Here is a 56793-nt window from a genome sequence, read left to right on the forward strand (position 1 = left end):
GCGTGTGCTGTCGACCCGGTCACGCTCCGAGGCGATTCTCTCGGCCACGACGGATACCGCGGAACGAAGTATCGATTCCTGTGTGGGCGTCGGTGTTCCGGCGAGTGCAACCCAGATCGAGCCGACGGGGTGATCGTTCTCGCGAACTGCGATGACCAGGCGCGGAGTGATCGCAGGGTCTTCGAGGTCGACGTAGATGGGATCGATCTCTCGGTGGAGGCGATCGAATACTCCTGCATCGGAGAGTAATTGGCGGAATCGGCTGGGTACCTGCCGGCCGAGGATCGTGCCGATGCGAGCTTCGTCCACGGCCTGCTCGCCGCCGGAGTACGCGAGGACGGTCGAGTTCTCGTCCTCGATCGTGACGGGAGCGCCGAGTAATTCGGCCAGAGAACCGGCAACGGAGAAGAGGTCGTCGTCGCGCAGGTCCATGGGTGGGAGCCTACTGAGCGATCGACGGATTTCGGGTTACGACGCCTCGGCAGGACCTCGATAGCGAATATAGGCTGGTGCAATGGCCGACATCGAAGGTGTTCTGTTCGATATCGACGGAGTCCTGCTCACGTCCTGGCAGCCGATCGAGGGAGCAGGAGAAGCAGTACGCGAGGTTCGGCGGCGCGGATTGGCCTGTGGGTTTCTGACCAACACAACCTCGCGCAGTTCGACGCTGATCGCGCAGGGGTTGTGCGACGCCGGTATCGAGGTCGAGGCGAGCCAGATAGTTACTGCCGCCAGGCTCACGGGGGAGTACGTGCGGGCGACGTATCCGGACGCGCGGGCGTGGGTCCTCAATCACGGTGACGTGTCTGCCGATCTCGAGGGAATCGAATTCGACGACGCCGATCCTGAGGTCGTGATTCTCGGCGGCGCCGGCCCGGAGTTCACCCACGAGGCGCTGAGTCGAGTGCTCGAACTTCTGCTCGCCGGTGTGCCCGTCGTCGCGATGCACCGCGGGATGATGTGGGAGACGTCAGGCGGCCTTCGAATCGACACCGGAACGTACTTGCCGGGCTTCGAGGAAGTGGCAGGTGTAAATATCGCCGCAGTGGGTAAACCGTCTCTCACGGGGTTCCTGACAGCCACCGAGCTGATGCATGTCGAACCTGAGGCGACGGTGATGGTCGGCGACGATCTGATCGGGGACGTCCTTTCCTCACAACGAGTCGGCTTGACCGGAGTTCTGGTGCGCACAGGCAAGTTTCGGCAAACAGTGCTCGACCTGTCGGTTCAGAAGCCCGACCACGTCATCGATTCGGTCGCGGATCTCCCGGCCCTTCTCGGGGTCGTCCTCGAGGCTTGACCAGCCGGGGGTGACGGACTTCACTCGAGCGGGTACTCTCGCGCCCGAATCCAATGAACCTGTTCCACGAAGGAGTTTTCTATGCCCTTGATCTCGTCAGTCTGGTTCCGTCGCTCATCCTCTCGAGTCAGCGGAATTTCCAGTAGTCGGTTGGGGGGCCGCCTGGCGAGAACAGGGGCTGTGATGACTGTAGGTATGGGGCTCGCCGCCGGGCTGGCGCTGACCGGTGCGGGAGCTGCTTCGGCAGCCCCCGTCACGTGTGTCTCGCCGCCGTCGGCCAATGACATCCAGGTCTCCGAGACCGCGAGCTGCGGCGCGCAGTCCGTCGGAGCCGGCCGTTCGCAGGCCGGTGCTGCCGAGAGCGGTACCGCTGTGAGCGTCGCCGCCGACAACGGCTACTCCAATTCATATGCAAACGGCTTCGGAACCGCGCTGGGGGCTTCTCGCGGTAACGGTCAGGCGCAGGCATTTGCGCTCGGCGGCGGTATCGCGCGGGCCGGGGCGGCCGACGGAAACGTCACCTTCGCTATCGCCGGTTACGGAGCGGGCGCTACGGCCGATGCCAACGGCGTCGACTGCGTCGGAGTGCTCTCGTTTGCGGTCAATTTGAGTAACGGACAGTTCTGCATCGCGGGCTGAGGCTCAACCTTGCACTCGGCACGCTCGAGTGCTAAAAATGCAGTTGGCACTCGCGAACCGTGAGTGCCAGGTCGAGGCAGTGAGACCGGGAACCATAGACACCCCCGGTCGTCCGTCGCGGGCACTGACTAGACCACAGGCGTAGATGGGTGACCAGGCAAATCGGTCGCCCGTGTAATGAGGTGACTGGTCAAACGGTCGCCTTGTGCCGATGAGGTGACCCGACGAGCGGTCACCTTGTGTGTCACCCCCTATCCGGAGGATCACTTCGCAATGGCAAAGATCATCGCGTTCGACGAAGAGGCACGTCGTGGCCTCGAGCGAGGCCTCAACGCCCTCGCCGACGCTGTCAAGGTGACGTTGGGCCCCAAGGGTCGCAACGTCGTTCTCGAAAAGAAGTGGGGCGCCCCCACGATCACCAACGATGGTGTTTCCATCGCCAAGGAGATCGAACTCGACGACCCGTACGAGAAGATCGGCGCCGAGCTCGTCAAGGAGGTCGCCAAGAAGACTGACGACGTCGCTGGCGACGGCACCACCACCGCTACCGTTCTCGCACAGGCTCTGGTCCGTGAAGGCCTGCGCAACGTCGCAGCCGGCGCGAACCCGCTCGGCCTCAAGCGCGGCATCGAGAAGGCTGTCGAGGCTGTCACAGCTCGCCTGCTCGAGACCGCCAAGGAGATCGACACCAAGGAGCAGATCGCTGCTACCGCCGGTATTTCCGCCGGCGACCCGTCCATCGGTGAGCTCATCGCCGAGGCTATGGACAAGGTCGGCAAGGAAGGCGTCATCACGGTCGAGGAGTCCAACACCTTCGGCCTGCAGCTCGAGCTCACCGAGGGCATGCGCTTCGACAAGGGCTACATCTCGGCGTACTTCGCCACCGATGCAGAGCGTCAGGAAGCCGTCCTCGAAGACGCGTACATCCTGCTCGTCAGCTCCAAGATCTCCACGGTCAAGGACCTGCTGCCCCTGCTGGAGAAGGTCATCCAGTCCGGCAAGCCGCTCCTGATCATCGCCGAGGACGTCGAGGGCGAAGCTCTCTCCACCCTCGTGGTCAACAAGATCCGTGGCACCTTCAAGTCTGTTGCCGTCAAGGCTCCCGGCTTCGGTGACCGTCGTAAGGCTCAGCTCGCCGACATCGCCATCCTCACCGGTGGCGAGGTCATCAGCGAAGAGGTCGGACTCTCCTTGGAGACCGCAGGCCTCGAGCTCCTCGGCCAGGCACGCAAGGTCGTCATCACCAAGGACGAGACCACCATCGTCGAGGGTGCCGGCGACGCCGACGCAATCGCCGGTCGTGTCAGCCAGATCCGCGCCGAGATCGAGAACAGCGACTCGGATTACGACCGTGAGAAGCTGCAGGAACGTCTGGCCAAGCTGGCCGGCGGCGTTGCAGTCATCAAGGCCGGCGCTGCTACCGAGGTCGAGCTCAAGGAGCGCAAGCACCGCATCGAAGATGCAGTGCGTAACGCAAAGGCAGCTGTCGAAGAGGGCATCGTCGCCGGTGGTGGCGTTGCACTTCTCCAGGCAGCTCCCGCACTGGACGACCTCAAGCTCGAAGGTGACGAGGCAACCGGCGCGAACATCGTTCGCGTTGCACTGTCCGCTCCGCTCAAGCAGATCGCATTCAACGCAGGCCTCGAGCCTGGCGTTGTTGCGGACAAGGTCTCCAACCTGCCCGCAGGTCACGGCCTCAACGCTGCGACCAACGAGTACGGCGACCTGCTCGCTGCAGGCATCAACGACCCGGTCAAGGTCACCCGCTCGGCACTGCAGAACGCAGCGTCCATCGCGGCTCTGTTCCTGACGACCGAAGCCGTTGTCGCTGACAAGCCGGAGAAGGCCGGAGCGCCTGCAGGCGATCCGACCGGCGGCATGGGCGGCATGGACTTCTGAGTCCATCTCCACCTAGCTCCTACAGCCCGGCCCACCGTTTGGTGGGCCGGGCTTTTGCTTGTCTGGAGATAAATGCGGGCATTTTGTCGACTACTGCGACGCGATTGCGCTGTTTGGCTGTCCACCGATTCCGGATCAATTTCAAGTTCGTACAAAAGTAGTAAGGCCACGATAAATGCTCTCAGGTTCGTACTTTTGTAGGATATTTTGGGCCTTGACGGCGAATTTTCTTGCTACTTAAGTCTAGCTAATCGGATACCCTTGCTTTCGCTAATGTTGTCGAGAATTCGGGAGTTTAGAGCTGCTCCAGGAAAACTGGTACACGTTTCAGAAGTATGGTCTACGCTCGCAAATGCCGCATAGCCCCCAGAGTCGACGCTTCGGGCAACGCGGATCGGGCGTCAAAATTCGAACAGACCGGTGCGCGCGGTTCTGATTCAGTTTCTTCGAATGTTTGATGCACATGCTCGGTTCTCGATAGCAGTGATTGTGTGCTGCGGAGAGAGTGAAGCATGCTTTCGGTAGTTGAAGATATCCTGATACCTTCAACTGCTTCATCCGTCTATCCCTTTTATCGGGGATTACTTCATGATGAAATCTGGAATTAAATTCGAGAGAGATGAAGGAACGATGAAGAAGATGCGTCATTCAGCTGTTCGTCAAATTGCTACCAGCGTCGCAATACCCGCGGCTGCGATAGGGCTGGTGCTTGCTGCAGTTTCGCCCGCATCGGCTCACACGGTTGCCACCACGGATAACATGGCGTGCATGGGTGATCCGGTAGCGTCCGGAATTGCGAATGTTCACCAGAGTTTGGTCGCGTTCACTGAAAATGTCACGCATCCCACGGCAAACACTTTTCATGTGCAGCCAGGCACGCAGGTTTTCAACAACTCCACCCCCTTTGCCATGAAGCGACTTGAAAATGTGCGAATGGTGTACAGGATCACCGACACGTCCAAGTTTGTGTCGGCCGCGGTGGGTACTGCAGGAAGCGGCTACACGGGGACGCCCGCCGTCACTCGTGTTGACGCTACCCTCGCGCCCAGCGCGACGGGGTCCTATCTGCTCTTGAGTGGAATCACCGTGCCTGCGGTAGCAGGAGCGACAACGTCTTTCGTTCAGCCCGGGATCACGATCAATCAGACAGACGATGCCGATCTGTACCTGGAGATCAACCGTGATGGCGATGCAGGAAAGTATGCCAATTCGAAGAACTTCCTGACCTTCACGTCGGTCGCAACTTTCCTTGGTTTCGAGCAAAAAGCCGCGACAATGTGTCTCGCTACTGATGTCAGTGCTCGCTCCGACTCCGATATCGGAAGTGTGTTGGCAACCAACGATTTGGGTGGGGACCTGCACCCCTGAACGAAGATTGGTGATCGACAGTATTAGTACACACCAATGAAATGGTTACCTTCATTCAATTTCTGGATGAAGGTAACCATATTGTGGAGGAAGTTGAATATCGGGTGCGCGTAACCGATGTGGCGCTTCCGGCTCTCAGGTGAGGTGGGAGCGCGCCCTAGGGCAATTTGGCTGGGAGGGTCTGCATGCCCAGGGGTGATCGGACGCATGGGCACGTTCATATCTGTCCGTGTGAGATCTACACGGGCGCTAGCACTTTCGGCGGTATTTCGGGAGGGGTACCTCCTCGAGTACTAGTACTTTTGCTCTGCGTCGACTGCAGCGCGTTGCCGTCGAAAAGTATTGGTGGGCAGATCGATTGCACTCGACGGCAGATACGTTGCAGTGTGTAGTGCCGCGTTGCCGAAGCTATTGAGTGCGGTGTGTTGATGGATTTCAGTAGAAATTGTGGCCGGCTCGGGCCCGCGACCTGCAAAAATGGAACAGGTTTCAGAAAGCTTCAAAATGTTTAGCCGAAAGTTCCCCAAATCGGGCTCTTCTGCACTACCTTGATGTCACCCCATAGCCGCGAAAGGGCGCGTACGCCCCGAAGAATATCGGTTACCTGGTTTGCAAAATCTTTCTCTTTGCTGCTCGGACCAGTTCTTTGTGGGCTACTGCAAGCGGTCCGATGTAAACGTCCTATGAGTAAACCAAGACCTACGAAAGGGTGGGAATCAGTATGATCGTCATGTTCCTCCAAGCGACTGCGCAATTGTTCACCGACCTGCTGGCCAACACCTGGAGCGGGTCGATGCTGCCGGGCGTAGAGGCCGGCACAGGCTCGTTGGTATCCGCTATCGAACTCAGCTGATCGATAGTTTCAATTTCCGAGGATCTTTCTGACAGTGGGAGTGAATGATGGGTAGTTTGGGATCGGTCGCTGATGTGCTCGAAGGCGAAATGGGAGGGTTGATCAAGTCGGTCATTGCGGGCATCATTTTCGCGCCGATAATGTCGTCGATCGACCTGGGGTGGCAGGTTCCCCCTCTGCCGTAATTCGGAATCGTCAAGACCTGCGTGTTTGGATAACGGACACGCAGATCTGATGGACTCCGCTGTTTTTCTTTTCGAAACCCGAACGAACGAATTCCAAGGAGTGTGGAAGTACAGTGGATACAGCAAGTTTGATCGACGCGGTCGGCAGCATCGACGCGAACTCGGTCCAGTTGCCTTTGGCGGCTCTCAAGGGAATTATCGAGGGAGTTTTCGCAGCTATCTCTTCTTTCATTGAACTGGGTGTCACAGGATCCGCTGCGTCAGCCGGATCGATCCAATCCGGCCTCGGCTCCATAGCCGGCACCTAATCCGAAGAGGAGAAAGAAATGTTGAACGGATCATTGACGTACCTGTCCGATCTCGTCAGTTTCGGGTCGGTTGATCTCGTGGGCACGATCGGGAAATACCTGAACGCGCTTTCGTCCTTCCCAGTGTGATGAAAGGAAATGCACAATGCTTGAAAGATACCTGACTTCGATCGTGCAATGGGTTATCGACACAGCGGGCCTCACCTCCGCCGGAAGCAAGATGCTTCAGAATCCGAAGTAGGAAATTCTTGGTGGAGTCTGAATTGGAATACGCCACCGAGTCCGAATGATCCCCGAGGCTGACGTACGCCTCGGGGATCATTCGGTTTCGAGTTCCGGTCACGATTACCGATGCAGTGAGACGAGGTAGTGTCATGCGATTGCCCAGCAAATTTGCGGTGCAGTTGGCGCGGTTGAGCCCGCGTGATGCCGATTTCATCTACAACGAGGCGGACGGCCATCTGGGGCATTTGATAGGGGTGTATTTCTTCGATACTTCTCAGCGCCCTGAGTCGGAGTTCTCGCGCGAGCAAGCAGTCGAATGGGTGACCGCACGGCTCGGCCACCATCGCATGTTCACCCACAAGGTACGTCGTATCCCGCTCGGACTCGATCATCCGTACTGGATGCCCGTCAATGACTTCGACATCCGTGACCACGTACACGTCACAGACCTTACGGAGCCTGGTTGGGCATCACTCGAGAAGCCTTTGAGTGCTTTGATGACTTCACGGATGGACTTGACCCGTCCGCCATGGGAGTTGCACTTCTTCAACGGAATCGAAGGTCTCGACGATCTGGACGGGAGGCTGACCGCCGTAGTGCTCAAGTCCCACCACAGCGCAGCGGATGGGATAGCAATCCGGATGTTGGGGGAATCCATCTTCTCAGGCGAAGAGCGAGCCGCCCGACACGTTCCAGTACCTCGACTATTGAAGGTGCGTGTACTCCTCGAATCGTTGGCGAGCATTCCCAGCCAGATGTTCAGATTCGCCCGGAGCGTTCCTGGGAATCGCGCTGCTCAACGCGCTGCGAACGCGGCCCAATCGGCCGGTGAATGGGTCGAGAGCCTCAACGAACGTCCGGCTACCAGGTTCAACGGCAAAGTCAGCGGATCGGGAACGCTGCAGCAATTAACCCTTCCCGGTGCCGTAATCGGCGGGGTCAAACACGCAGTTCCAGGCGCCACTGTCAACGATGTTCTCCTGGCGATCGTCGGTGGTGCGCTGTCGCGGTATCTGACAGAAAATGGTGAGCCGCCAGGGGGATCTTTGGTGGCAATGGTGCCGCGCTCGATGCGCAAGGTCGAGGAGTGGCAGTCTGCCAATCAACTGGTGACCTTGTCAGTCGATATGCACACGTCCGTTGCGGCGCCGCTGGAACGATTGGCACTCATCGCGGAATCCTCGCGTTCGGAGAAGGTACGTACTTCCCACCCTGCCACTCGCCGTGTGGACGCCGCGATCGAAACGGCGCCGGCATTCCTGCTGAGATTGATTGCTTTTGCGCGAAGTAGGAATTCCCACGATGTCACTCGTCCCCGCTACCAGCACACAATGGTGAGCAATATTCCGCTCTCTGTTGAAGGGCTGACGTTGAACGGTGCACCGGGTGCAGCGGTGCTGGCAACCCAGCCCCCGGTTGACGGCGACGGGCTACGGCATTTCATGGTCGCCGCAGCAGGTGGGGGACTGACCCTCAACGTCATCGCGGATACCGCGACCATGCCCGATCTCCACCATTACATCGAACTACTGCGAGCAAGTTTCGATGATTTGGCAGCGGCGGCCGCGATGCAGACTGCGGATTCACCTGACCAAGAGGTTGCTTCCTGATCGATCGGAATCGCAGGCACCTTCTCCGATCGCTGGATCCGGTGATACCCAACTATTCCGAGCAGAACCCAGAGGATCTGCATGTCAGCTCGCTACAATTCGGACATTCGTTCAGTGTCGGAATTGAGGGGCATGCATGATCTTTCGGAACTCGTTGCCAGTCGCGGTATCTCAGATGGGACCGCGAGACGCGGAGTTCGTCTACAACGAGTCCGGCGGACATCTGAGCCACATGGTCTGCGCCTACTTCTTCGACACTACGGGCCATCCGCTCGCAGAGATGACGCACGACGACGCGGTTCGGTGGATCACCGAAAGATTCGGGTACTGGCCACTGTTCACGAGTCGCCTCCAGCGAGTTCCGCTGGATCTGGACTATCCCTATTGGGTCCCGGCCGATTTCGACGTCGATGATCACGTGCACGTCCATCGTGCCCCTGTTGCCGGGTGGGCGCCGGTTCGTGAATTGCTCGGGCGCTCGCTCGGGGAGCCGATGGACCTGTCCCGGCCGCCCTGGGAGTTGCACGTCATGACCGGAGTGCACGGGATCGACGAGCTACCGGGCAATCTGACGCTGATCATGCTCAAGACCCACCACGGGGCCGGTGACGGTCTGGCGATCCGCGATCTGACCAACCTTCTGTTCTCCGGTCCGCCGAAGCCGGAGACGAAGCGTGCCGGTTCGGGGCTTTCGTCGCTGGATTTGATCGGGCGCACGGTCGTCGGTTTGCCCGGCCAGGCGATCCGCTTCGGCCGGGGCCTGTCCGTGACAAAGGTTGCGGCCGAGACGGTTCGGGAGGCGGAAGAGGCCGGAGAGCTACCTACGTACTCGGCCGACCGCCTACCGACCCGATTCAACGGCGTGCTGGGCGGAGACATCACGATCGATTTCCTGACGCTGGACGGCGCAGACATCAAAGCGATCCGAGCGGCCGTTCCGGACGTGACGGTCAACGACATCTTCCTGACCGTCGTCGCCGGTGCTCTGGACGGATACCTGTCGGAGAAGGGCGAGAAGTCGGCCAGTGGGTTGGCGGCGATGGTTCCCCGATCGATGCGGCAGATAGCCGAATGGGAATCGGCCAACCAACTGGCGCTGTTGACCGTCGATCTGCACACAGACGTCGAAGATCCGGTCGAGCGGCTGACACTGATCAGGGATTCGGCGCTGATGGCAAAGGAGCGGAGTGCGCACCCAGCCGTCCGTCGTTACGGCACACGCATCGAAACCTCGCCTGCGGCTCTGCTCAGACTCACCGGTCTCTCACGTCGGCTCAACAAGCTGGACCCTTCGCACAAGGTCATTCAGAACACGACGATCAGCAATGTCCCGGTATCGGTCGACGGCAATGTTTTCGAAGGTGCGCCGGCGGTGGCAGTTCTCGGCGGGCAGGCGCCGGTCGACGGAGACATTCTGCGCCACTTCCTCATTGCCGCGCGTGGAGGTTCTCTGACGCTCAATGTCATCGTTTCGCGAGAGGCGATGCCGGATATCGAGCACTACGTCGAATTGTTGCGGGTGGGGTTCACGACGCTTCTGCAGGCAGTTTCTGAACAAAATCGTGAGGTAGTCGAACGATAAAGAGCAACTTGCGTCGGAACTTGTGGTGAATCGACGATTTGTGTTCGGGAAATTTCTGTCGAATTCATCCTAATTAAGGTAATTGTCCGTAGTGGTGTCGAGTCGTTATCTCGCGGATTAATGTGACTGTCGACACGTCGAGTGTCTACCGCCGGACTGGTTCGATAATCGTCAGCGACGGTAAAAAGAATCACCTACGCGAGGAGCTGAACATGGGTTCGTTGATGGATATTCTCGGTGGTCCGAATGGGGACGGTGCACCGATGCAGGCTTTGCTGACAATGCTGCTGGGATTGGACAATGTCGGTGCAAACCTCTTCGGTTCACTGGCTGACACCGCCGGTGGAATCTTCGGATCTCTCGACACCCTCAGCTTTACGCCGCCTGTCGTTCCCTGAGTTTTCTGATCGGCGTCATTTGTTCGTCCCAAGTGAACCACTGAACATCTAAAGGAGAACGTCATGCTTGAAGGATCTGTCATGGACGCTGCGGGCTCAGTCGGTGCGATCATCGGTCAGGGGTTGGGCAGTGTCAGTGGCCTGGCCGTCAAGGGTCTCGAGGCCCTCGCTGCGCTCAGCGGTGGAGAGTTGAAGGCCGCCAAGTAGATTGTCGATTTCGGGGCCTGCTCGTGTTGGCGCGGAGGCCCCGAAATACGTTTTGTCGGCGCGTAATTCTCGCCATGTCAAGTGCCGGAATTCTCAACCTAACGGCATGAGCATCCAGGCGGCGAGATATACCAAAGCCGCGGTTCCGCCCGTGCAAATAGCGGCGATAACGGCGAGTAGACGAACAAGATTGACGTCGGCGCCGAAGTAATCTGCAATTCCGCCGCACACTCCGGCGAACATTTTCTTGTCGTTGGAACGGGTGAAGGGGCGAGGTGTGTTGCTTTCGAATGTCATGCTTCAATTCTGAAGCGAGATGGCGCCGCGCACCATCGGGGACGACCCCCATCTGCACCCTGATCTTTTGAGACCGCCGTGTCATACCCTGGTAGTTCATCCCAGCGTCACCGAACGGTTGCTGCGGGAGACTAACTTGTCGGCGGTGACCGATTTAGCAGAACGCCGACCGTTCCTCAGCGCCTTCGCGGATCTCTCGACCGCCGTCGATCTGGCCGACACCGCAGCCTTCACCGTCGACGACAACGACGACGACGATCCGGTGCTGCTGACGTCGCCGGACGGTTTCGAGGTCGACACCTGGCGGGAGGGCTACCCGTACGACGCACGGATGCCTCGGGACGAGTACGAAATGTCCAAGCGTCTGCTGCAGATCGAACTCCTCAAGCTGCAGAACTGGTCGAAGGAAACCGGCGCACGGCACGCCATCGTGTTCGAAGGACGCGACGCTGCCGGCAAGGGCGGAACGATCAAACGATTCATGGAGCACCTCAATCCTCGTGGCGCACGGGTCGTGGCGCTGGAGAAGCCGTCGGCCCGCGAGTCGACGCAGTGGTACTTCCAGCGCTATGTGCAGCACCTTCCCGCCGCCGGGGAACTGGTGATGTTCGATCGGTCTTGGTACAACCGGGCCGGGGTCGAGCGGGTCATGGGTTTCTGCACCGACGAGGAGCACGAGCGTTTTCTGCGCCAGGTGCCGTTGTTCGAGCAGATGCTCGTCGACGACGGCATCAGCTTGATCAAGTTCTGGTTCTCGGTTTCACCGCTGGAGCAGCGCACGCGGTTCGCGATCAGACAGGTCGATCCGGTGCGGCAGTGGAAGCTTTCGCCGATGGACATCGCTTCGCTGGACAAGTGGGATGCGTACACGGCGGCGAAGGAAGAGATGATCCGGTTCACCGATACCGCTACCGCTCCGTGGACCGTCATCAAGAGCAACGACAAGAAACGCGCGCGGATAAACGCGATGCGTCACGTGCTCAGTCAGTTCGATTACGACAACAAGGATTACGAGATCGTGGGTACTCCGGATCCGCTGATCGTGGGCAGCCTCGAATAGTCGGCGCGTGTGCTCTGCCCATCCGCGGCGTGGGTGGTTAGTGTGAGTTGAATGGAGACCGTACCGATCCAACTCCCCGACGGCACCGTGACCCCGATCCGTCTGTTTCCCGGACCGAACGACGACGCACCCGTGGTGGTGATGTTGCCAGGGCTCGGAGTTCCCGCCGGGTTCTACGATCCGGTGGCGCAGGCCCTGGTCGAAGCCGGCTTCAATGCGGCCATCGGTGAACTGCGTGGCCAAGGTGACAGCAAACCGCGCCCGAGCGCGTCGAGTGCTTTCGGATATCAGGAACTGGTCTCGATCGATTGTCCGGCGACGTTCGAGGTGGTGCGTGAGCGGTTTCCGGCCAGCACACCATTTCTGATGGGGCACAGCATGGGCGGCCAGATCGGGGTCATGTACGCGTCGAGGATTCGGGGGCGGCTCGGCGGTTTGATCCTGGTTGCGTCCGGATCGCCGTATCACCGCGGATTCCCCGGAATCCGTGCGCCCGGACTCTATCTGGGTTCGTCCGCGATGTCGGTGACAGCCAACATTGCCGGCTTCTGGCCGGGAGACCGGGTCAACGTCGGCGGCTTCGGTCGACAGTCGAAAGTACTGATCACCGATTGGGCACGGTTCGCCAGGACCGGTCGCATGGAACCCATCGGTGCGGATATCGACTACGAGGAGCGGATCGCACGCCTGACCCTGCCGGTTCTGTCGATCACGATCGAAGGGGACGATCTCGCTCCGCGCCGGTCCGCAAAGAACCTGGTGGACAAGCTCTCCGGGGCCCAAGTGACGATGACGCACATCGACGAACCACTCGGTCACAACGGTTGGATACGCAATCCCACCGCTGTGAGCGAGCGCGTCGTCGCGTGGTTGCGCGACCGCTGAAAGATCAGCCGAGTTTCTGCCAGAGGAACTCGTAGGTCAGCGCGGTCTTGAAGGCCAGCTGAGCATTGTCCGCGGCGCCGCCGTGGCCACCCTCGATGTTCTCGAAATACAGCACCGGCTTGCCCAGCTCTTCCAGCCGTGCGGCCATCTTGCGGGCGTGCGCGGGGTGGACGCGGTCGTCGCGGGTGGACGTCGCGATCAGGATCGGGGGGTACGACGCGGCGGCGTCGATGTTCTGATACGGCGAGTACTCCGAGATGAATGCCCACTCCTCCGGGATATCGGGGTCACCGTATTCGGCCATCCACGAAGCGCCGGTCAGTAGGAGATGGAATCGGCGCATATCCAGCAGCGGGACCTGGCAGACGATGGCGCCGAAGAGTTCGGGGTATTTGGTCAGCATGATGCCCATCAGCAGGCCGCCGTTACTTCCGCCCTGAGCTGCCAGAAGATCTGGGCTCGTGATTCCGCGATCGACGAGGTCTCTCGCGACGGCAGCAAAGTCTTCGTGCACCTTGTGGCGCCCGGCCTTGAGAACCTGTGTGTGCCAACCGGGTCCGTACTCGCCGCCGCCACGAATGTTCGCAACTACATAGGTGCCGCCCTGCGTCAGCCAGGCACGGCCCAGAGAACCGCTGTACGACGGCGTCAGCGAGATCTCGAATCCGCCGTACCCGTAGAGCAGGGTGGGGCCGGGCTCGCTACGCGGACTGCGCACCACGAAGTACGGAACCTGGGTGCCGTCGGCAGAGGTGGCGAAGAACTGCTCCGTGGTGATTCCCTCGGCGTCGAAGAACGAGGGAGCCTGCTTGAGGGCAGTGGGTTCGGTTTCGCCGATCACGCCGTGCAAAAGAGTTGCAGGGGAGGTGTATCCACTCGAGTTGACGAAGTATTCGTTGCTGACATCGGGGTCGGTGTCGAGAATTTCAATACTGGTCAGTTCTGGAAGCCCGTCGAAAGGCCGGTCCTCCCAGCCGTTTTCGCCCGGCGTCAGGATTCGCAGCGTCGTGCGCACGTCGGTCAGGACCACCAGAATCAGATGATCGCGTGTCCAGGTGTAGTGCTCGAGCGAGGAATGTGCGTCGGGTTCGAAGATCGATGTCAGTGCTCGTGAGCCGGCAACGAAATCGTGGTAACGGATGGCAAGCAGTGCGCCGGTCGGATATTCGGTGTCCTCGACGGCCCACACGGACTTGGTGCGGATCAACAACCACTCGTGGTGAATCGAGATACCGGCGTCCTCGGGGACGTCTACGAGCACCAGTTCACCGTCTGGGCGAACTTCGAAATGCTGAGAGTTGTAGAAATCGACCGAGCGAGTGACGAAGTCCCGTTCGAACCCGGGCGTCGGATCGTGCGAAGCCGAGATGGCCACGTCGGTGGTCTGGCCCTCGTAGACGGTCTCGGCGCTGGAGATCGGAGTGCCGCGCTTCCACCGTTGGGCGAGACGGGGATATCCGGAATCGGTGAGCGACCCTGGTCCGATATCCGTTCCGACGTAGACGGTGTCGATGTCGATCCAGTCGATGTCGGATTTGGCCTCGGGAAGGTAGAAGCCGGGATTCTCGCCCTCGGGAGCGAGGAACTCGCGCTTGTCGATGTCGAACTCGCGAACGACCGCCGCGTCTGCCCCACCGCGGGAGAGGCTGATCAATGCACGGTTGCGGTGTGGCCGTAGAAGTTGCGTGCCCTTCCAGACCCAGTTCTCGCCCTCGGCCTCGGCCAGGGCGTCGAGGTCGACGAGGACGTCCCATTCCTGGTCGTCGGTGACGTACTGATCGAACGTCGTGCGTCGCCACAATCCGCGAACGTGGGTGCTGTCGCGCCAGAAGTTGTAGAGGAACTCACCTCGACGGCGGACGTAGGGAATTCGCGCGTCGGTATCGAGGATCTCGCGCACGTCGCTCTGCAGTCGATCGAAGCGCTCGTTGTCGGTGAGCTGCCCCTCGGTCACGGCATTGTGCTGACGGACCCAATCGAGTGCAGACTCACCGGTCACGTCTTCGAGCCAGAGGTAGGGGTCGTGGCCGGTGGTGGGCTGCTGATCGGAAGTCATACGTCCATTCTTACTGTTCGCTCCCGACAGCACTCGACCCCGCTCCCGAAACACTGGAGCGGGGTCGAGTGAGAACGAATCGGGTCAGACGCCCAGGGAGTGAGCGAGCATCGGCCAGGAGTTGTGGAGATCGTCCTGCCAGTAGCCCCACGAGTGGGTGCCGGTCGGCTTGAAGTCGAAGGTGGCCGGGATCTTCAGGTCGCTCAGGCGGTAGGCGAGGTTGTGGGTGCAGTAGTTGACCGCTGCCTCGATGATGCCGCCGACGATCGCCTGGTTGGCGAGCGCACCGACCTGACCGTTGATCGCGGGGTTGGCGAGAGTGTCGTGTGGGCCGGGGAGTCCCGAGCCGGTGGAGACGTAGAGCTCGGTGCCGCGGAGCTTCTCGGCGTTGAGGACCGGATCATTGTCCTTCCAGCCCTGTCCGTCGAGCGGGCCCCACATGTTGGTGATGTCAGCTCCGCCGCGGGTACCTGTGACAAGTTCGATCGCACTCTGACCGACGGGAGTACTGGTCTCGGCGCATCCGCTGTACGCGCCGACGCCCTTGTAGAGGCCGGGAGCTGCGATGGCGAGGTTGAGGACCGACGTGGCGGTCATGGAGATCGCGGAGATCGACTGGACCTTGTTGGTGTTGAACTCGGCGTCGATGACGGGCGGGAGTTCCTGGGTCAGGAACGTCTGCCACTTCTGGCGACCGAGAACCGGGTCGTCGTTCACCCAGTCGGTGTAGTAGCTGAATGCGCCTTCGAGTGGAGTGACAACGTTGACGTTCTTGTCCTGGAAGAAGTTCATGACGTCGGTCTTGCGTTGCCAGGTCGCCGAGTCTTCGCCGCCGCCTGCACCGTTGAGCAGGTAGAGCGTCGGGCGGGGTTCGCTGCCATCCGCGGGGAGGATGACCTCGAGCGGGATGTTGCGATCCATCGCCGGGGAGAAGACCGAGATGGTGACCTTGCGGTCGCCGGTCTTGGTGTTGCTCACAACGTGCGATCCGGACGTGTCACCGCCCGCAGATGCCGTCGCCGGACCGACCAGCATCGGCAGCACCGTTGCCACTGCGAGAGCTGCGATCACACTGCCACGCTTGAAAATTCGAGCACGCATACGTTCGGATCCTCCACCTGAATGTCTTCGGATCCGGAGCGGATCGAAGTGCCTGTGAGCCCTTACTGGAACAGGTTCACTTTTGTTATGTGTCAGTAAAGCAGAGCGGCAGCAGAAAGTGACGCGATTTGCTTGCCTGACAATTGAATTGGCCGCCGAAATAACCCTCGAATTAACCCTCGAACTGGCCCTGAAAAGAACTCGACCCCGCTCCCGGAAGTGCGGGGAGCGGGGTCGAGCTGAAACGATTTCGGTCAGATGCCCATCGAACGAGCGAGCATCGGCCAGGAGTTGTGGAGATCGTCTTCCCAGTAGCCCCACGAGTGGGTGCCGGTCGGCTTGAAGTCGAAGGTGGCCGGGATCTTGAGATCGTTGAGGCGGTAGGCGAGGTTGTGGGTGCAGTAGTTGACTGCTGCCTCGATGACGCCGCCGACGATCACCTGGTTGGCGAGTGTGCCGACCTGTCCGTTGATCGCCTCGTTGTTCAGGGTGTCGTGCGGGCCGGGGAGTCCGGAGCCGGTGGAGATGAAGAGTTCAGTGCCGCGGAGCTTCTCGGCGTTGACGACGGGGTCGTTGTCGATCCAGCCCTGGCCGTCGAGGGGGCCCCACATGTTGGTCACGTCAGCGTCGCCGCGCATGCCCACAACCAGTTCGATGGAGGACTGGCCGACGGGGGTGCTGGTCTCGGCGCATCCGCTGTACGCGCCGACGCCCTTGTAGAGACCCGGCGCTGCGATGGCGAGGTTGAGGACCGAGGTCGCGGTCATCGAGATAGCGGAGATCGACTGGACGCCGTTGGTGTTGAACTCGGCGTCGATGACGGGCGGGAGTTCCTGCGTCAGGAACGTCTGCCACTTCTGACGGCCGAGAGACGGGTCGTCGTTCACCCAGTCGGTGTAGTAGCTGAATGCACCTTCGAGTGGGGTGACGACGTTGACGTTCTTGTCGGCGAAGAACTCATTGACGTCGGTCTGGCGCTGCCAGGTCGCCCGGTCTTCGCCGCCGCCTGCACCGTTGAGCAGGTAAAGCGTGGGGCGGGGTTCGCTGCCGTCTGCTGGGAGGATGACCTCGAGCGGAATGTCGCGTCCCATGGAAGGTGAGTACACCTTGATGGTGGCGATGCGCCCGTTGTCCGTGCGGCTCGAGAGCTTGGAACCCGTTGTGTTTGCCTTGGCAACAGTTGCCGTGGTGGTCGACGGATCTCCGCCTGCGGACGACACTGCAGGGCTGATCAGCATCGGCAGCACGGATACTGCGGCTACAGCGGCGACCAGACGGCCACGCTTGAAAGTGCGAGCACGCATACGTTCAGAAACCTCCACCTAAAATTCCTTCGAATCCGCCCAGGAGTGAACGGTCCTTTGTTGCTGTTCCCGTACGGGAATTCATGCTGTTTACATGCCGTGTCGATAGATACAGGGCCTGTGAGTCTTGTAAGTTCTACCTCATCGGTGCGTTATCCGCCAGTGAACCAGAGATTTGCTGAACGTACGACCAGTTTCAGGTGAATTTCCCTGATCATCGACGGGATTAGTGAGTGAACCGGACATTTCCACTTTGGGAACAACACTGTTGCCTTCCACTGCAGTCGAACGCGTCCATCGATGATCTTCTCCGATATCAGCGCCCAGCGGGGAGTTACGTTTCGGTGAACGTCGGATACTCGCCGCAGACTCGCGCGGATTCGACGGCAATGGCCAAGAGTTTCGGGTGGCAGGCGCGGGTCGAGTTTCCGGAGATAACCCCCGTCTTCACCGTCGACGACGTCGTCGAGGTGCAGGAGTCCGGTGGAATTGCCCTGGCCTTCGACCTGGAGGACTCGAATCCGCTCGAGGGGGATCCGGGCAACGTCTCGTACTTCTACGACCTCGGGGTTCGCTCGATGCTGCCGACCTACAACTACATGAACGCCGCTGGTTGTGGCTGCCTGGACCTGGCGGACACGGGGTTGAGCGGCTACGGCCGTGACCTGGTTGCGGAGATGAATCGCGTCGGAATGACGGTCGACGGCTCACATTGTTCGGTACAGACGGGGTTGGACATCTCAGCTATCACCCAGCGAGCAATGATCTACAGCCACTCGAACCTCCGAAGGTTGTGGGAGCATCCGCGCAACATCACCGACGATCAGGCCAGAGCATGTGCGGAGACCGGCGGCGTCATCGGGATCAACGGCGTGGGCATATTCCTCGGCGTCAACGGACCGGATGACGACCAGGCTCGGCTGTCCGCGATGGCCGACCACGTCGAAGAGGCTGTCGGACTCGTCGGCATCGGTCATGTCGGGATCGGCTCCGACTTCTCGTTCGACGCGGAGGACTTCCGCGAAGAGATCGAACAGAACCCGTCGTCGTTCTCCGAGGCGTACACCGCGTGGGGGCCACTGCAGTGGACTCCTCCGGAGGACGTGCTGACACTTGATCAGGTATTGCGTGACCGGGGGTTCGACGAGCCGTCGATCGAGGCTGTGTACGGCGGAAATTTCGCCCGAGTTGCCCGAGAAGTGTGGGCTACCGACGGGTAATGCGACCATCTGGGGACAGCGAAACGATGCAGGACTACCCTGGTGAATCGTGACCTCACACTATGACGTCGTTGTCCTCGGAGCCGGCCCCGGTGGGTACGTCGCTGCTATCCGCGCGGCACAACTGGGCCTGAGCACCGCCATCATCGAGCAGAAGTACTGGGGCGGTGTATGCCTGAATGTCGGCTGCATTCCGTCCAAGGCGCTTCTCCGTAACGCCGAACTCGCGCATATCTTCACAAAAGAAGCGAAGACGTTCGGCATGTCCGGAGACGTGTCCTTCGATTTCGGCTCCGCTTTCGATCGCAGCCGCAAGGTCGCGGACGGGCGAGTCAAGGGCATTCACTTCTTGATGAAGAAGAACAAGATCCCGGAGTACGACGGCAAGGGCACGTTCGTCGACGCCAACACCATCAGCGTGGAGCTGAGCAAGGGCGGCACCGAGACGATCACGTTCGACAACGCGATCATCGCGACGGGTTCGTACACCAAGCTGCTGCCCGGCACCTCGCTGAGCGAGAACGTCGTGACCTACGAAGAGCAGATCCTCACCCGTGACCTTCCGGGTTCGATCCTCATCGTCGGTGCCGGCGCGATCGGCATGGAGTTCGGTTACGTCCTCAAGAACTACGGCGTCGACGTCACGATCGTCGAGTTCCTCGATCGGGCACTGCCCAACGAGGACGCCGACGTCTCGAAGGAAATCGCCAAGCAGTACAAGAAGCTCGGCGTCACCATCAAGACCGGTGCCGCTGTGCAGTCCATCAGCGACGACGGCAGCAAGGTCACCGTCTCGATCAAGGACAACAAGTCCGGCGAGATCGAGACCGTGGTCGTCGACAAGGTTCTGCAGTCCGTCGGCTTCGCACCGCGGGTGGAGGGCTTCGGCCTCGAGAACACCGGTGTCGCATTGACCGATCGCGGCGCCATCGCGATCGACGATTACATGCGCACCAACGTTCCGCACATCTTCGCGATCGGTGACGTCACTGCCAAGCTGCAGCTCGCGCACGTCGCGGAAGCTCAGGCTGTCGTCGCTGCCGAGACCATCGGCGGCGCCGAGACGCAGACACTCGGTGACTACCGCATGATGCCGCGTGCGACGTTCTGCCAGCCGCAGGTCGCCTCTTTCGGTTTGACCGAGGAGCAGGCCAAGGCCGAGGGCTACGACGTCAAGGTCGCGAACTTCCCGTTCGCCGCCAACGGCAAGGCGCACGGTCTCGGTGACCCGACCGGTTTCGTCAAGCTGATCGCCGACAAGAAGTACGGCGAACTGCTCGGTGGACACCTCATCGGACCGGACGTTTCGGAACTGCTGCCCGAGCTGACCTTGGCCCAGAAGTGGGACCTCACGGTCAACGAGTTGGCACGCAACGTCCACACCCACCCCACACTCAGTGAGGCACTGCAGGAAGCGATTCACGGCCTCGCAGGCCACATGATCAACTTCTGACGGCAGGGCCTTCGGCCCCGTGCGCCTTTTCGGTAGTTCGCACTACCGGAAAGGCACACGGGGTTTTTCGTCTTTTGTGTCGAGTTGTGTTGCGAAAGCGCCATCTGAGGCCTTCGAGTCGGGGTGTAGGCGCGCAACGCATTAGCGTCCCGAGTCGACCATCCGGCTTTCGAAGGACCACTCATGAAAACTCGTTCCGTACTGCTCGCGGCTTGCGTCGCGCTGACGCTCTCCGCCTGTGGAACCTCAGGTGACTCCGGATCGGACGCCGAAGCTTCGGGTGCCGCCGAGGCGGGGGCGTTCCCCGTGACCGTCGACCACGCCTACGGTTCGACGACGATCGACGCGGAGCCTATGCGCATCGTGACCATCGGATGGAGTGGCCAGGATTCGGTGATCGCACTGAACAAGGTTCCGGTCGCCATGGAGAGCTTCTCCGGCGACGGCATCGAGAACAACATCCTGCCCTGGGACGCTTCGCGTCTGAACGGTGCCAAGCCTGTTCTCATGACGACCAATCCCGATATCCCTTTCGAGCAGATCCTCGGGCTCGATCCCGACGTGATCCTCGCCGTCTACTCCGGCATCGACGAGGGCGAGTACAAGCGCCTCAGTGACATCGCGCCGACCGTCGCGTTCCCCGACCAGCCGTGGGATACGGCGTGGGACAAGCAGATGAGCATGATCGGCGCAGCGCTCGGACAGCCGGCGCAGGCTCAGACGCTGATCGACGAGACCGGGGCGTACTTCGAGAAGCAGGCCGCTGATCACCCGCAGTTCCAAGGCAAAACCGCCACGTATGCAATGCGCACCGACGAGGGCCTGATCGTCTTCTGCGGCACCGACCCGCGGATCCGTCTTCTCGGCCAGCTCGGGGTGAAGACCTCGCCCGGTGTCGACGCAGTGTGCACTTCCGGCGACAGTTCGGTGTCCGTGGGGATGGAATCGATCGACACACTCGACGCCGACGTCTTCATTCTCGTCGACGCCGACGGCACCAACCTGGACAAGCTCATGTCCTTCGGTCCGTTCGCGAACATGACCTCGGTGTCGAACGGCCGTCTGGTTCGCCTGGTCGGAATGGACTACGCGATGGCTACATCTGCTCCGACCGTGCTGAGCGTTCCTTACGCATTCGACGAGTTCATCGCTCAGCTCTCGGACAAGTTGAGCTGATTCCGAGCGTCGTACGACGCTTGTGACGCAACGATTTTCGGCACCTGCGATTCGAGTAATTCGATCAGGGCCGTGATCTTGGCGGCCACGTCGGCGCCGAGTTCGGTCAGGCTGTATTCCACCTTGGGTGGGATGGTTTCGAGTACCTCACGGTGCACGAGGCCATCCCGCTCGAGTGTTTGCAGCGTCTGCGAGAGCATGCGCTCGCTGACTCCGTCGACGCGTCGGCGCAGGGCACTGAACCGGTACGGGCCCTCGTTCAGTGCTGCCAATGCGAGTGCGCCCCAGCGTCCGGTTGCATTCTGCAATGCAGCCCGAGAGTTGCATCCCCGAGCGAAGACGTCAGCCTCGAGCGTGGGGTCCACGACGTCGGCATTCGGATCAGGAATCTGGGCAGCACGTGAAGGTGAGTCGGTGCTGGTCATGTACCCAGGTTACTACTGCACGATCCCATAGCGCTAACTCAAAGTGTTGCACTTACGAAAAATAAGTGCATGATGGTTGCAGAACGCATTTGCATTTCAACCTGGATCGGGAGTTCGCATGAGCATCGCAGTCACCGGCGCAACCGGAAATCTCGGACAACTTGTTGTCGAGTCGCTGATCGAGCGGGGTACCGCCGCATCCGACATCGTCGTAGTGGTCCGCAATCCTCAGAAGGCGGAAAGCCTCGCCGCCCGCGGAGTAGTCGTACGCCAAGCCGACTACGCCGATGCCTCGGCGTTGGAAACCGCATTGGCGGGCGTCGACAAGCTGGTTCTGATCTCGGGAAGTGAAGTGGGGTCACGGCTCGCGCAACACACCAACATCATCGACGCGGCGAAGGCTGCCGGCGTCGGATTCATTGCCTACACGAGCATCTTGAATGCTCAGGACACGCCGATGAAGCTTGCTGCCGAGCACAAGGCGACCGAGGACGTACTCACTCGGAGCGGTATTCCGTTCGCACTGCTGCGCAACGGTTGGTACTGGGAGAACTTCACCAACGACCTGGCCGGTGTGATCGAACGCGGCGCACTCGTCGGTGCGGGAGCCGACGGAAAGATTGCCGCTGCAGCGCGGGCGGATTACGCCGACGCCGCCGCAGTAGTCGCGACCACCGATGGTCACGAGGGCGCCGTGTACGAGTTGGGCGGTGACGAGAGGCTCACCTACGCCGAATTTGCCGAGAAGATCAGCGAGTTTGCCGGCAAGCCTGTCGCGTACCAGTTCGTGAGCGAGGACGCTTACAAGGGGATTCTCGAGAGCGTCGGCCTGCCTGCCCCGGTCGCAGAGATTCTCGCGGATTCCGATGCTGCAATTGCCAAGGGGGCGTTGGACACCGAGTCGGGTGACCTGCAGAAGTTGATCGGACGCAGCAGCACTCCGGTGGCTGAGGTGTTGAAGCAGGCCTAACCTGCTGTGCGCCTTTATTAACCGCGGGCGGTTAATAAAGGCGCACAGGGGTTACCCCATGTGGACTGCACCCTCGGCGGGCAGATCACCCTTCTTGGCGCGGACCAGTACCAGCACAACCGGTGCGATGATCGCCAACAGGATTGCCGCCCAACCGAATGCGGCCGAGTATCCGGATACCTCGGCGCCGAAGAAGTAGTCCGTCATCGAGGCGACGAAGTCCTGCACCGGCTGGGGGAGTAGTGCCAATTGGTCGCCGGTCGGGATGGTCGCGTTCGACATGTCGACGGGCATGCCTTCGGGCGGCGTCGGCATTGCGTTGTCTGCACTGAAGGCGGACTTCGCCGAAGCGTAGATCGTGGTGAACAGTGCGGTGCCGAGCGCGCCGCCGATCTGCAGGGTGGCGTTGACCAGGGCACTGGCAGCGCCGGCGTCGTGGTCGGGAACGCCGATCAGTGCGAGGTTCTGCATCGGCACCATCAGCAGGCCGAGTCCGAAGCCGAAGATCGCGAGGCCGGGGAACACGTGCGTCCAGTAGGAGCTGTGTACCTCGATCTGGGTCAGCATGAGCAGTCCTACCGCTGCCACCAGTGGGCCGGCGACCATGAGCGGCTTGGGGCCGATCTTGGTGGACAACTGCGCTGCGATGGTCGACGCCAAGACGATGAAGAACGCCATCGGCAGCGATCCGACGCCGGCCATGACCGGGCTGAATCCGAGCACGATCTGCAGGTAGAACGTCAGGTACAACGTGCCGCCGAGCAGGGCGGCGCCCACCAGCATGGAGCCGATCAGAGCAGCGCCGCGATCGCGATGCCACGGAACGCTCAGCGGTAGAAGCGGATTCTTGCTGCGGCTCTCGACGACCACGAAGATCGCGAGGAAGACCAGACCCAGTGCGATGAACAGCAAAGTGTCCGCCTGACCCCAGCCGTGCTCGGCGCGTGTGAATCCGTAGACCAGTGAGCCGAGCCCCAGGGCGATGAGGACAGCGCCGGGAAGGTCGTAGCTCGTGTCGCCGTGCGCTTTGGTTTCCTTGACGATCGGGACGGCTGCAGCGATGGCGATCAGCGCGATCGGGATGTTGACGAGCAGGCACCAACGCCAGTCGACGTACTGCGTCAGCACTCCACCGAGGAGCAGGCCGATGGCAGCGCCACCGCCGGAGATCGCGCCGTAGACGGCAAAAGCCTTGGCGCGCTCCTTCTCTCCGATGAAGGTGGTGGTGAGCATCGACAGCGCAGCGGGCGCGAGCAATGCTGCGAAGACGCCCTGGCCGGCGCGAGCGATGAACAGTTCGATACCGCTCTGCGCGATGCCGCCGATGCCGGAGGCAACCGCGAAGCCCGCCATGCCGACGATGAAGGATCGCTTTCGGCCCCAGTAGTCGGCGATACGTCCGCCGAGGAGCAGCAGCGCACCGAACGCCAAGGCGTACGACGTGACCACCCACGCGCGGTCAAGGTCGCTGATGCCCAGTTCCTCCTGGGCTGCCGGTAGGGCGATGGAAACGATGGTGCCGTCGAGCACCACCATGAGTTGAGCGAACGCGACGATGCAGAGCACCAGCCAGCGACGTTGATGATTCGGATTCTCGGAGACAGCCGGGATCGGTGGCAGAGTGCCGCCGTCGACGTGGGACGTGGTGGTCATTGGAAAAAGGTATTCCAGCCTTCTCGGGTGAGTCAAACGAAATAGTTCGTTCGGTTACCATCATCACTATGGCTCCCACTGACGTGACCGCGACGAAACAGCGAATCCTCGACGCTGCGCAAGAAGAATTCGGCACCTACGGGCTTGCCGGTGCGCGCATCGATCGGATTGCGAAGAACGGAAACGCCAGTAAGGAGCGCCTCTACGCCTATTTCGGTGACAAGGTCGCGTTGTTCCACGCGGTGCTCGACGTCGACTTCGAGCAGGCGATGGAATCCGTCGAGTTCACCGGTGAAGACATGCCCGCGCATGCCGTCGAACTGTTCGACGCAATGCTCGGCAAACCACAGATTCAACGGATGATGATCTGGGGTCAATTGCAGGGTGAGGCACCACGGATGAAGAAGCTGGCCGAGGAACATTCCAGCTGGGTTCCGCGAATGGCCACGATCCGCAAGGCTCAAGAAGACGGCCTCATCTCGAAGCACTGGGACCCCCAGGACCTGATCACGATGCTGTTCGGCCTCGTGTTCGGCTGGGTGGTGGCCCCCGGTGTGGCCGACAACCAGAACGTCGACGCCGACGAGATCGCGCGCCGCCGTGAAGTGGTGCGCGAGGCCGTCACTCGAATCTGCAAGCCGTGACTGTCAGCGAGAGAGGTACGCGGCCCAACCGCCGTAGCCGGTGATGTCAGCTGCGCCGTTTACGGCGTCATGAGTGCAGCTGAAACCGACTGTCGTTCTGCCGTCGGATAACTCGACGCTCGTGAGCGCCATCGGTGCAGGCAAGGCGGCGAGGAACGTTCCCAGACCTGCCGGTGAGATCCGGAAGATCTCGCCGACGACCGGTGCGCCAAGGCCGGGACCGCGGCGCACCAGGCCGGGCTTCGGTGGCGTCGTGTCGAGAGCGAAGAGTCGGTAGGCATCCGAGGTCGTGACGGTTTCGACATACCGTGCGCCGAGGTCGACCAACTGTGTGTTGAGGGGTTGCCCGCGCAGGTGAGCGCCGAACACTGCGAGGTCGATGCCGGTGTTCACGAGGGTGGGTGAAGGCACACCACCGAGTCGCGCAGCGAGGTCGATCGCGATCTGATCGTCGAACGCGGGTACGACGAACATGACGCCGAACGGGTGGCCTTCGGGAGTGCGGTGCCCGGGCGCCGCGACGGCTGCCATGTCGAGCAGGTTGCAGAAGTTTGTGAAAGTTCCCATCCGGCGGTTGATTCCGATCGGATCCTCGGTCACTGCGGCGATGGTCGGATGTTCGGTGGTGGTCGGAAGCAGTAGGGCATCGAACCCGGCGAGGAGTGCCCGTGCAGCAGCCTTGGCACGGGTGAGCGCATCGAGATCGTCGACCAACTGGTACCCGGCGGGGTGCTTCGCGCCGAGCACGATGTCGGACACCGCGGGATCGGCTCCGGCAGGGCGGGTTTCGAGGAACTCGCCGGCCGCTGCATATCGCTGCGCCACCACGGCGCCGTCGTAGAGCAATCGGGCCGCATCGAGCAATCCGGAGATGTCGACCGTCTCGGTCTCGGCACCGCCCGCTACCAGAGCCGCCGCGGTGTCCTGGAACGCTGCCAGATACGACGGGCTCAGTTGCGCCAGATCCTCGATTCGGGGCACGGCGACACGGGGATTCGGCGCCGCTGCGAGACGAACATCCGAAGGCCAGACTCGGCTGCGGGGATCGCGCGGTTCGCGGCCGACCATGATTGCCGCTGCCGCGGTTGCCGATTCGAGATCGCCGGCAAATACCGTCACAGCGTCGTAGTCGACGCAGGCGCGTACGACTCCGTGGACGGGGATGACGCCGAGCGAAAGCTTGAGTCCGTAGATTCCGTGGAACGCTGCCGGGACTCGGCCGGAACCGGCAGTGTCGGTGCCGATTCCGATGTCTGCAATCCCCAGTGCGACAGCGACGGCGGATCCGGAACTACTACCACCCGAGATCAACTCTTCGTTCCAGGCGCAGCGAACGGCTCCGTACGGGCTCCGCGTTCCGACCAGTCCGGTGGCGAACTGGTCCAGATTGGTCTTCCCCAGAACAACAGCGCCGCGCTCGATCAACCGCGCAACGGCACTGGCTGTTTCATCCGGCGCATACGCGAATTCGGGGCACGCCGCTGTGGTCGACAGACCGACGACGTCGACGTTGTCCTTGACGGCGACCAGACTCCCGGCCAGGGGAAGCTGTTCGCCTGCGGCGAGTCTGGCCTCGACCGAGGCGGCGTCGGCAAGCACATCGTCCTTGCTGCGCAACGTGATCCAGACTTCGGGGCGATCGACCTCCTCGATCCGGTGGAAAGCCTGCTCGACCCGGGCAGTCGGGGTGGAAACTTCTGCTGCGACGGTCATGTGTGTACTGCTCCGATCAGTCCGTGATGTGGGCGAGTGAGAGCGCGGTGATCGCACGGGTCACCCGGTCGAGGACGACGTCGAGAGACTCGCCGATGTGTTGGTGCAAAAGAGTGCGGGCCTCGGGCAGGTTGCCGGCAAGTAGTTGTTCGAGGATGCGAATGTGCTCCGCGATCGAGGTATCGATGCGGCCGTTGACCATGAAGTCGTACATCCGAACGTGCCGGATACGGGAATTCACCGACAGCAGCGACGCGACCAGTTCATTGTTTCCCGACGCCCTCAGCACGGCGACGTGGAATTCCTCGTCGAGTTCGACGAACCCCGGTTCCTGAGCGGGCGGATCGAGAGCCAGGGCACGCCACCGCACCAATTCGTCGTCGAGGATTGTTCGGTCGTGCCGGATCGTCGGATCTGCGATCGCCCGGGTAATTCCTTGTAGTTCCAGAGTGATTCGGAGTTCATACAGATCTCGGATCCGCGGGATGCTCGGGCGCACGGCGGAGAACCCGTACTCTTCCCGGCGCAGGAGTCCATCGGCGCACAGCATCGTCAACGCTTCCCGTACTGGTGTGCGAGAAATGCCGAAACGCGCGGAGAGTTTCGGTTCCGTCAGGCGCTGATCGAACCCGATAGTCCCGTTGACCAGTTCGGTGCGTAGTTCCCGGTAGACCACCTCACGCAGTGGCTCCGGCGCCGTATTCATCCCTGTCGACATACCTGTATACGCTATTGATCAGGTGTTTCGTCCAGATGTCTTCGGGTTAGAGCTGAGTTACGGCCGCCGCGGAACTTCAGGAGAAGTCGCGCTGAACCCGCAAGGTTCCGATCGTGGTGGCCAGGCCGTCGTACTGAGTGACCAGCAAGGTGAATTCGATCAACCGACGATCGTCGAGATGCTGCGAGAGCGTTCCCCACGTGTCGTCGGTGACGTCCTTGGTGGTGACCAACTCGTCGACCGCAGTCAAGATCGCACGGTGACGCGGACTCAACTCGGAAGCGCCAGGGCCCTCGATGATTCGGGCCAGTTCTTCTGCGTCGATTCCGGCTTTGCGGCCGAGCCTTATGTGGTGATCCATCTCGTAACCGCAGTCCCGCAGGTGCGCGACTCGCAGGATGATCAGTTCGGTGTCGTGCCGAGAGATCTTGCCGCCGGGCATGAGTGAGCCGGAGTAGTGCAGCCAACCGCGGAAGAGTCCGCCCGTGCGCCCCAAGGTGCTGAACAGATGCGCATCGGGTGCTCCGGCAGCCTTCGACAGGACACGCCAGATTCCCCAGTTGATCGGACCGAGGTCCTTGAATCGGCCGGGCGAGATGCGGGGGTTCATGCGACTCCACGGATATGAGAGGGACGGAGGTCGATAGCTCGTTGCGCGATGTGGCGAACCGCGGCGCTGCGGCGGGGCGCGTGTACGCGCGACTTTCGGCCGACGATACCGCGCTCGAACGCGTCGACGGCGTCAGCGACGGTCGTGGTGCCGGCGCTGGCGAGAGTTCCGCGTGCTCCGTCGAACGACAAAGCGGTGGTGTCGGTGTCAATGTCGCCGATGTACGCGACGCCCACCTTGGTGCCGAGGTGTTTCATTTCCAAGCGCAACGCGTCACCCAAGGCTTCGACGCCGGCGCGCGAAGCACCGAACGGTCCGCGAAGCGGATGCTTGGCGGCGCCGTGAGCCGAGGTGACCACCAGGGCGTAACCGTTTTCGTGACTGATGTGCGGACCGGCTGCGCGCAGGGTGTAGTACGTGCCCATGAGATTGACTTCGACGGCGCGGCGCATGTCCGCAGGGTCGCCGCCGAGGATCGAGGAGTTCGCCTCGACACCGGCATTGGCGACGACGACGTCGATGCCTCCCAGCTTCTCAGCGATGTAGTCAACGCCGCGAGATACCTGCGCGAGGTCGGCGACGTCGCACAACTGCCAGGGCGCGCGGCCGCAGGAGGTGGCGACTTGTTCGAGAAGTTCCGGCTCGAGTCCGAGGAGTCCGACGGATGCACCGCGGTCGTAGAGGCGTCTGGCCAGCGAAGAACCGATATTGCGGGCGGCACCGGTGATCAGGATGCGCCGACCCGTCAGGTCGTCCGCGCTGCTCTTGGCCGATTCGGCCTTGCCCGCCTCGCTCTTGCCCATTGCTGTGTCCCTACGCAGTTACTTTCCGGTCCTCCGACGCTAACACCGCCGGGTAGCTGCGACTGCAAGTACCGCCAACTCTGTCCGAATGGACGCTCAGACCGATGCGGCTTCGAGACGCGGATGTGACGAGGAAGCCTGTGTCGACCGCAATCGGCGGAATCGGATCACGGCAACGGCGGCGGCTACAGCGGCGAGGATCACCACCGGCAGTGACGGGCCCATCGTGGGTTCGATGACGACCAGCAGCACCGGTAGTCCGAATCCGAGATAGGTGCCGACGTAGAAGATCCCGGTCAGGGCGCCCCGCGAGGCTGGGGGAGCCAGCGACTCGAGATCGAGTAGGCCTTCACGCAGGCACAGTCCGTAGGCCGTACCGAGGACGAGCGCGCAGACGATGAACAACCCGAGCGCGGGGTGTGCGCCGCCGACCGCGACAAGAAGGTATCCGAGCGCCGCCAGTGCGGCGCCGACCGTGCCGGCCTGGGGACCCCAATTGCGATGGCGCGCAGCGGTTTGAACCAGGATCCCGGCACCGAGAGTCAACGCCGCGGCGAAACCAGGAAGGAGCGGGCCGGAGTAGCGGTCACCGAGCCTGGCCGTCATGGTCACGAAAGACACAGTTGCGCTGGCGAACACCCACGGAGCCAACGGAAGTGCCCAGAACAGAGCAGATGCGACGGAGCGCTCCGCGCCGTCTGGTGCAGATGCGACGGAGCGCTCCGCGCCGTCTGGGACGGGTGTGATGGTCGCGTCCTCTACGGGAACAGGTGTACGACTCCATACAACTGCCGCGGTAACCGAACCCACCGACAAGACGGCCGAGACGACAAAGGGCGTAACGAGCGGGAAAGCGGTAAATTGCGCCAACAGACCCGAAAACAGCGGTCCCAGTGCAAAACCCGAGGTAAGTACGACGCCCGCCATCACGGTGCCGGACTTGCCGCGAAGGTCGGCCGCCCACGCGGTACCGGCGCCGATCGCCAGACCGGCACCGACGCCGACGACAAGGCGTCCGACCATGAGTCCCGGCGCGTCGTGCCAGAGAAGAAGAATCAAGGTTCCGAGCGAGGCTATGAGCGCTCCGGGCAGGACAACGACAGCTCGACCGACGCGGTCCGACACAGCTCCACCGGTCAACAGGCCGGGCAGCAGCCCGAGCGCGTAGATGCCGAAAACACCGTCGAGCACGGTGTGCGAGAGGCCCTCGTCCACCCGGAGAACCGGGATGAGCGAGGCAAAGTGGTTGGCGGCCCAACCCGTCGAAAGCAGAACGGCCAGTACCGAGATGAACCCGCGACGGGAAGGATCGCCCATGCCGGCAGCTTAGGCGGGCACCAGATCGCTCACGTCGGCGAGGAGTTCGAACGTGCGCAACCATGCCTCGCGGTTGGTGCCGGTCGACACCGTGATCAGCTCGTCGGCCTGTGCATGCTCGGTGAACTCGTCGAGGTAAGCGCGGACCTCCGTGGGCGTGCCGATGGCGCTGTACTTCGTCATCTGCAGAACCTGCTGACCCGCGGGGGAGTCGAGCAGCATGTCCGCCTCGTCGTCCGTGAACTTGCGTCCGCGTCCGAGAAGAAGGCTGACGCGCGAACGCTTGGCAGCGAGGAAGTCCTGCTGAGCTTGCTCATGCGTGTCGGCGGCGATGACGTTGACGCCGGCGATGACGTACGGCTCTGCCAACTGCTCCGACGGCTTGAACTCGCGGCGGTAGATCGCAACGGCATCGCGCAGGGCGTTGGGGGCGAAGTGCGAGGCAAATGCATACGGCAGGCCGAGCATCGCGGCGAGCTTGGCGCCGAACAGTGACGATCCGAGAATGTAGAGCGGAACGTGAGTGCCCTTGCCGGGAACGGCGTTGATTCCGGGGACGCGTGAGGTGTCGCCGAGGTAGCCCTGAAGCTCGAGTACGTCCTGCGGGAAGCTGTCCGAAGAACTCGGGTCGCGTCGCAAAGCCTGCATCGTCTTCTGATCACTACCGGGTGCGCGGCCGAGCCCGAGATCGATACGACCCGGGTGCAGAGTCTCGAGGGTGCCGAACTGCTCGGCGATCGTCAGCGGCGCGTGGTTGGGGAGCATGATCCCACCGGCGGCGAGGCGGATTTTGCTGGTGTGCGCGGCGACGTGGCTGATCAGAACACTCGTAGCCGAAGACGCGATGGAACCCATGTTGTGGTGCTCGGCGTACCAGATTCGCTTGTAGCCCCACTCCTCGGCACGCTGCGCCAAGGTCACGCTGGCGTCGAAGCTGTCTTTGGCGGTTTCGTTGTCGCCGATGTGGGCGAGATCGAGAATGGAAAGTGGGACGGCCATGAATGTGGTGCCTTTCTCAGCGAATAGAACGCAAGTGTCGTTGGAAGGTGCAACCATCTGGCCGGCTTTCCTATTTCCGCCTGGTCAGCGCCCACGGAGGGCGGCGAGGCGGAGAAGGCGTGAAGTCTTTGTCTCGATTTCGGTCATTTCGGATATTTCGGGTGAAATTGGGGGCTAGATTTCCCGAATCGGAGGTTCTTTCGCATTCCAAGTGAATCGAGACCAGCATGGCCACTGATCGGAAGGCTGTAAACAAGCGCAAAGTACGTGCGTTACTAGCCGGAGGACTTGTCCTCGGTATCGGCGCCGCCGTCACCTTGGCGGCGTGGACAGATAACGTTTTCGGCGACGCACAGTTCAAGACCGGAACTTGGAATCTCCAGGGCAGTTTCGACGGGCAGACCTCCTGGGGTGAGTATCAAGTCGACGCTTCCGCCGGCCACTTCCAATTCAGCACGGGATTCAACACACTCTCACCCGGAACGACGGTATATGCGCCGGTAGCGCTACGGATCGGTCCCACGGCCAGCACTTTCGGCGCGACGGTACAACTACTCGGTGCGACGGGCGGTGATGCCGATCTCAAACCCGCCCTGCGGTACTCGGTGTATCGAGGTGTCTCCTCGACGACCTGCACGGCGGCGGGAATTGGAGCAGGCACAGCATGGGTGGGCACGACAGCTAGTCCGGTGGCCTTGACGGCAGGTTCGGGTTCGGATGTCACCCTGCTAGGCACGGGTGTGCCGGTAGAACTGTGCTTCGCGGTCACGCTGCCTGCCGGAGTCGACCCTTCGATCGTGTCGGGCAAGGACACCGGGCGCTTGCTCTGGCAGTTCACCGGCCAGTCCACCCCCTGACGCCTGCGTGGTCACACGGCGAATGCGTCAGGTGTACGCACTAGCGGCCTCGGGGATCGTCCTGGGTATCGGTGTAAGCACCGTGGCTGCCAGTTGGGTGGACAGCACGATGGGCGATGCATCGTTTCGCACTGGGACATTCGGAATCGAGTCGAACGTCGGCGGTGGATGGTCGTCGCATTCATCCAGTGCTCCTGGTGTTTTCACGTACACACCCTCGGCGCTCCTGATTCGCCCCGGTGCGCTCTCGTACGGCCCGGTCTCTCTTCGAACGGTGCCGGTCTCGCCGGCAGCGTCTGTCACTCTGCAGGCGGCGACGGTTGCCGGAGACTCCACGCTGGCGTCGGCGCTGCGGTATCGGGTGGTCAAGTCGACCACCTGTGATTCATCGGCATTCTCCACGGGAACACCGCAATTCGTGGTGGGAAGTGCGTCGGTGTTTCCTCCGCTCTCAATTGGTTCCGCAGTCGGGGCCATCGCGTTACCGACCGGTGGAGCGTCGCCGGGGGGAGCGGTGGCGCTGTGCTTCGAGATTTCGCTGCCCGGAACCTCGGCCAATTGGAGCAACTCGGCGCTGATCGGCAAAACGGCAACTCCCACTTGGCAGTTCAGTGCAACACCCTGAAGGAGCTGCAATGCCAATACGTGCCCGGACAACACATGCCCGGACGAAGAAGCGTTCGGTCCCGACGATCATCGGGGATTGCATCCTTCAGGTTCTCGCTGCCGGTGGGGTCGTTTGTATCGCTTTGGTGATCTGTGCCTTCGCCTTCGACATCACACTGATCATGTTCAAGACGGGTTCGATGTCGCCGACCATTCCGACGGGTTCGCTCGCCGTAGTGCGTGAAGTACCTGCGGATTCCGTCGAGGTTGGCGACGTCGTCACCGTCGATCGGGGCGGCTCCGAACTGCCGGTGACGCACCGCGTCGTTTCCGCTCGTACCCAGGACAACGGCATCACGATTCTCGATCTCAAGGGTGATGCCAACGCCACGGCTGATCCCGCGGTATACGAGGTCACCACAGTTCGGAAAGTGCTCTGGCACATTCCGGGATTGGCGCGGGTGATCGTCTACTTCTCGAATCCTCTTGTTCTGGGGGCGATCACGCTGACAATGGCGGCCTTGGTGGTCGCGGTATTCTGGCCGCGCAATACCGACGACGACGATTCTGACTCGACCGACCCGAAAACCGAAGCCATTCAGGTTCTTCTACCGCCGGACGGCGGTAGGCAATGAAGCGTCGCCACCTGTTCTCAGTCATCGTATTGGCAGTTGCGGTCGTCCTGGGCTCCGGTTTCTCGTCTCACCCACTGCTCGGAGAGACCGAAGCGGCGTGGACAGACTCCGAGTACGTGACCGGCCCGATTTCCACCGGTTCATGGACGACGAGTGGGTACGGCAGATCGACGTCGGGCAAAGGAACGGCGACCGGCGGATTGATAACTCTGGGAGGAAATCTCGGCGGTTCGTTGATCGAACATCCGACCTTGCAAACTCAACTGTCGCCGGGCAAAACCACGGGGACCGTTTCGTTGGCGGACAACTCCGGTGTACTGCTGGGGTTGCCCGCACTCAGCCGCACGGGTAGCGCCGTTCAGTGCGCCGCGTATCTCGTAGGAGCGTCGGCATCGACCCCATGTGGGGTGGCCGGGTCGGATGCGGACGCGGAAACTACCTCTACGTTGGGCCTGCAATTGAATCTGCTTTCGGTACTGGGGATCACGTTGATACCGGCGGACGCGATCACGAGCACGAGCGTCAAGACAAACGCGCGCTGTGCGAGTACGTCGGCGGCTACTGACCAGCCGACAGGAACCGTGAAAGTCGGCGGCGCCACCGTTGCCATCCCAGCAGTGGGTGCAAACGGTTCGGCCACGTCGACGTCGCCGACTACTGCGACCTTCGTGATGGCGAATGTCCCATTGCTCGCGCGGGTGGAAGCGCGCTTCTCGAACATCAAGGTCACCAGTACCCGAGCGGCTTCCGGTTCCGCGCCTGTTGTTGCTTCCTCCGCTGTTTCGGTGAGCTTCACTGTTGAGGCCGTAACCGTCGCATTGTCGATCTTGGGCGAAGGACTGGTCACAGTCATCCTCGGATCGACGAACATATCCGTCAATCTGTCGGCCGCTCAGTGCGGACTCGACTCCTCACCCCCGGTGACGCCCTTGAGCCTTGTCACCGGACAGGCAGCGCGAGTCGCCGAGCCCACATCGACAACATCGACAGCTGTTCCCGTGACCACCACGCCGACTACGGGAACGACGACGCCTGAACCTACAGCGGCCACCACCGCCACAACCACCACCGCCACCGCCACAACCACCGCGGCAACAGCCACCACGCTGCAGACAAGTCCACCGCTCACCACAACACCCGTCACCACAACACCCGTCACCACAACACCCGTCACCACAACGCCCGTCACCTCGACTCCAGCGCACTCAGGCGGGACGGTATTCCAGGGGCCCGTCGATTCGAGTATCTCCGCCTTCACTACGGATGACGGACTCACCTGTGAGGTTGCGACTGATGTGGACTACGCGGGCGAAGTTGCCGTCGAATGCTCTGATGGCACAACGGGTACTGTCCCAGGCGCTGAGCTCGGACCGAAGCCAACCGTACCGGGGGAGTATCTGCTGATCCCGCTTACGAGAGACCACGTGACCGAAGTCGTTACCCTCGAGTCGGCGACACGAACCTGATCAATTCCGCACGGCATTGGCCATAGCGGCCAACGAGAGGGCTTGGCGGGCGCGGTCGAGGACGACTGTGCGAGAAATGTCGATGTGCGATACCAGTGCCTCGTGCGCTTGCGGAATCTTGCCGTCCAGAACCAGTTCGACGACGGAGATATGTTCCTCCACGGTGGCCTTCATACGGTCGGGAGTCAGGTAGTCGAACATCCGCACGGGGCGCAGCTTCGAGTTGACGGCCTGAAGAGCGTCGACCAGTGCGTGGTTGCCGGACGAGGCGAGGAGCGCAATGTGAAACTCCTCGTCGAGGGTCACGAAACCGGCGTCCGGCAACGGCATCTGTTTGCGAAACGCGTACCACCGGTCCAGTTCGGAACCGAGCGCGTCTTTGTCATGGACGGGGGCTTCACCGTCGAGTACCCGCCGAAGCCCGTGCACCTCGAGGAGTACGCGCAGCTCGTAGAGGCCACCCAACTCGTCGAGGTGCGGTCGGTACGGAAAGAGGCCGTGTTCGTCGCGTTCGACGAGCCCGTCGGATTCCAACTTTGCGAGCGCCTCGCGGACCGGTGTTCGCGAGACGCCGTAGAGATGAGCCAACCGTTCCTCACCGAGTCGTTCGGATGGCGCGATCTGACCGGACATCAGATCGTTCCGGATCGAGCGGTAGACCTGCTCGCGCAGCGGCGGCCGCACACTCATGTCAGATTGCCATCGCTCGACGAACCGCGTCGGTGGACGTGGTGCCGCCCTCACCGGCCGAGGTCACGTGTCCGGCCGCGAGAATGCTGTAATGCTGCGCAGATTGGAGCGCGAAACCGATGTGTTGCTCCACGAGGAGGACACCGAGATCGCCTCGCTCGGTGAGTTCCATGACGGTCCTTTCGATTTCGGCGACCACGTTGGGCTGAATGCCCTCGGTCGGCTCGTCCAGGATGAGGATCTTGGGTTCGGTGATCAGTGCGCGAGCGATGGCAAGCTGCTGTCGCTGCCCACCGGAGAGAAGCCCGGCCCGTCGATCGAGCAGCGTGGTGAGTGCCGGAAACAGATCCAATGCCTCTGCGATGAGTGCTTTTCCGCGTTTGCGCCCGTCGGCGACCACTCGAAGATTCTCGGCAGTTGTCAGTTGTCCGAACGACTGCTGACCCTGGGGTACGTAGGCGAGTCCGCGAGCGACACGGGCGCTGGGCCGCAGACCGGTGATGTCCTCACCGTTCAGAAGTACCTTTCCGCGCGTGGGTTTGATCAGTCCGACGGCGGCGCGCAGCAAGGTGGTTTTGCCCGCACCGTTGTGACCCATGACTGCCGCCACCCCGTCGCTGGGAACCAGCAGGGAAACGCCGTGGATCACTTCGGTACGTCCGTAGCCGGCGCGGATGTCGACGAGTTCGAGCATGATTCAGTCCTCCGGGGTCGGTTCGGTGTCGGCGCCGAGATCGGTTCCGGCAGCGGCTGTGCCGAGATAGACCTCTTGCACCTTGGGGTCGGCTTGGACCTCGGCCACGGTCCCTTCGGCGAGCACTTTCCCAGCGGCGAGCACCGTGACGGACGTGGCGAAGGATCGCATGAAGTCCATGTCGTGCTCGACGACGACGACGGTTCGCGCACCGCCGATGCGCCGCAGAAGGTTCCCGGTCTCCTCGCGCTCCTCGAGGCTCATACCTGCGACGGGCTCGTCGAGCAGAAGCACGGAACAGTTCTGTACCAACAACATTCCGATTTCGAGCCACTGCTTCTGGCCGTGCGCGAGAATGCCCGCGGGAGTGTCCCTGAGGTGCTCCAAACCGGTTGTCTCCAGTGCTTCTTCGATCTCGGGAAGCGCACCTTTGCGTTTTCTGAGCAGGTTCCACGGTGATCGGCCGGCTCCGGCCGCGATGTCGAGGTTCTGCAGCACCGAGAGCTCTTCGAAGACGCTTGCCGTCTGGAAGGTTCGCCCGACGCCGAGACGGGCGATCTTGTGAACTTTCTTGCCGAGCAGTTGCTCGCCGGACTTCGTGATGGAACCGGTAGCGGGAACCAGCCCGGTGATGGCATCGACCAGCGTTGTCTTTCCAGCCCCGTTCGGACCGATCAGAAACCTCAGATCGCCCTGCATGAGGGTCAAGTCGACGCCGTCAACTGCTTTGAAACCGTCGAAGCTGACCGAAAGGTTCCGTACTTCGAGGTACTCGGACGACATTCCGGCGTTGCCGCCCAGTGCCGGCTCGGTGGTGGCGGTTGTGTTGGTCATGACGACACCTCGACTGGTTCGGGTTGGGAGACCTTGACCGGCGGGCCGATCGGTGTCTCACGCTTCTTGCGGTGGCGCATCAGAGCGAACAATCCGGCCACACCTGCCGGGAAGAATCCGACTACGACGATGAACATCAGCCCTTGCGCGTAGATCCATCCCGATGGGAGTTTTTCCGAGAATGTCGACTGCGCCCATGCCACGCCGATCGCACCCAGTACCGGACCCAGAAGCGTTGCGCGGCCGCCGATCGCAACTCCGATGAGGAAGGCGATGGACGGCACGATCCCGACGTCGGCGGGGGAGATGATGCCCACGATCGGAACGAAGAGCGCGCCGGCGATTCCGGCGAGGAACGCCGCGGTCACGTAGGCGACCAGTTTGATGTTCGCCGGATCGTATCCGAGGAAACGCACGCGCTCCTCTTGATCGCGGACCGCGACGAGCAGTTCGCCGTATCGGGAGTTCATCAGCTGGCGAATCAGAGCTACCGACGCGAGAAGAACTCCGGCGGCGATGAAGAACAACATCTGCTTGTTCGCCGGATCATTGAGGTTGAAACCGAAGAACGTGCGAAAGCGGTTGAGGCCGTTGCTGCCACCGATCGATTGTTGTCCGATCAAGAGGATCGCAAAAGCTGCGGCGAGTGCTTGCGAGAGGATCGCGAAGTACGCGCCCTTGACCCTCCGCTTGAACACACCGAGTCCGAGGAGAAAGGCAACAGCGGCCGGCAGGAAAAGGATGGCGAAGATCGCCACGAATGGCGAGGCGAACGGTTGCCAGTATCCCGGCAGTTCGGTCTTGCCGGCGATGGACATGAAGTCCGGGACAGCGTCGCCCTTGAGTTCGGCATCGGCGATCTTGAGGTGCATCGCCATCACGTATGCGCCGATTCCGAAAAACACGCCCTGGCCGAGCGTGAGCATTCCGCCTCTGCCCCAAGCCAAACCGATGCCGACAGCGACTATGGCGAAGCACAGGAATTTGGCCAACAGTGACAGCCTGAAGTCCGAGAGTACAGCCGGAGCGATGGCGAACAGCACGATCGCGGCGAGTGCAAAACCGCCCCACACCCGAATTCGGGAATTGTTCAGGATGCTCATACGAGGCTCCTCGTCTTGACTGCGAACAGGCCCTGTGGCCGGACTTGAAGGAAGACGACGATGATGACGAACACGATCACCTTCGCGATCGACGCCGTCGTCGAGTACTCGATGAACGAGTTCAAGATGCCGAGGGCGAAGGCTGCGATCACAGCTCCCTTCATCTGACCGAGACCGCCGACGACAACAACCAGGAAGGCGTCGATCAGATAGGACTGGCCGATGGTCGGACTGGTGGAACCGATGAGCGTCAACGCGACACCCGCTACGCCGGCGAGCCCGGATCCGAGGAAGAAGGTCGTGATGTCCGTACGACGAGAAGAAATTCCGCTCGTCTCGGCCAGATCGCGATTCTGTACGACGGCGCGGATGCGTCTACCCATCGACGACTGCTTCAGCGCGACCGAAAGCGCGATCACCGCAGCGATCGCCAATACCAAAATGAAGATGCGGGTCTTCGGGACCACGGCGCCGAAGATGTCGACCCCACCCGAAAGCCAGGTCGGTGCCGAAACGTTGACTGCCGGCGCCCCGAAGATGTCTCGTGCCAACTGCTGAAGGATCAATCCGACGCCGAACGTCACCAACAGGGTGTCGAGGGGTCGGTGGTACATCCGCGATACCAGGACCACTTCGAGTACGACACCCATCAGTCCGCCGACGACAAAACCGACGAGCAGAGAAATGATCAACGATCCCGTTGCATTCGAGATCACCTGCTGCACTACATATGCGGTGTAAGAGCCGGCCATGATGAACTCGCCGTGTGCCATGTTGATGACACCCATCTGCCCGAACGTGAGAGACAATCCCAACGCTGCCAACAGGAGAATCGATCCGATACTCAAACCCGTGAACAACTGTCCGATCACGACATCCATGACAGACGCTCCACCTCTCTACTCGTCGATTCCGTCAATTCCGCCTTTCCTCGATCAGCTGCCGAGTCCCTCGGCCCAGGGGTAGTTCTTCAAGTACGGATCCGGCTCGATCGGCTGTCCCGAATCCCAGACCGTGTAGATGAGTCCGTCGGAACGGATTTCGCCGATCCGAGCAGTCTTGGTGATGTGGTGGTTGTCGCCGTCGATGGTGACGAGTCCTTCGGGTGCCTGGAAGGTCACACCGTCGGCGTTGTCCTGAATATCCTTGACCGCAAACGAGTTGGCCTTCTCGACGGTGTTCTTCCAGAGGTAGACGGAGGTGTATGCCGCTTCCATCGGATCGGACGTGGGCTTGTCCTGGCCGAACTTCGCCTTGTACGCCGCGACGAACTTCTTGTTCTCGGGGGAGTCGATGGTCTGGTAGTAGTTCCACGCCGTCAGCTGGCCTTCGACGTTCTGGACACCGATACCGCCGACCTCTTCTTCCGCGATGGAAACCGAGACGACAGGCATGTCGGCAGGCTTCAGGCCGACATTCGAGTATTCACGGAAGAACGCGACGTTGGAATCACCATTGAGTGTGTTGAACACGGCATCCGCGTCGGCGGTGCGCACCTTGTTCACGATGGTGGAGAAGTCGGTCGAGCCCAATGGCGTGTAGTCTTCACCCTTGATCTCGATGCCGTTCGCTGCCGCGTACGCCTTGATGATGCGGTTGGCGGTCTGCGGGAACACGTAGTCGCTGCCGACCAGATACAGCGACTTGACGCCCTTCTCCTTCAGGTAGTCCAGAGCCGGGATGATCTGCTGGTTGGTCGTTGCACCCGTGTAGAAGATGTTCTTGGAATCTTCGAGTCCCTCGTACTGGACCGGGTAGTAGAGCAAAGAGTTGTTGTCCTCGAACACCGGCAGCATGGCCTTACGGCTCGAGGAGGTCCAGCCACCGAAAACTGCTGCGACGCAATCGCTGCTGATCAGTTTCTCGGCCTTCTCGGCGAACACCGTCGGCTCCGACGCGCCGTCCTCTGCCACGATCTGAATCTTCTTGCCCAGCACACCGCCGGAATCGTTGATCTCCTGCACCGCCAACGAGATGGAGTCGCGGACCGTCACTTCACTGATGGCCATGGTGCCCGAGAGTGAATTCAGGGAACCGACCTTGATCGTGTCCCCCGAGGTGTCGACGCACGACGTAGCCGTCGAATCTCCCGCTGCGGTGTCTGTTGCCTTGCTTCCGCAGCCGGTGAGAACCAAGCCCAGCGCGGCGAGAGCGGCCGGCGCGGCAAGGGTGCGCTTCGAGAAGGTTCGCATGTACGGGCCTTTCGTGTCGATGGCTCTGGCAGACAATGGCTCTGACAGATCTGTATCCGGGGTGCGTATACAACGCTGTATTCGTCGAGTGCACAGAGTAGGTGGAAGTTGTTGCGGTGGAATGACTGTCGGTGACAAGTGTGTGTCCGGTGTTTCCATTCGATGTCCGGGACCTCACACCGCAGGTCAGCAGGGGTGCGGTGTTAGCATCGACGAGAAATCGATCAAGCACTCGCTTGACAATCGGAACGTCGGAAGGATCTTCTCGTGCGCTCGACCCGACGGGACGAAATACTCGCTCATGCGGCCAAGCTGTTCAGCGAGCGGGGAATCGCTGCGACGACGGTGCGCGACATCGCCGACGAAGTCGGGATCCTTTCCGGGAGCCTTTATCACTACTTCGACTCCAAGGATGCGATAGCAAACGAGATCGTCGTCAGGTTCCTCGAAGATCTCAACGTCCGGTACGAGGACTCGATCGAGCCGGAAGGTTCGGCTCGCGATCGCCTGGCCACGATGGTTTCGGTGTCCTTCGCCTCTGCGGTCGATCACCCGTATGCCACCGAGGTGTATCAGGGCGAGGCCATTCTTTCGTCGCAGCCGGCCGACGCTCCCATCACGGTCCTGGTGCAGAAGGCCCACAGTTACTGGCGATCGGCCATCGCGCGCGGAATTGCCGACGGGGAGTTTCGGGAGGACATCGATCCCGAGCAGTTTCATCGGCTCCTGCGTGAATCCGTCTGGTCCACCGTCGCGCAGTATCGCCCGCAGCTTTCCGAGTTGGCCGACGATCTGCAGCGCAATCTGATCTCGGTATTCCTGGACGGCTTCGCCGCACGTTCCGGCGACGGAGAGCCGGTGGCACGCATTGCGCGGCGCACCGCGAAGAAGGATGCGCAGACCGAATCTCCCGACTCTGAATTAGCCGAACTCCGCTCTGATGTTGATGAATTGAAGTCCGTCATTCGCGAACTCAGCTCCTCGATCCGGCACCTGCAGAAGCCGTAACACCGCAGTTCCTGCCCGTGTAGTTCGGATTTTGACTATCGGTGTGACCCAGTGCATACTTCTGTCCACAGTCGTGAATCAAGCGCTTGTTTGATTTACCAAGCAGAGTTTGGACGGGAGTTCGATGTGAGACTCGGAAAGGCGATTGCCGTCTGCGCGGCAGTGGTACTCGGGGCGAGCGCGTGCGCATCTGCCGGTGTCATTCCCGAAGACACCATTGTCATCGGTTTGGACGAGGACTCGACCGGCCCCGGTGCGTCGTACAGCACGATCGCCGGCAAGACCGTACGGATGACCGTCGACCTGATCAACCAGGCGGGCGGAATCAACGGTAAGCAAGTCGAATTGGTTGTCGAGAACGACGAGAGCAGCCCCACCAAGACACCGTCGATCATTCGGAAGTTGGTCGATCACGGATCCAGTGCGGTCATCCTCGCCACGGGCAGCGGGTCGGTCCTGCAAGCCAAGTCGATTCTCCAGCAGTCGAAGATTCCTGCGATAGCTCCGGTCGTTCTCAGCGACGCTTTTGCCTCGGCGCCCGACAACGACTACTCGTTCATGATTCCGAACTCGTTGAAGCAGTATGCCCAGGTGTACTGCGGGGCCTTCGAGAAGATGGGGTACAAATCCCTGGGAATTCTCGGTGACGCTAGTGCGTCCATCGACGGAATCATCAAGACCCTGCGGCCGGCGCTCGAGAAATGCGCCAGAGTGACGGCGGTCGAAAAGGCGCCGGTCGATGCCGCGGACATCACCGCGCAGGTGTCGCGCCTCTCGGAAACTGAACCGGACGCAATCCTGGTCGCCAGTATCGGCGGGCACTTCGAGATTCTCGCTCACAACACCCTGTCGAAAATCACCCCGCAGACGCAACGCTTCTCACTCGCTTCCATCGGAAACCAGCCTGCATCTTGGGCTTTGGCGGACCCGAAGGCGTTGAGCGGCATGGTGTACATGGGCTCATTGAGTGCGAACAACCCGAGAACCGCCGAACTGCGCAGCAAGGTGCAGGCAGTGAAGGGCCCTGATTATCAACTGACTGCCTACGACGCACAGGCGTACGACGCCGTCATGATGTTGGCCGAGGCCATCGAAATTGCCGGCGATCACCGAGATCGGACGGCCGTTCGTGATGCTCTTCAACAGGTTTCGGCACTTCCCGCCAGCTTCGGCCAGGACGGACTGACACTGTCGTTCTCCCCACAGGATCATCTGGCTCCGGACAGCCTCTGCGGACTGGTGCTCATCGAATTCGGTGAGGACAACAAACCGGCCCATCCGTGGGATTCCTACCAACCCCCGTGCGGATAACCGAGGAGCCTTGACATGACAGACGCACAACTGTGGCTCGCAGCCATCGAGATCGGTGCATTCTTCTCGCTGATAGCCCTCGGAATGTATCTCGTGGTGGTCGGCGCCGACTTCTTCAACTTTGCGATGGGCCCGTACGCGATGGCTGCGGCCATGGCGTCGAGTTGGGTCGCGATCAATTACGGGCTCGCTCTCTGGATTGCCATGCCGCTGGGGATCGCGGTGGCAGTGGCGCTGTCGATTCTGACGGAAAAGCTTGTGGTCAAACAGGTTCAGAAGCGCTCGGGTCGGGGGGAACTACCGGCGTTGGTGGCTGTGACCGCGGTCCTGTTCGGGATCCAGCAGCTCGCCGGCACGGTCTTCGGCCGCACACCGCTTCCCGGACAGAAGATCTTCGACTTCGATCCGATATCGGTGCTCGGCGCCACCGTCGACAGTTCGACCGTAGTACTCGTCGTCGGAACTGCTCTGATCTTCGTCGGTATCGGATTGTGGCTGAACCGGTCCACCTCAGGCCGTCTGCTTCGCGCCGTCGGCGACAGTCCGGATGCCGCCCGTGTCCTGGGGTTGCCGGTGGACCGTGTCCGGCTCATCGCGTTCACCCTCGCCGGTGTGATCGCCGCCGTTGCCGGACTTCTGTTCGCTCCCAAGGCCGGTGTTCAGTTCACGAGCGGCCTGTCGTGGACCCTGACCGCCTTCATCGCGCTTGTCATCGGCGGTACCGGCCGGAGCTGGGCTCCGCTGATCGGCGGAATGGTGTTGGGCGTCGTCCAGGTATTCGCCCCGTACTACTTCGGCGCGAGTGCTGCTCAAACCGCGATTCTGCTGATTGCACTGGTGTTCTTCGCTTTCCGTCCGGAAGGCCTGCTCTCGAGGAAGGTTCGCGTCTGATGGCCTCGCTTTCTACCAGTCCGCTCACGTCACGTCCGCCCGCTTCAGGTGGCGGTTCCAGGACGAGAATGCTTGCCGTGTCACGGGAAGCTCTGATCACCGTGGCAGTGGTTGCCGCCGTGCTGCTGTGGATGGGGCCGAGTCTGTATCGGCAGGATCTGGTGTTCCTCGCTGCGACCTATTCGTTGATCGCTCTCGGAATGTATGTGCCGTTCGTTCTGGCCGGATCACTGTCGATGGCGTACAGCGCGTACGCCGCGATCGGTGCGTACGCCGTTGCGCTGATCTCTGTTCGGACCGGGTTGTCGATGTGGTGGGGATGGATGCTCGGCGCCCTCGCCGCTGCAGCGGTCGCAGTGCTCCTCAGCTTGGCGACGCAGAAACTCTCCGGGTTCTACCTCGCCGCGGTCACTTTGTTGTTCGGTATCGCCTTCGAGCACTGGCTGATCGACGGGCCGAGCTTCACCGGTGGTTCCGCCGGGATCTCGGGTGTCGAGACTGCGACGATGTTCGGTTGGGAGCCACCGCGTTACGCGTTGGTCGTGTTCGCGATCCTTTTCGTGTGTCTGATCGCGGTCGCTGTCGATCGGCTTCGGAAATCCGTGTGGGGTCTGATGTTGCAAGCTGCCCGCGACAATCGCAATGTCGCACGGTCTTCCGGCGTCAATCCCGCTCACCTGACCGTCGTGGCGCTGGCGGTCGGTGCCGCCATCGCGTCGACCGGCGGATCGCTGTTCACCGTGTCGGTGCAAGCGCTCACTCCTGAAACATTCACTCTCAGTATTGTTTTCCTCGCGATCTTCATGCCGATCATCGGTGGTCGCGGTTCCGCGTGGGGTGCTCCGCTCGGTGCACTGATCGTGGTGATCGTGACGCTGAACATGCCCGGGTACCAGGGAAGCGGTGAACTGCTGCTCGCCGGAGCCGTCCTGGTGATCCTCATCGTCGCGCCTGGCGGGGTGATCGGATGGAGCCAGAACGTTCTGGGTCGAATGAACCGTCTGTACAAGGAGCGTGGCAACCGATGACTCGGCTACTCGAAGTGAGCGGGCTCCACAAGTCCTACGGTGGGGTCCGCGCAGTCAGCGACGTCTCGTTCAGCGTCGGACCGGGTGAGGTGATCGGCCTGGTCGGTCCGAACGGTGCAGGCAAGACCACACTCGTGGACTGCATCTTCGGCACACAGCAAGCAGATTCCGGAGCGGTCACGCTCGCCGGTGCTGCCTTGACCGGGCCGTCGGAGCGCCGTGCACGGCAGGGGCTCTCGCGTACGTTCCAGCATCCACAGCTCGCAGCGGAACTCGACGCGATCGACAACATCATTCCGGGACTGTACGGGCACAAGATCACCTCACCGCTGCACTCGCTGTGGTGGGCGATCAAAGGACCGTTCGAGAACTGGGATCGCGCAGCGCAGCGGGCCCGGGAGATTGCCTCCCGGTACTCGGTTACCGATGTCGAAAGTGCCTGCGGGGATCTCAGTTTGGGTGCGCAGCGCCTGGTCGAGGTAGCGCGCGCGATGTCGAGCGAACCCGAAGTCCTTTTGCTGGACGAACCGTTTGCCGGTGCGGATCACGACGGTATCGCCGCGATTTCCGGTGCTGTTCGATCGATTGCTGCACAGGGCAAGGGAGTGGTTCTGGTCGATCACAACGTCGATCTCATCGCGGCGCTCTCAACCAAGATCGTTCTGCTCAATTTCGGATCGGTGGCGTTCTACGGACCGCCGCAAGAGTGCCTGGCCAGCGATGCGATGCGCGAAGTCTATTTCGGTTCCGAATACGAGGAAGGTGCCTGACGATGCTCGAGCTCGACAGCGTCACAGTTCGATACGGCTCCGCGGTTGCCGTCAGGAACGTCTCCCTCACCGCCCCGGCCGGTGAAGTGACCGCGATTGTGGGACCGAACGGTGCGGGCAAGACCAGCTTGATCGGAGGAATCTACGGCTCGGTTCCCGCTACCGGGAAAATCACGATCGACGGTCGCGAGATTCAGAAACTTTCGGCTCTCGCCCGAGTCCGTAGCGGATTTGCCTATGTACCCCAAGGCAGGCAACTGTTCATGCGTATGTCCGTTCGCGAGAACCTACGCGTCGGCGCCGACCTGATGGGTTTGAAGGCCGAGGCCGTGGAAACAGCTTTCGAGAGGTTTCCGATCCTGCGCGAACGCTCGGAAAGTTATGCCGGGGTTCTCAGCGGTGGTGAACAGCAGATGCTGGTTCTGGGGCGGGCCCTTCTGGAAACTCCGAAGGTGTTGCTCCTCGACGAGATGATGACCGGGCTGGCACCGAAAATCGTCGCGGAACTGCGAGCGTTGGTCGGCGATCTGGCCGCCGAGGGAGTGACCGTCGTCGTGACGGAACCGGCTCTGGCTGCACTGAAGTCGGTTGTCGACCGCGGATATGTCATGCAACGCGGCGAACTCGTCCGCGAATGCGATTCCGCAGCGACACTGGACAACGCGTACAAACAATCGATGGGCGTACTCAGCGCCGACGGGAGATGATCGACGATCATGTTTGAAACGAAGACACTCGACTTCACCGTCGGTGAATTCGCCACGAATCCGGCTCGGTTCGCCGGTGTCAGCATCAGTGAGATGGTCAGGCATTGGTCTGAGACCATCCCGGACGAAACAGCCTTTGTCACCCCGGAGTCGAGGGTCTCGTGGAAACAGTACGACGCCGCTGCCGATGCCATCGCGTCGGCACTGGACCTAGCGGGTGAGGGATACGGGCATGTGGCCGTGTTGCTTCCCGACACCGCTGTCTTCCATGCGGCTCTCTGCGCAGCATTTCGGACCGGCCGCGTTGCTGTCGGAATCGGTTCGCGCTCCGGCATTCGCGAGATCTCTCATCTGATCGCCCGCTCCGAAGCATCCGTTCTGGTCACCGCGCGCACGCTGCGAGGCGTCGACACCGCCGAACTCGTGGCGAGTCTTCGGGCCGAGCATCCCGGACTGGACGTCGTCTTCGCCGACGAACGCGCCGATGTGATTTTCGAACGCGCGGGCGCAGGTGGCGAATTCACTTCGTTGCCGGTCGAAATCAAGCGTTTCCCCGCAACCAGTCCGTGCTTTGTCACGTCGGGCGTTTCGATGCTGAACTCGACCTCCGGCACGACGGGCCTGCCCAAGTTGGTGACTCAAACCGAGGACCGTTGGGTTGCCTTCTCCGAGATTGCAGCCGAGGCGGCGGCGATCGGTGCAGACGAGGTGTTCCTCGGCGCGGTTCCGGCACCTTTCGGATTCGGTCTCTGGACTTCGCATTTCCTGCCTGCGCTACTCGGTGCTCGTAATGTCGTCATGGAACGCTTCGACGTATCGGTGATGATCGAGTTGATCGAGCGCGAACGGGTAACTGCTTTGAATTGTGTGAGTACACAATTCAAGATGCTGTTGCGCTCGGAGGCCGCGGAATCGGCCGATCTCTCGTCACTTCGTTTCATGTTCACCGGTGGTGAAGCCGTGCCGTATTCGGAGGCACTGGCTTTCGAGCAACGTACCGGGGCGGCAGTCCTGCAGTTCTACGGATCGAACGAAACCGGCGCCGTCTCGGTGACGACGGTCTTGGACGATCCCGACACCCGCCTGAAGACGTGCGGTCACGTCATCGATCGAATGCAAGTTCGTGTATTCGACGATGCGGCAGAGGAAGTGACCGACGCCGTCCGTCGAGGTCAGCCTGCGGTCAACGGCCCACTGATGTGCCAAGGGTACTGGGGTGACGTCGATGCGAACGACGAGTTGTACACCGACGAAGGTTGGATGCTTCTCGGCGACATCGTCGAGATCGACGAGACAGGACGGGTGCGTGTGGTCGGACGCAAAGCCGACATCATCATTCGTGGCGGCAAGAACATTTCCGCGGTCGAAGTCGAGGAGTATGTACGCGCGCACCCTTCGGTGGAACTGGTCGCGGTAGTGGGAGTCGACGATCCGCTGTTCGGTGAGAAGGTCTGTGCGGTCGTCGTGTCCGCTGATGACGATCTGAGTTCGGAGGACTTGACTGCCTGGCTGCAGAGCCGAGGAGTGACCCGCGAGTACATACCCGAGTACGTGATGACGGTCGCCGAATTGCCGATGGCGGCCGGGGGCAAGGTAGCCAAGGGTGAAGTCAAGGCGCTCGCGCAGAGGCGGATCGCGGAACTCAGCTGATCGAGCCTGGCGGTAACGGCTTCGCGCTACGCTGATCCGGACATTGTGCCGAGAGTGAGGGAAACCCGATGACGAACCCTTCACCGCACCGATGGCGCAAGCGAGCACTGTGGACTCTCGGGACAGTGATAGTCCTTGTCGGAGCCGTGGTTCTGGCTTTTGTACTGAGCCCGAGACCCGGCGCGCTCACCGTGCGCTGGGTCTTCGATCGTGATGCGGTGAAAGTCACCGAGGCGCTCGAGAAGCATGCTCCAGGTGGCGTTGACTCGATCAAGGACGAGCACTATCGCGCCGATGACGACGACGCGTATCTGGACGTCTACTTTCCTGCAGCGACGACTTCAGCGTTGCCCACGGTGATCTGGACGCATGGCGGTGCCTGGATCTCGGGAAGCAAATCCAACTACGCGTCGTACTACGAGCTGCTGGCTTCTCACGGATACACCGTTGTCTCCCTGGACTACTCGCTCGGGCCCGAGCATCACTACCCGACAGCGGTGCGACAGCTCAACGACGCACACGCGTACGTCGTCGCGAATGCAGAACGGCTGCACGTTGATCCGACGAAGATCGTTCTCGCCGGTGATTCTGCGGGAGCGCAACTCTCGAGTCAGCTCGCCACTCTCGTCACTGATCCCGCGTATGCGGACCGCGTGGGCGTGAACCCGTCGCTGCGGCCGGATCAGCTACGCGGAGTGATTCTGAACTGTGGAATCTACGACGTCGGGAACATGGTCGGCGGACCCGGCATCATCGGTTGGGGAGTTGATCGGTCCCTCTGGGCATATACCGGTGTGCGCGACTTCATGAGTACCGATGCAGCGGATCAGATGTCGACCTTGAACTACGTCACCGATCGATTTCCGCCCGCCTACATCAGCGGCGGTAACGCGGATCCGTTGACCGATTCTCAGTCGAAACCTTTGGCTGAGAAATTGACGGGGATGGGAGTGGGGGTCGACACACTGTTCTATCCGGCCGATCACGTTCCGGCGCTCGGTCACGAGTATCAGTTCGATCTGGACAATGCCGACGGCCTCACGGCGCTCGATCGCACGGTTCAGTTTCTCGACGCTCGTACCGGTTGAATGTCGGATTGTGGTGAACCACTGCGAAAATGGTCATTTCGGACAAAGCTCCGAGGGTGTGTCTGCAGGGAATTCCCAGTTAGTCCTTTTGGTCTAGCCTGGGGAGATCCGATCCGACACCAGGAGTTGTTGTGCGAGCGTCTTCCCCCGACAGACGGCGAAGGCGCATTGTCGGAATCATGACGGTGTTCGTCGTCATCCTGTCCGGCATAACCGCCGCGCTCGTCAGTCCGTGGCCAGGAGTTCTCCTCGTGCGGTGGATGTCGGCGGGCGGCTCAGAAGCGACTCACGCACAACTCGACAGGCATGCACCGCCAGGAATCGTCTCGGTCCTCGATCAGTCGTACCGCGACGGCGACGACGATGCGCAACTGGACGTGTACTACCCGTCGGAGTCCACGTCAGCGCTACCGACGGTGGTCTGGGTGCACGGCGGTGGCTGGATATCGGGATCGAGAACTGATGCCGAGGGTTACTACAAACTGTTGGCAGATCAAGGTTTCACCGTGATTTCGGTGGACTATTCACTGGGGCCCGAGGCGTATTACCCCACCGCTGTGAATCAACTGAACGACGCGTATCGATTCATCTCGAGCAATGCGGACAGGTTGCATGTCGATTCGAACAATCTCTTTCTTGCGGGAGATTCGGCAGGCGCGCAGTTGTCCAGTCAGTTGGCGACCGTCATGACCAGCCCTGACTACGCGTCGGAAATGGGGTTGGAACCGGCATTACGACCCGAGCAGATACGCGGAGTTGTCCTCGACTGCGGGGTCTTCGATCTGAAACCGCTACTGTCGCAGGGGAAGTACTTCGGTTGGGGCGTCGACAAGCAGTCATTGTGGGGGTATCTCGGAACGAGGGACTTCGACGGGTCGACTGCAGTGGGTCAGATGTCGACGTTGGGCCATGTGACCTCGGGCTTTCCAGCGACGTTCATCACCGGCGGAAATGTCGACCCACTGACCGCCAGCCAGTCGAAACCTATGGCAGATCGGCTCGCCGATCTGGGCGTCGAAGTAGACGCACTGTTCTACCCCGACGATCACGAGCCTGCGCTCGACCACGAATATCAGTTCGACCTCGACACCGTCGACGCGATGATCGCGTTCGATCGCACAGTCGCGTTCCTGCACAACTACGTGCGTTAGCGCGCTCAGCGAATCACGTACGGCGAAATCGAACTCCGGTGCTCGCTGATGTCGAGGTCTTTACCCAATGGAGGGAAGGCGCGCTGCGGACAGTTGAGGCGTTCGCAGACACGGCAGCCCGAGCCGATCGGCGTTCCCGGATTCGACTCGTCGAGATCCAGACCGTCGCTGTAGACGAGTCGATGCGCGTGGCGAATCTCGCATCCCAGTCCGATGGCGAAGATCTTTGCGGGCTGTCCGTATCGAGCCGCTCGACGTTCGACCGTGCGTGCGACCCACAGGTATCGGCGACCGTCGGGCATCTGCGCGATCTGCGGCATGATCTTGCCTGGATAAGAGAACGTCTCGTAGACGTTCCACAGCGGGCATGTGCCGCCGCTGGTGGAGAAGTGGAATCCCGTGGCGGACTGACGCTTCGACATGTTTCCGGCACGGTCGACACGTACGAACATGAACGGAACCCCGCGAAGTTTGGGGCGCTGCAGGGTCGAGAGGCGGTGGCAGATCGTCTCGTAGCTCGCGGAATAGAAGGCAGACATGCGCTCGATGTCGTAACGGAAGTCCTCGGCAACCTCGTGAAACTGGCTGTAGGGCAGCACCGTGGCCGCGGCGAAATAGTTGGCCAAGCCAAGCTTCGCCAGGGAGACCGATGCTTCGCTGCTGAAGTTGCCCTCGGCCACCAACGAGTCGAGCAGTTCGCCATGCTCGAGGTACGCGAGTTCTGTCGCGAACTTGAAGACCTGTTGCCCGCCCGAGAGCCTTGCGGAGATTTCAAGGACCCTGGTGTCCGGATCGTAGCGATGAAGTATGTTCTCGCCCAAGTCGACTCGTCGAACGATCTGCACGTCGTGGACGGACTCGAGGCGTCTGGCGATCTCGCCGGCGACGTCGCCACGGTGAAAGCGCATCCGGGCAGTGAGTTCTTCGGCTGCGGTGTCGAGATCGTGGATGTAGTTCTGTCGCTGATAGAAGTAGTCGCGCACTTCCTCGTGCGGCATGGTGATCGAACCGCTGCCGCTGCCGTCCGAGAAACGGTCCTCCGTGGCTGCGGCGAGCTGGGCCGTCGTGTTGCGGAAGCGGCGATGCATGTTCACCATCGCCTTGGCGAGGCCGGGGTGGGTCGAGACCATCTCCGCGATTTCGTGGGCGTCGGCGTCGATACCCATCTCCTGATCGAGGGCAACTTCACGCATTTCCGCGATCAGGCGTGTGTCGTCCTGCGGGGAGAAGAAGGTGGTGTCGACACCGAAGACTTCACTGATTCGCAGGAGAACGGGCACGGTGAGTGGCCGGACGTCGTGCTCGATCTGATTGAGATAGCTTGCCGAGATCTCCAGCGTCTTGGCCAGCGAAGCCTGACTCAACCCGCGCTCGGTCCGCAGTTGGCGGAGCCGGACACCGACAAAGGTTTTCGACATTTTCCCAGGATACGAGTGACAGTCCGGCTTCGCAAAGGTGGGTTCGCAGTCTTCGCACAGGGGCCCCGGCCCTGTGAGTGGTTGAGGAGCCTCGGCACTCCCTAACCACTCACGGGCCGAAGGCCTAGACCCTGTTCTCCGAGCGAGGGGCGCCGATTCCGGGATCGATCTGGAACGGTCCGCTCGACGACGGTGCGAGAGGGAAGTCGAAGATCGCGGTCGGGAGATACACCGTCGAACACGAGTTGGGGATATCCACGACGCCCGACAGGCGACCCTCGATCGGTGCCGCACCGAGTAGCAGGTACGCCTGCTCCGGTGCGTAGCCGAACTTGGTCAGGTATTCGATCGCGTGCAGGCACGCACGCTGGTACGACAGATGCGAATCCAGGTACTTCTGTTCGCCGTCCAACGTGACTGAAGTGCCCGAGAATGCAAGCCACTCGGAATACTGCGGATCCGTGTTGCCCGGCATGAAGATCGCGTTCTCGGAAACGCCGTAGGTATCCATGCCGCCCTTGATGATGTCCACACGAAGGTCGATGAAGCCGCCCATTTCGATGGCACCGCAGAACGTGATCTCACCGTCGCCCTGGGAGAAGTGAAGATCGCCCACCGACAGATTTGCACCGTCCACGAACACCGGATAGAAGATTCGGCTGCCCTTGGTGAGGTTCTTGATGTCCTGGTTTCCGCCGTTCTCGCGCGGGGGAGCGGTGCGAGCCGCCTCGCCGGCCACGCGTGTGTACTCGTCACCGGTCAAGGTTCCCAGAACGGCATCGCGGGGCTCAGGCGGAAGCGCAAGCGGGGGAACCCGATTGGGGTCGGTGGCAATCAGGGCGCCCTCGCGGGCATTCCACTTGGCGAGCAGGGCTGCCGACGGAGCTGTGCCCATGAGTCCCGGGTGGACGATGCCTGTGAACGAGACATGCGGAATGTGGCGCGACGTCGCCGTTTGTCCGGAGAAATCCCAGACAGCCTTGTACGCGTCGGGGAACTGTTCTGTGAGGAATCCGCCGCCGTTGTTCCGAGGGAAGATGCCGGTGTACCCCCAGCCTTGGCCGGCCAACGGACCCGAATCCTCTTGGGGGATAGGACCGATATCCAAGATGTCGACGATCAGCAGGTCGCCGGGCTTCGCGCCTTCGACGGAAAAGGGGCCGGACAGCGTGTGGACCGTGGTCAGTGGTGCATTGAGAATGTCGTCGGCGGAGTCGTCGTTGTGGATTGCGCCGTCGAACCATTCGCGGCAATGGACACGAAACGCATCACCGGGTTTCACCGTCACCGCTGCCGGGATGTCCGGGTGCCACCGATTGTGGCCGACGATCGCCTGGTCGGTGAATTTCTTGGCGGAATCGAGTGGAAACAGCAGTTCAGGCATATGCACTCCTCATTCTCGAAGAAACGGAAAACTCGTGGCGGCAGGACTTTCGTGTCGGATCGTGACTCGCGGCGAGGGTGCTCAGGGGCGAGGTAGCTTGCGGTGCAACGGATTGGATGTGGTCGGGGCAGTTTTTCGGCCGTGGCCGGGTAGTGACCCACTGACCACGGCAGGCTCGTGAGCCGATCGAGCAGTGCTGTCCAGCAGACCCATCGCGGCTGAGGACGCATGACTCAACCGGGGAGACGAGACCACCCGCTTGGACTCGAGACTGCACTGGGGGCAACTGATCGACTGGGGCACTGCGGCCATCGCGAACGACCGCTCGAGTGGGCCGCAGCCGGTACAGCGAAACTCGTACAGGGGCATGCGGTCACGCTATCGGAGGATCCGTCAGTACGACACTGGAACGACAAGCGCCGCGTTGCTACCGCCGCAAGTGCGCACGTCAGCGCAAGTACACAACCGCGTTGTCTCCGCCGGTGCAGGTGACGATGCCGGAGGCGACCTTGCATGCCATCGTGTACTCCTTGCCGGTCACCGGACTACGTGCGGAGACCGTCTTGGATGTACCGGTGGCACCGGAGTTTCCGTAGGCGATCCGAACTGCCTCAGCAAACTCGCACGATGTTTTGCCCCCACTGGTCGCGGATTCTTTGTAACTTCCGGCCGGCTGCCCGCCGGGGCAGGCGGCCGCGCCTGCCGGGAAGTTCGCGGCGCGTGTGGTCGTCGGGGATGTCGTGCTGGGAGCAGTTGTCGTGGCACCGGTGGTGCCAGGTGTGTTCGCGGCGGCGGTGGTGGTGTGGGCGGGTCCACCGACTGTGGAGTTGGGGACGTCCTTCGGCCACAGAACCCACGCCAACCCGCCGAAGAGAGCCAACACGGTGATGACACCGATGATCGATACCGGAATCACCCAGCCGGGTCGACGTGGCGGCGGATTTCCACGTGGCGGTCCAGGCGGGAATCCCTGTGGTGGGGGATAGGACTGCGGCGCGGCCCGGTAGCCCAACTGCGGCGGTTGTGGACCGGATTGCGACCATGCCTGGTTGTTCGGTGGCTGTTGATAGTTGTCCGGCACAGCTTTATCGCCCGTTCAGTGGTGTCGAGGGCGTCGAACGGCAAGTCATGGTTCGACAGCATATGGCCGGCGAACGGGTTGTCGGGGGCTTTGCGTGACCTCGATCTCGGGAATTGTCCGAGTGAGGGCTGTTGCCGCTGAGTGATTGCGGTCACGTACAGGTGTCGAAGTTGGCTCCGAAGTAGCGGACTGGCCCGTTCCGTGCGCTGTGCGAACAGGCGTAATTCGCAAGTGACGGAGTTGAGTGCATTTCGTTCACAGCCTGCGGTTTCTTTACTACTCGCCAGTACGGAACCTGTCCGAATGGGCAGTGCTCGCCGTGGAGGAATCTTCACAGAGTTAGCAAAGTGTGTTGAAAAGGTAGCGAAGATTGGCATTAGCAACAGGTAGACGGCACTTTTTCGATGTGCCATTCTCGGTAAGTACACAAGAAGGGCCTGGCAAGTATGTGAAGTAGTACGCACGTACTGCTCACAACAGGCCGGACCAGCAGATCAAAGAGATGGAGTCTTGATGTCGACCACCGGCACCCCGAAGACCGCAGCTGAGCTCCAGCAGGATTGGGACACCAACCCTCGCTGGAAGGGCGTTACTCGTAACTACACGGCCGATCAGGTCGTCAAGCTCCAGGGCACCGTCGTCGAGGAGCAGACCCTCGCTCGTCGCGGATCCGAGATCCTGTGGGATCTCGTGAACAACGAGGACTACATCAACTCCCTCGGTGCACTTACCGGCAACATGGCTGTGCAGCAGGTTCGCGCCGGCCTGAAGGCCATCTACCTCTCCGGTTGGCAGGTTGCCGGCGACGCGAACCTCTCGGGCCACACGTACCCGGACCAGAGCCTCTACCCGGCCAACTCGGTTCCGACCGTCGTTCGTCGCATCAACAATGCACTGCTGCGCGCCGACGAAATCGCCAAGACCGAGGGTGACACCTCCGTCAGCAACTGGCTCGCTCCGATCGTTGCCGACGCCGAAGCCGGCTTCGGTGGCGCTCTCAACGCGTACGAGCTGCAGAAGGCCATGATCGGCGCCGGCGCTGCCGGTGTCCACTGGGAGGATCAGCTCGCTTCGGAGAAGAAGTGCGGCCACCTCGGTGGCAAGGTGCTCATCCCCACGCAGCAGCACATCCGCACCCTGACCTCGGCTCGTCTGGCTTCCGATGTCGCGGACGTTCCGTCCGTCATCATCGCCCGCACCGACGCTGAGGCCGCAACCCTCATCACCTCCGACGTGGACGAGCGTGACCGCCCGTTCCTCGACGGAACCCGCACGGCTGAAGGCTTCTACGGCGTCAAGAACGGCATCGAGCCCTGCATCGCTCGCGCCAAGGCTTACGCACCGTACGCAGACCTCATCTGGATGGAGACCGGCGTGCCGGATCTCGAGGTTGCAAAGAAGTTCGCCGAGTCCGTTCGCAGCGAATTCCCGGACCAGCTCCTGGCCTACAACTGCTCCCCTTCCTTCAACTGGAAGGCGCACCTGGACGACGCGACCATCGCGAAGTTCCAGAAGGAGCTCGGCGCAATGGGCTTCAAGTTCCAGTTCATCACGCTGGCCGGTTTCCACTCGCTCAACTACGGCATGTTCGACCTGGCCTACGGCTACGCTCGCGAAGGCATGACGGCATTCGTCGACCTGCAGGAGCGCGAGTTCAAGGCTGCTGAAGAGCGTGGCTTCACCGCCATCAAGCACCAGCGTGAGGTTGGCGCCGGCTACTTCGACACCATCGCCACCACCGTCGACCCCAACACCTCGACGGCAGCTCTCAAGGGCTCCACCGAAGAGGGCCAGTTCCACTAAGAACTGACTTCGGGTGGGGGAGAGGCTCGGCTTCGGGTCTCTCCCCTGCTTGTATCACCGATCTACTTTCTCTCGTCTTCAAGGCAGTTCCGATTGCGTCGGCCAGCAGTGTCGACGCAGTTCGAAGTGTCTACTTTGCAACACCTTCACCAGACAAACTCCACCAGACAAACTCCACGAGACAAACAAGGAGCTGACGTGACCAGCGAAAAAATTCAGCGCGTCGGCGTTATCGGCGCCGGAATCATGGGTGCCGGAATCGCCGAGGTGTGCGCCCGCGCACATGTCGATGTTCTGGTCTTCGAGCAGACTCGCGAGCTTGCAGCAGCCGGGCGTTCACGCATCCTGCGTTCGCTCGACCGCGGCGTGAGCAGCGGAAAGATCACAGAGCGCGAGCGTGAGCAGGCCGCATGGCGTCTGCGTTTCACTTCCGATCTGGGAGATTTCGCGGACCGCCAGCTCGTCGTGGAGGCCGTCGTCGAAGACGAGAAGATCAAGAGCGAAATCTTCGCCGAGCTCGACGCGGTCGTGACGGACCCGGATGCGGTTCTCGCATCCAACACGTCGTCGATCCCGATCATGAAGCTCGGCATCTCGACCAAGCGTCCCGAGCGAGTCATCGGTATGCACTTCTTCAACCCGGTGCCGGTTCTGCCGCTCGTCGAATTGGTGACGACGCTCAAGACCAGTGCCTCCGTCTCGCAGCGCGCCGAGGCTTTTGCCAGCGACATCCTCGGTAAGCAGGTCGTCCGCAGTGCCGACCGCTCCGGTTTCGTCGTCAACGCACTCCTGGTGCCGTACCTGCTCTCGGCGATCCGCATGGTCGAGTCGGGCTTCGCTACCAAGGAAGACATCGACAAGGCAACGGTTCTGGGCCTCGCGCACCCCATGGGTCCGCTGGCTCTGACGGACCTGGTCGGCCTCGACACCGTCAAGTCCATCGCCGACTCCATGTACGAAGAGTTCAAGGAGCCGCTGTACTCCGCTCCGCCGCTGCTCCTGCGTATGGTCGAAGCCGGATTGACCGGCAAGAAGTCCGGCGCGGGCTTCTACGAATACGCCGACAACGGTCGCTCCACCAAGCAGGCAAGCTAAGGCCCAAAGCCCCCTGTGCGCGTTTGTGGAGTGTAGAGACTCCATAAACGCGCACAGGGCGCTCGCGCCCCTCGGTTAGAAAGGTCGACCGCATGTCCAGCAGCACTGCAGCATTCGGCTCCAGCGTCCTGGGGTATCCGCGCATCGGGCCGCGCCGTGAGCTCAAGCGCGCCCTCGAGTCCTACTGGCACGGCACTTCGGACAAGGACGCACTCCTCGCGGTCGCCAAGGAACTCCAGGAATCGACCTGGAGCGAATTGGCTGCGACGGGATTGAGCCAGGTTCCCGGCAACACCTTCTCCTTCTACGATCACGTGCTCGACAATGCGCTGCTCTTCGGCGCAGTGCCGGAG

57 protein-coding genes (2 of these 57 cut by a window edge) are annotated in these 56793 nt (G+C 61.5%); 32 read left to right on the forward strand and 25 right to left on the reverse strand.

Features of this window, described 5'->3' with window-relative positions; translation table 11 throughout:
- A protein-coding gene (locus ACWF6P_RS11285; RefSeq protein ID WP_452621075.1) for a PucR family transcriptional regulator crosses the window boundary here: on the reverse strand, window positions 1-432 show its beginning. Its footprint begins 714 nt before the window's first position; only the first 432 of its 1146 coding nucleotides appear in the window; its start codon is at window positions 430-432; its stop codon lies beyond the left edge, outside the window.
- 82 nt (window positions 433-514) lie between these two features.
- Between ACWF6P_RS11285 and ACWF6P_RS11290 the strand changes: the two genes are divergently transcribed.
- From ACWF6P_RS11290 to ACWF6P_RS11335, 10 genes are all read left to right on the forward strand, one after another.
- On the forward strand, window positions 515-1300 hold the full coding sequence (locus ACWF6P_RS11290) for an HAD-IIA family hydrolase (RefSeq protein ID WP_064443292.1): 786 nt from the start codon (window positions 515-517) through the stop codon (window positions 1298-1300).
- 81 nt (window positions 1301-1381) lie between these two features.
- Window positions 1382-1939, forward strand: a complete 558-nt coding sequence (locus tag ACWF6P_RS11295) for a DUF6764 family protein (RefSeq protein WP_019744475.1) — start codon at window positions 1382-1384, stop codon at window positions 1937-1939.
- A gap of 273 nt (window positions 1940-2212) precedes the next feature.
- On the forward strand, window positions 2213-3838 hold the full coding sequence (gene groL, locus ACWF6P_RS11300; RefSeq protein ID WP_003941476.1) for a chaperonin GroEL: 1626 nt from the start codon (window positions 2213-2215) through the stop codon (window positions 3836-3838).
- Window positions 3839-4426: 588 nt separating this feature from the next.
- A complete protein-coding gene (locus ACWF6P_RS11305; protein WP_452621076.1) occupies window positions 4427-5206 on the forward strand; it encodes a hypothetical protein in 780 nt (259 codons plus the stop codon).
- Window positions 5207-5927: 721 nt separating this feature from the next.
- A complete protein-coding gene (locus ACWF6P_RS11310; RefSeq protein WP_255246887.1) occupies window positions 5928-6059 on the forward strand; it encodes a hypothetical protein in 132 nt (43 codons plus the stop codon).
- Window positions 6060-6357: 298 nt separating this feature from the next.
- Window positions 6358-6552, forward strand: a complete 195-nt coding sequence (locus ACWF6P_RS11315) for a hypothetical protein (RefSeq protein ID WP_020723597.1) — start codon at window positions 6358-6360, stop codon at window positions 6550-6552.
- A gap of 374 nt (window positions 6553-6926) precedes the next feature.
- The gene (locus ACWF6P_RS11320; RefSeq protein ID WP_452621077.1) at window positions 6927-8387 is read left to right on the forward strand and encodes a wax ester/triacylglycerol synthase domain-containing protein; all 1461 of its coding nucleotides are present in this window, start codon (window positions 6927-6929) and stop codon (window positions 8385-8387) included.
- A gap of 136 nt (window positions 8388-8523) precedes the next feature.
- Entirely contained in the window at window positions 8524-9969 is a 1446-nt protein-coding gene (locus ACWF6P_RS11325; RefSeq protein ID WP_452621078.1) for a wax ester/triacylglycerol synthase domain-containing protein, read from the forward strand.
- A gap of 212 nt (window positions 9970-10181) precedes the next feature.
- On the forward strand, window positions 10182-10367 hold the full coding sequence (locus tag ACWF6P_RS11330; protein WP_223304379.1) for a hypothetical protein: 186 nt from the start codon (window positions 10182-10184) through the stop codon (window positions 10365-10367).
- A 63-nt stretch (window positions 10368-10430) separates the two neighbouring features.
- Entirely contained in the window at window positions 10431-10574 is a 144-nt protein-coding gene (locus ACWF6P_RS11335) for a hypothetical protein (RefSeq protein WP_003941503.1), read from the forward strand.
- A gap of 93 nt (window positions 10575-10667) precedes the next feature.
- Here ACWF6P_RS11335 and ACWF6P_RS11340 read toward each other — a convergent pair whose 3' ends face one another.
- Window positions 10668-10871, reverse strand: coding sequence for a PspC domain-containing protein (locus ACWF6P_RS11340; protein WP_003941534.1), 204 nt, complete (start codon window positions 10869-10871; stop codon window positions 10668-10670).
- A gap of 145 nt (window positions 10872-11016) precedes the next feature.
- Here ACWF6P_RS11340 and ppk2 point away from each other — a divergent pair, with 145 nt between their 5' ends.
- Window positions 11017-11931 carry a polyphosphate kinase 2 gene (gene ppk2, locus ACWF6P_RS11345; RefSeq protein WP_007733731.1) on the forward strand — a complete coding sequence of 305 codons (915 nt, stop codon included), beginning with the start codon at window positions 11017-11019 and terminating at the stop codon, window positions 11929-11931.
- A 51-nt stretch (window positions 11932-11982) separates the two neighbouring features.
- Window positions 11983-12816, forward strand: coding sequence for an alpha/beta hydrolase family protein (locus ACWF6P_RS11350; RefSeq protein WP_054827775.1), 834 nt, complete (start codon window positions 11983-11985; stop codon window positions 12814-12816).
- Window positions 12817-12820: 4 nt separating this feature from the next.
- Here ACWF6P_RS11350 and ACWF6P_RS11355 read toward each other — a convergent pair whose 3' ends face one another.
- From ACWF6P_RS11355 to ACWF6P_RS11365, 3 genes are all read right to left on the reverse strand, one after another.
- Window positions 12821-14872: a prolyl oligopeptidase family serine peptidase gene (locus ACWF6P_RS11355; RefSeq protein WP_452621079.1), complete on the reverse strand. Its 2052-nt coding sequence runs from the start codon at window positions 14870-14872 to the stop codon at window positions 12821-12823.
- Window positions 14873-14956: 84 nt separating this feature from the next.
- A complete protein-coding gene (locus ACWF6P_RS11360) occupies window positions 14957-15973 on the reverse strand; it encodes an alpha/beta hydrolase (RefSeq protein WP_452621080.1) in 1017 nt (338 codons plus the stop codon).
- Between the two features lie 254 nt (window positions 15974-16227).
- Window positions 16228-17277: an alpha/beta hydrolase gene (locus ACWF6P_RS11365; protein WP_021343370.1), complete on the reverse strand. Its 1050-nt coding sequence runs from the start codon at window positions 17275-17277 to the stop codon at window positions 16228-16230.
- 296 nt (window positions 17278-17573) lie between these two features.
- Between ACWF6P_RS11365 and ACWF6P_RS11370 the strand changes: the two genes are divergently transcribed.
- The 3 genes from ACWF6P_RS11370 to ACWF6P_RS11380 all read left to right on the forward strand — a co-directional run bounded on the left by ACWF6P_RS11370 (window position 17574) and on the right by ACWF6P_RS11380 (window position 21126).
- Window positions 17574-18497: a dipeptidase gene (locus tag ACWF6P_RS11370; RefSeq protein ID WP_452621236.1), complete on the forward strand. Its 924-nt coding sequence runs from the start codon at window positions 17574-17576 to the stop codon at window positions 18495-18497.
- A 49-nt stretch (window positions 18498-18546) separates the two neighbouring features.
- Window positions 18547-19950 (forward strand): dihydrolipoyl dehydrogenase, encoded by a 1404-nt coding sequence (lpdA, locus tag ACWF6P_RS11375; protein WP_003941477.1) that lies wholly within the window; start codon window positions 18547-18549, stop codon window positions 19948-19950.
- 183 nt (window positions 19951-20133) lie between these two features.
- Window positions 20134-21126: an iron-siderophore ABC transporter substrate-binding protein gene (locus ACWF6P_RS11380; protein WP_378537403.1), complete on the forward strand. Its 993-nt coding sequence runs from the start codon at window positions 20134-20136 to the stop codon at window positions 21124-21126.
- Here the strand turns inward: ACWF6P_RS11380 and ACWF6P_RS11385 are convergent.
- Window positions 21102-21551, reverse strand: a complete 450-nt coding sequence (locus tag ACWF6P_RS11385; RefSeq protein WP_452621081.1) for a winged helix-turn-helix transcriptional regulator — start codon at window positions 21549-21551, stop codon at window positions 21102-21104. The two genes, ACWF6P_RS11380 and ACWF6P_RS11385, sit on opposite strands and share 25 nt — an antisense overlap.
- Before the next feature lie 118 nt (window positions 21552-21669).
- Here ACWF6P_RS11385 and ACWF6P_RS11390 point away from each other — a divergent pair, with 118 nt between their 5' ends.
- Window positions 21670-22521, forward strand: a complete 852-nt coding sequence (locus ACWF6P_RS11390) for an SDR family oxidoreductase (RefSeq protein ID WP_452621082.1) — start codon at window positions 21670-21672, stop codon at window positions 22519-22521.
- 51 nt (window positions 22522-22572) lie between these two features.
- Here ACWF6P_RS11390 and ACWF6P_RS11395 read toward each other — a convergent pair whose 3' ends face one another.
- Complete coding sequence (locus ACWF6P_RS11395; RefSeq protein WP_452621083.1) at window positions 22573-24174, reverse strand: MFS transporter; 1602 nt, start codon at window positions 24172-24174, stop codon at window positions 22573-22575.
- A gap of 68 nt (window positions 24175-24242) precedes the next feature.
- Here ACWF6P_RS11395 and ACWF6P_RS11400 point away from each other — a divergent pair, with 68 nt between their 5' ends.
- A complete protein-coding gene (locus ACWF6P_RS11400; RefSeq protein WP_003941498.1) occupies window positions 24243-24818 on the forward strand; it encodes a TetR family transcriptional regulator in 576 nt (191 codons plus the stop codon).
- 3 nt (window positions 24819-24821) lie between these two features.
- Here the strand turns inward: ACWF6P_RS11400 and atzF are convergent, their stop codons facing one another.
- The 6 genes from atzF to ACWF6P_RS11430 all read right to left on the reverse strand — a co-directional run bounded on the left by atzF (window position 24822) and on the right by ACWF6P_RS11430 (window position 30978).
- A complete protein-coding gene (gene atzF, locus ACWF6P_RS11405) occupies window positions 24822-26588 on the reverse strand; it encodes an allophanate hydrolase (protein WP_452621084.1) in 1767 nt (588 codons plus the stop codon).
- Window positions 26548-27249 carry a GntR family transcriptional regulator gene (locus tag ACWF6P_RS11410; RefSeq protein WP_378637980.1) on the reverse strand — a complete coding sequence of 234 codons (702 nt, stop codon included), beginning with the start codon at window positions 27247-27249 and terminating at the stop codon, window positions 26548-26550. The genes atzF and ACWF6P_RS11410 overlap by 41 nt, the downstream gene beginning before the upstream one ends.
- Before the next feature lie 76 nt (window positions 27250-27325).
- Window positions 27326-27859 (reverse strand): carboxymuconolactone decarboxylase family protein, encoded by a 534-nt coding sequence (locus tag ACWF6P_RS11415; RefSeq protein WP_452621085.1) that lies wholly within the window; start codon window positions 27857-27859, stop codon window positions 27326-27328.
- Window positions 27856-28662, reverse strand: a complete 807-nt coding sequence (locus ACWF6P_RS11420; protein ID WP_452621086.1) for an SDR family NAD(P)-dependent oxidoreductase — start codon at window positions 28660-28662, stop codon at window positions 27856-27858. The genes ACWF6P_RS11415 and ACWF6P_RS11420 overlap by 4 nt, the downstream gene beginning before the upstream one ends.
- Window positions 28663-28758: 96 nt before the next feature.
- The gene (locus ACWF6P_RS11425) at window positions 28759-29979 is read right to left on the reverse strand and encodes an MFS transporter (protein ID WP_452621087.1); all 1221 of its coding nucleotides are present in this window, start codon (window positions 29977-29979) and stop codon (window positions 28759-28761) included.
- Window positions 29980-29988: 9 nt separating this feature from the next.
- Entirely contained in the window at window positions 29989-30978 is a 990-nt protein-coding gene (locus ACWF6P_RS11430; RefSeq protein ID WP_452621088.1) for an LLM class flavin-dependent oxidoreductase, read from the reverse strand.
- A 227-nt stretch (window positions 30979-31205) separates the two neighbouring features.
- Between ACWF6P_RS11430 and ACWF6P_RS11435 the strand changes: the two genes are divergently transcribed.
- From ACWF6P_RS11435 to ACWF6P_RS11445, 3 genes are read left to right on the forward strand one after another with little or no spacing between them, the layout of a single operon-like run.
- Window positions 31206-31835, forward strand: coding sequence for a SipW-dependent-type signal peptide-containing protein (locus ACWF6P_RS11435; RefSeq protein ID WP_378447074.1), 630 nt, complete (start codon window positions 31206-31208; stop codon window positions 31833-31835).
- Window positions 31836-31857: 22 nt separating this feature from the next.
- Window positions 31858-32460 carry a hypothetical protein gene (locus ACWF6P_RS11440; protein WP_452621237.1) on the forward strand — a complete coding sequence of 201 codons (603 nt, stop codon included), beginning with the start codon at window positions 31858-31860 and terminating at the stop codon, window positions 32458-32460.
- 10 nt (window positions 32461-32470) lie between these two features.
- Window positions 32471-33076: a signal peptidase I gene (locus ACWF6P_RS11445; RefSeq protein WP_452621089.1), complete on the forward strand. Its 606-nt coding sequence runs from the start codon at window positions 32471-32473 to the stop codon at window positions 33074-33076.
- A gap of 358 nt (window positions 33077-33434) precedes the next feature.
- On the opposite strand, the gene ACWF6P_RS11450 is transcribed toward ACWF6P_RS11445, so the two are convergent.
- The 8 genes from ACWF6P_RS11450 to urtA all read right to left on the reverse strand — a co-directional run bounded on the left by ACWF6P_RS11450 (window position 33435) and on the right by urtA (window position 40055).
- On the reverse strand, window positions 33435-33923 hold the full coding sequence (locus tag ACWF6P_RS11450) for a hypothetical protein (protein WP_378447077.1): 489 nt from the start codon (window positions 33921-33923) through the stop codon (window positions 33435-33437).
- Window positions 33924-33968: 45 nt separating this feature from the next.
- Entirely contained in the window at window positions 33969-34265 is a 297-nt protein-coding gene (locus ACWF6P_RS11455; protein WP_452621090.1) for a hypothetical protein, read from the reverse strand.
- 277 nt (window positions 34266-34542) lie between these two features.
- On the reverse strand, window positions 34543-35232 hold the full coding sequence (locus tag ACWF6P_RS11460) for a GntR family transcriptional regulator (protein WP_452621091.1): 690 nt from the start codon (window positions 35230-35232) through the stop codon (window positions 34543-34545).
- A 1-nt stretch (window position 35233) separates the two neighbouring features.
- On the reverse strand, window positions 35234-35926 hold the full coding sequence (gene urtE / locus ACWF6P_RS11465; protein WP_452621092.1) for an urea ABC transporter ATP-binding subunit UrtE: 693 nt from the start codon (window positions 35924-35926) through the stop codon (window positions 35234-35236).
- A gap of 3 nt (window positions 35927-35929) precedes the next feature.
- On the reverse strand, window positions 35930-36760 hold the full coding sequence (gene urtD / locus ACWF6P_RS11470) for an urea ABC transporter ATP-binding protein UrtD (RefSeq protein WP_452621093.1): 831 nt from the start codon (window positions 36758-36760) through the stop codon (window positions 35930-35932).
- Complete coding sequence (urtC, locus tag ACWF6P_RS11475) at window positions 36757-37863, reverse strand: urea ABC transporter permease subunit UrtC (protein ID WP_317552531.1); 1107 nt, start codon at window positions 37861-37863, stop codon at window positions 36757-36759. Before urtC ends, urtD begins: the two co-directional genes overlap by 4 nt.
- Window positions 37860-38744: an urea ABC transporter permease subunit UrtB gene (gene urtB / locus ACWF6P_RS11480; RefSeq protein WP_095970422.1), complete on the reverse strand. Its 885-nt coding sequence runs from the start codon at window positions 38742-38744 to the stop codon at window positions 37860-37862. The genes urtC and urtB overlap by 4 nt, the downstream gene beginning before the upstream one ends.
- A gap of 54 nt (window positions 38745-38798) precedes the next feature.
- Window positions 38799-40055, reverse strand: a complete 1257-nt coding sequence (urtA, locus tag ACWF6P_RS11485; RefSeq protein ID WP_230816876.1) for an urea ABC transporter substrate-binding protein — start codon at window positions 40053-40055, stop codon at window positions 38799-38801.
- 267 nt (window positions 40056-40322) lie between these two features.
- On the opposite strand from urtA, the gene ACWF6P_RS11490 reads away from it, so the two are divergent.
- From ACWF6P_RS11490 to ACWF6P_RS11530, 9 genes are all read left to right on the forward strand, one after another.
- Window positions 40323-41063 (forward strand): TetR/AcrR family transcriptional regulator, encoded by a 741-nt coding sequence (locus ACWF6P_RS11490; protein ID WP_452621094.1) that lies wholly within the window; start codon window positions 40323-40325, stop codon window positions 41061-41063.
- Between the two features lie 126 nt (window positions 41064-41189).
- On the forward strand, window positions 41190-42374 hold the full coding sequence (locus ACWF6P_RS11495; RefSeq protein ID WP_378537439.1) for an ABC transporter substrate-binding protein: 1185 nt from the start codon (window positions 41190-41192) through the stop codon (window positions 42372-42374).
- A gap of 15 nt (window positions 42375-42389) precedes the next feature.
- Window positions 42390-43265: a branched-chain amino acid ABC transporter permease gene (locus tag ACWF6P_RS11500; protein ID WP_054186876.1), complete on the forward strand. Its 876-nt coding sequence runs from the start codon at window positions 42390-42392 to the stop codon at window positions 43263-43265.
- A 68-nt stretch (window positions 43266-43333) separates the two neighbouring features.
- Entirely contained in the window at window positions 43334-44293 is a 960-nt protein-coding gene (locus ACWF6P_RS11505; RefSeq protein ID WP_452621238.1) for a branched-chain amino acid ABC transporter permease, read from the forward strand.
- The gene (locus ACWF6P_RS11510; protein WP_452621095.1) at window positions 44290-45063 is read left to right on the forward strand and encodes an ABC transporter ATP-binding protein; all 774 of its coding nucleotides are present in this window, start codon (window positions 44290-44292) and stop codon (window positions 45061-45063) included. Before ACWF6P_RS11505 ends, ACWF6P_RS11510 begins: the two co-directional genes overlap by 4 nt.
- Before the next feature lie 2 nt (window positions 45064-45065).
- The gene (locus ACWF6P_RS11515; RefSeq protein ID WP_452621096.1) at window positions 45066-45770 is read left to right on the forward strand and encodes an ABC transporter ATP-binding protein; all 705 of its coding nucleotides are present in this window, start codon (window positions 45066-45068) and stop codon (window positions 45768-45770) included.
- 9 nt (window positions 45771-45779) lie between these two features.
- Entirely contained in the window at window positions 45780-47420 is a 1641-nt protein-coding gene (locus ACWF6P_RS11520) for a class I adenylate-forming enzyme family protein (RefSeq protein WP_452621097.1), read from the forward strand.
- 68 nt (window positions 47421-47488) lie between these two features.
- Window positions 47489-48508, forward strand: a complete 1020-nt coding sequence (locus ACWF6P_RS11525; protein WP_452621098.1) for an alpha/beta hydrolase — start codon at window positions 47489-47491, stop codon at window positions 48506-48508.
- Between the two features lie 131 nt (window positions 48509-48639).
- Window positions 48640-49659, forward strand: a complete 1020-nt coding sequence (locus tag ACWF6P_RS11530; protein WP_452621099.1) for an alpha/beta hydrolase — start codon at window positions 48640-48642, stop codon at window positions 49657-49659.
- Between the two features lie 5 nt (window positions 49660-49664).
- Here ACWF6P_RS11530 and ramB read toward each other — a convergent pair whose 3' ends face one another.
- The 4 genes from ramB to ACWF6P_RS11550 form a co-directional block, all read right to left on the reverse strand.
- On the reverse strand, window positions 49665-51077 hold the full coding sequence (gene ramB, locus ACWF6P_RS11535) for an acetate metabolism transcriptional regulator RamB (RefSeq protein ID WP_452621100.1): 1413 nt from the start codon (window positions 51075-51077) through the stop codon (window positions 49665-49667).
- Between the two features lie 124 nt (window positions 51078-51201).
- Complete coding sequence (gene fmdA / locus ACWF6P_RS11540) at window positions 51202-52461, reverse strand: formamidase (protein ID WP_019744435.1); 1260 nt, start codon at window positions 52459-52461, stop codon at window positions 51202-51204.
- An 81-nt stretch (window positions 52462-52542) separates the two neighbouring features.
- The gene (locus tag ACWF6P_RS11545; protein WP_452621101.1) at window positions 52543-52830 is read right to left on the reverse strand and encodes an FmdB family zinc ribbon protein; all 288 of its coding nucleotides are present in this window, start codon (window positions 52828-52830) and stop codon (window positions 52543-52545) included.
- Window positions 52831-52909: 79 nt separating this feature from the next.
- Window positions 52910-53542: a serine/threonine protein kinase gene (locus ACWF6P_RS11550; RefSeq protein WP_452621102.1), complete on the reverse strand. Its 633-nt coding sequence runs from the start codon at window positions 53540-53542 to the stop codon at window positions 52910-52912.
- Window positions 53543-54055: 513 nt separating this feature from the next.
- Between ACWF6P_RS11550 and aceA the strand changes: the two genes are divergently transcribed.
- The 3 genes from aceA to metE form a co-directional block, all read left to right on the forward strand.
- Window positions 54056-55345 (forward strand): isocitrate lyase, encoded by a 1290-nt coding sequence (gene aceA / locus ACWF6P_RS11555; RefSeq protein WP_003941533.1) that lies wholly within the window; start codon window positions 54056-54058, stop codon window positions 55343-55345.
- A 198-nt stretch (window positions 55346-55543) separates the two neighbouring features.
- Window positions 55544-56440, forward strand: coding sequence for a 3-hydroxybutyryl-CoA dehydrogenase (locus ACWF6P_RS11560; protein WP_003941541.1), 897 nt, complete (start codon window positions 55544-55546; stop codon window positions 56438-56440).
- A 92-nt stretch (window positions 56441-56532) separates the two neighbouring features.
- A protein-coding gene (metE, locus tag ACWF6P_RS11565; protein ID WP_452621103.1) for a 5-methyltetrahydropteroyltriglutamate--homocysteine S-methyltransferase crosses the window boundary here: on the forward strand, window positions 56533-56793 show its start. 2046 nt of this gene lie beyond the right edge of the window; the window shows 261 of its 2307 coding nt (coding positions 1-261); the start codon lies at window positions 56533-56535; its stop codon lies beyond the right edge, outside the window.

The organism is Rhodococcus sp. NPDC055024 (assembly GCF_053608585.1).

What these genes read in the sequence shown, in the direction of transcription:
- ACWF6P_RS11340 (WP_003941534.1), bottom strand. Translation starts at nt 10,871, where the DNA reads ATGACATTCGAAAGCAACACACCTCGCCCCTTCACCCGTTCCAACGAC.
- ACWF6P_RS11415 (WP_452621085.1), bottom strand. Translation starts at nt 27,859, where the DNA reads ATGAACCCCCGCATCTCGCCCGGCCGATTCAAGGACCTCGGTCCGATC.
- ACWF6P_RS11525 (WP_452621098.1), top strand. Translation starts at nt 47,489, where the DNA reads ATGACGAACCCTTCACCGCACCGATGGCGCAAGCGAGCACTGTGGACT.
- ACWF6P_RS11380 (WP_378537403.1), top strand. Translation starts at nt 20,134, where the DNA reads ATGAAAACTCGTTCCGTACTGCTCGCGGCTTGCGTCGCGCTGACGCTC.
- ACWF6P_RS11520 (WP_452621097.1), top strand. Translation starts at nt 45,780, where the DNA reads ATGTTTGAAACGAAGACACTCGACTTCACCGTCGGTGAATTCGCCACG.
- ACWF6P_RS11295 (WP_019744475.1), top strand. Translation starts at nt 1,382, where the DNA reads ATGCCCTTGATCTCGTCAGTCTGGTTCCGTCGCTCATCCTCTCGAGTC.
- ACWF6P_RS11425 (WP_452621087.1), bottom strand. Translation starts at nt 29,979, where the DNA reads ATGGGCGATCCTTCCCGTCGCGGGTTCATCTCGGTACTGGCCGTTCTG.
- ACWF6P_RS11500 (WP_054186876.1), top strand. Translation starts at nt 42,390, where the DNA reads ATGACAGACGCACAACTGTGGCTCGCAGCCATCGAGATCGGTGCATTC.
- ramB (WP_452621100.1), bottom strand. Translation starts at nt 51,077, where the DNA reads ATGTCGAAAACCTTTGTCGGTGTCCGGCTCCGCCAACTGCGGACCGAG.
- ACWF6P_RS11350 (WP_054827775.1), top strand. Translation starts at nt 11,983, where the DNA reads ATGGAGACCGTACCGATCCAACTCCCCGACGGCACCGTGACCCCGATC.
- urtA (WP_230816876.1), bottom strand. Translation starts at nt 40,055, where the DNA reads ATGCGAACCTTCTCGAAGCGCACCCTTGCCGCGCCGGCCGCTCTCGCC.
- ACWF6P_RS11305 (WP_452621076.1), top strand. Translation starts at nt 4,427, where the DNA reads ATGATGAAATCTGGAATTAAATTCGAGAGAGATGAAGGAACGATGAAG.
- ACWF6P_RS11445 (WP_452621089.1), top strand. Translation starts at nt 32,471, where the DNA reads ATGCCAATACGTGCCCGGACAACACATGCCCGGACGAAGAAGCGTTCG.
- ACWF6P_RS11430 (WP_452621088.1), bottom strand. Translation starts at nt 30,978, where the DNA reads ATGGCCGTCCCACTTTCCATTCTCGATCTCGCCCACATCGGCGACAAC.
- ACWF6P_RS11360 (WP_452621080.1), bottom strand. Translation starts at nt 15,973, where the DNA reads ATGCGTGCTCGAATTTTCAAGCGTGGCAGTGTGATCGCAGCTCTCGCA.
- groL (WP_003941476.1), top strand. Translation starts at nt 2,213, where the DNA reads ATGGCAAAGATCATCGCGTTCGACGAAGAGGCACGTCGTGGCCTCGAG.
- ACWF6P_RS11335 (WP_003941503.1), top strand. Translation starts at nt 10,431, where the DNA reads ATGCTTGAAGGATCTGTCATGGACGCTGCGGGCTCAGTCGGTGCGATC.
- ACWF6P_RS11390 (WP_452621082.1), top strand. Translation starts at nt 21,670, where the DNA reads ATGAGCATCGCAGTCACCGGCGCAACCGGAAATCTCGGACAACTTGTT.
- ACWF6P_RS11355 (WP_452621079.1), bottom strand. Translation starts at nt 14,872, where the DNA reads ATGACTTCCGATCAGCAGCCCACCACCGGCCACGACCCCTACCTCTGG.
- aceA (WP_003941533.1), top strand. Translation starts at nt 54,056, where the DNA reads ATGTCGACCACCGGCACCCCGAAGACCGCAGCTGAGCTCCAGCAGGAT.
- ACWF6P_RS11510 (WP_452621095.1), top strand. Translation starts at nt 44,290, where the DNA reads ATGACTCGGCTACTCGAAGTGAGCGGGCTCCACAAGTCCTACGGTGGG.
- ACWF6P_RS11395 (WP_452621083.1), bottom strand. Translation starts at nt 24,174, where the DNA reads ATGACCACCACGTCCCACGTCGACGGCGGCACTCTGCCACCGATCCCG.
- ACWF6P_RS11320 (WP_452621077.1), top strand. Translation starts at nt 6,927, where the DNA reads ATGCGATTGCCCAGCAAATTTGCGGTGCAGTTGGCGCGGTTGAGCCCG.
- ACWF6P_RS11440 (WP_452621237.1), top strand. Translation starts at nt 31,858, where the DNA reads ATGCGTCAGGTGTACGCACTAGCGGCCTCGGGGATCGTCCTGGGTATC.
- fmdA (WP_019744435.1), bottom strand. Translation starts at nt 52,461, where the DNA reads ATGCCTGAACTGCTGTTTCCACTCGATTCCGCCAAGAAATTCACCGAC.
- urtE (WP_452621092.1), bottom strand. Translation starts at nt 35,926, where the DNA reads ATGCTCGAACTCGTCGACATCCGCGCCGGCTACGGACGTACCGAAGTG.
- ACWF6P_RS11420 (WP_452621086.1), bottom strand. Translation starts at nt 28,662, where the DNA reads ATGGGCAAGAGCGAGGCGGGCAAGGCCGAATCGGCCAAGAGCAGCGCG.
- urtD (WP_452621093.1), bottom strand. Translation starts at nt 36,760, where the DNA reads ATGACCAACACAACCGCCACCACCGAGCCGGCACTGGGCGGCAACGCC.
- ACWF6P_RS11460 (WP_452621091.1), bottom strand. Translation starts at nt 35,232, where the DNA reads ATGAGTGTGCGGCCGCCGCTGCGCGAGCAGGTCTACCGCTCGATCCGG.
- ACWF6P_RS11365 (WP_021343370.1), bottom strand. Translation starts at nt 17,277, where the DNA reads ATGCGTGCTCGCACTTTCAAGCGTGGCCGTCTGGTCGCCGCTGTAGCC.
- urtC (WP_317552531.1), bottom strand. Translation starts at nt 37,863, where the DNA reads ATGAGCATCCTGAACAATTCCCGAATTCGGGTGTGGGGCGGTTTTGCA.
- ACWF6P_RS11435 (WP_378447074.1), top strand. Translation starts at nt 31,206, where the DNA reads ATGGCCACTGATCGGAAGGCTGTAAACAAGCGCAAAGTACGTGCGTTA.
- ACWF6P_RS11310 (WP_255246887.1), top strand. Translation starts at nt 5,928, where the DNA reads ATGATCGTCATGTTCCTCCAAGCGACTGCGCAATTGTTCACCGACCTG.
- ACWF6P_RS11410 (WP_378637980.1), bottom strand. Translation starts at nt 27,249, where the DNA reads ATGTCGACAGGGATGAATACGGCGCCGGAGCCACTGCGTGAGGTGGTC.
- ACWF6P_RS11290 (WP_064443292.1), top strand. Translation starts at nt 515, where the DNA reads ATGGCCGACATCGAAGGTGTTCTGTTCGATATCGACGGAGTCCTGCTC.
- ACWF6P_RS11330 (WP_223304379.1), top strand. Translation starts at nt 10,182, where the DNA reads ATGGGTTCGTTGATGGATATTCTCGGTGGTCCGAATGGGGACGGTGCA.
- ACWF6P_RS11505 (WP_452621238.1), top strand. Translation starts at nt 43,334, where the DNA reads ATGCTTGCCGTGTCACGGGAAGCTCTGATCACCGTGGCAGTGGTTGCC.
- ACWF6P_RS11515 (WP_452621096.1), top strand. Translation starts at nt 45,066, where the DNA reads ATGCTCGAGCTCGACAGCGTCACAGTTCGATACGGCTCCGCGGTTGCC.
- ACWF6P_RS11545 (WP_452621101.1), bottom strand. Translation starts at nt 52,830, where the DNA reads ATGCCCCTGTACGAGTTTCGCTGTACCGGCTGCGGCCCACTCGAGCGG.
- ACWF6P_RS11400 (WP_003941498.1), top strand. Translation starts at nt 24,243, where the DNA reads ATGGCTCCCACTGACGTGACCGCGACGAAACAGCGAATCCTCGACGCT.
- ACWF6P_RS11325 (WP_452621078.1), top strand. Translation starts at nt 8,524, where the DNA reads ATGATCTTTCGGAACTCGTTGCCAGTCGCGGTATCTCAGATGGGACCG.
- urtB (WP_095970422.1), bottom strand. Translation starts at nt 38,744, where the DNA reads ATGGATGTCGTGATCGGACAGTTGTTCACGGGTTTGAGTATCGGATCG.
- ACWF6P_RS11385 (WP_452621081.1), bottom strand. Translation starts at nt 21,551, where the DNA reads ATGACCAGCACCGACTCACCTTCACGTGCTGCCCAGATTCCTGATCCG.